This window comes from Burkholderia sp. YIM B11467, assembly GCF_052952715.1.
In genome coordinates this window covers 705070-761199 of sequence record NZ_JBQVSQ010000003.1, presented here as the reverse complement: position 1 = coordinate 761199, position 56130 = coordinate 705070, and the positions used below count along the sequence as shown (strand labels likewise).

Below are 56130 nucleotides of genomic sequence, written 5' to 3'. Positions count from 1 at the left end.
CTTTGGTTCACGAACGGACCGGCCGAGAAGCCCTTGAACTTCGTGTTCGAGTACGTCGCGCCGATCGTCGCTGCGCCGAACGTGTATGCGCCGCCCGCACCGATGACCTGGTACGTGTTCGCGTTGTTCGCGTACGTGCCGTAGACCGGCGACGAGACCGACGAAGACGCGGAACCGTTGTTGAACATGCCGCCGAACTGGTTCGGCGTGCGTGCGTTCAAGTAGCCGACGCCCAAGACCAGCGGGCCGTTGTTGTAGCCTGCGCCGAGCGACCAGACCTGGTTCTTCGAGAACTGGCCGGCTTGACCGCCGAAGCTGTACAGGCCGCCGAACGAGAAGCCGCCGTAGGTCTGGCTCGTGAACTTGACTGCGTTGTTCACGCGGTACGCGTTGTTGAAGTTGTCGAGGTCGCCCGGGTGAGCGGCGATGTAGCCGCCCCACTGGTCGCCTGCCTCGAGCGGGCCGACGAAGTCGACGACGGAGTCGTATTGACGACCCAGCGTGACCGTACCGTACTGGCTCGAAAGGCCGACGTAAGCCTGACGGCCGAACATCAGGCCGCCCTGGCCGAGCTTGCCGCTGTTCACGTCGAAACCGTTTTCGAGGGTGAAGATCGCCTTCAGGCCGCCACCGAGATCTTCGGTGCCGCGCATGCCGAAGCGGCTGCCTTGCATCACGCCGCTGGCCATGCTGTACAGATGCTTGCCGCCCGCGTTGTTGTTGAAGAGCAGGCCTTCATCGATGATGCCGTAAAGCGTCACGCTGCTTTGCGCATGGGCAGCGCCAGCGAACGCGCCCAGCGCGACGAGCGCGAGAAGCGACTTTTTCATTAACGGATCTCCAAGAATCACTGAATTTTTTTGGCGGGGCGGATAGTTATGTTCTGTTGACGGGCCCCATCAACTTCGCAAGAAGTCGCACGTAATGTAGCAAAACCGTTTTTTGCCACAAAGCGAAATGGCGTAGCGCAAGGCCGCCATGTTTCCTTTATGCAACAATGGTTAAAATCACGGGTTAACCGCAATTTCCGCTGAATAATCAAGTCGGTTACGCAGCGGACTCGTGCCCTTGCCGCTCGCGGCAGCACACGCAGCCAGGAGAACAGGATGGTGTTGGATGAACTGATCAGCGAATTCGATCGCGGCCTGCGATCGCTGACCGGCATTAGCCGGATGAGCCGCCCGGTGCCCGTGCCGGCCGAGGCGCCGGCCGCCGAACTGACGCCCGCGGAGCGCTCGCATGCCGCGGGGCTGATGCGCGTGAACCACGTCGGCGAGGTCTGCGCGCAGGCGCTCTACCAGGCGCAGAAGCTCACCGCGCGCACGGCGTCGGCGAAGGCGATGTTCGAGGAGGCCGCGCGCGAGGAGGAGGACCACCTCGCGTGGACCGCGCACCGCCTGAAGGAGCTCGACTCGCGCCCGAGCCTGCTGAACCCGCTGTGGTACGCCGGCGCGCTCGCGATCGGCGTGGCGGCCGGCACGCTCGGCGACAAGGTCAGCCTCGGCTTCATGGCCGAGACGGAGCGGCAGGTCGAGAGTCATCTCGAAGGCCACATGTCCGAGCTTCCGGAGACCGACACCGCGTCGCGTGCGATCGTCGACCAGATGCGCATCGACGAAGTGAAGCACGGCAAGGCCGCGACCGACGCCGGCGGGATCGAGCTGCCGCTGCCCGCGCGGATGCTGATGCGCGCCGCGTCGAAAGTCATGACGAGCACTGCGTACTATCTCTGAGATTCGCACCGGGGCGACGTGCGACGTCGCCCCGGTTCACCGCCCCCGATACCGCCCGCTTACTCCTCGTTTTCCCGCCCCCGAAAGCCCCGTCCTCACGCGTGTCTGGCCCATCTTTCTCACGTATCACCTTCACAAGTTGCACTAGCTCATTCATTTATAACGGTTTTTGGAATGAGGGGTCGCATGAGCATGTGCGCGTAAGTCCTTGTTCTAACTAACAAAATTCGTCAAAAAAGCGGGCCGCTCCCTTGACCGTGCCACACCCTTCCTCTAAAGTGGGAGACAGTGTGAGAAAGTGTATTTTTGTGTGATTTAGCAGGCTGTTCCGGCTAAATTCTCAGCATTGAGCGGGTGCTTCGGTGCCCTGAACGGGAGAGCGGAAAGTGTTCCAAGGGGCGTCGGCGCTGACGCTCGATGCGAAAGGGCGGATGTCGGTGCCGGCTCGCTATCGCGAAGCGCTGCAAGGACAGGCAGAAGGACGGGTGACTGTGACCAAGCACCCGGACGGCTGCCTGTTGCTGTTTCCGCGCCCCGAATGGGAAGTGTTCCGCGCCAAGATCGCCGCGTTGCCGATGGACGCGCACTGGTGGCGGCGGATTTTTCTCGGCAATGCGATGGACGTCGATCTCGACAGCGCGGGCCGGATTCTTGTATCGCCCGAGCTGCGTATGGCGGCCGGACTGGAAAAGGAAGTCATGTTGTTGGGAATGGGTAGTCACTTCGAGCTGTGGGATTCGCAGACCTACAACGCGAAGGAGCAGGCAGCGATGGCGCAGGGCATGCCCGACGCGCTGAAGAATTTCACGTTCTGATTGCGGTGACGGAGACGCCCGCGATGGGAAACGAATTGCAGCATCGGACAGTGCTGTTGGACGAGGCGGTCGAGTCGCTCGTGACGCGCCCGGACGGCATTTATGTCGACGGTACGTTCGGGCGCGGCGGCCATAGCCGTGCGGTGCTCGCGCGGCTGGCGGCGGACGGGCGGCTGATCGCGTTCGACAAGGATCCGAGAGCGATCGAGACGGCGCAGGGCATCGAGGATGCGCGCTTCTCGATCGTGCATGACAGCTTTGCATCGATGCGCGACGCGCTTGCGGCGCGCGGCGTCGAGAAGGTGTCGGGTGTGTTGCTTGACCTGGGCGTGTCCTCGCCGCAGGTGGACGATCCGGCGCGCGGCTTCAGCTTCCGCGCCGATGGTCCGCTGGACATGCGAATGGATCCGACGCGCGGCGAGTCGGCGGCCGAATGGCTCGCGCGGGTTTCGGTGCAGGAATTGACGGAGGTGATACGAGATTATGGGGAAGAACGGTTTGCTTTTCAGATTGCAAAGGCGCTTGTTGCTCGCCGGGCAGAGTCCGACCGTCTTGGGCCTCTCGACACCACGGGCGAGCTTGCCCAAATCGTGGGTCACGTCGTCAAAACCCGTGAGAAGGGCAAGGATCCGGCAACCCGCACCTTTCAGGCTATACGGATTCACGTCAATCAAGAGCTTGCGGACCTGCAAGTCGTACTAGACGCGGCACTGTCGTTGCTGGAGCAAGGGGGGCGGCTGGTGGTCATCAGCTTTCATTCACTCGAGGACCGGATCGTCAAGCGATTCATGCAGGCGCACGCGAGTGCGCCTGCGGTCGATCGTCGCCTGCCGATCCGTGCCGTCGACCTCCCGAGCCCGCCGCTCAAGATCATCAGCCGCCAGTTTCCGAGTGAAGCGGAAGTCGCCGCGAATCCGCGCGCCCGGTCCGCCGTGATGCGCATTGCGGAGCGCGTCACGCCATGAGCCGCTTCAACATCTTCCTGCTGATCATCGTGATGGGTTGCGCGCTGTCGGTCGTCAACTCGACCAACCAGCAGCGCCAGATCTTCATCCAGTTGCAGCGCGCGCAGTCGCAGGAGCATCAGCTCCAGCAGGACTACGCGCAGCTTCAATATCAGCAGAGCGCGCTGTCGAAGACGTCGCGCATCGAGCAGCTCGCGAACGATTCGCTGAAGATGCAGGCGATCACGACCGGTCGCACGCAATACCTGACGCTGGCGCCGGGCGCCGCGAAGGCGATCGACGCGCCGATCCCGGCTTCGGCCGATACGACCGGCAAGGGCAAGGGAGGCGCGCAATGAAGCCGTCCCCGAAGCGCCAGAACGTGAAATTCTCGTCGAGCCCCGTGCTGGGCGTGCATCTGCCGATGTGGCGCTCGAAGTTCGTCGTGTTCATGCTGTTCATGGCGTTCGTCGCGCTGGCCGCGCGGGCGTTCTGGATCCAGGGGCCCGGCAACGCGTTCTACCAGAAGCAGGGCGAGAGCCGCTACCAGCGCACGATCGAACTGCCCGCGACGCGCGGCAAAATCCTCGACCGTAACGGGCTCGTGCTCGCGACGAGCCTGCCCGTGCGCGCGATCTGGGCGATTCCCGACGCCGTGCCGGACGATCTCGACGCCGACAAGGTCAACCAGCTCGGCAAGCTCCTCGGCATGACGCCGAAGGAACTGCGCGTGAAGCTGTCGGAAGACAAGGGTTTCGTCTACGTGAAGCGCCAGGTGCCGATCGACGTCGCGGACAAGGTCGCCGCACTCGACATCCCGGGCGTCTACCAGCGCAACGAATACAAGCGCTTCTATCCGGAAGGCGAGATCACCGCTCACCTGATCGGCTTCACGAACGTCGAGGACGAAGGACAGGAGGGCGTCGAGCTCGGCGACCAGAAGATGCTGTCCGGCACGTCGGGTGTGCGTCGCGTGATCAAGGACCGGATGGGGCACATCGTCGAGGACGTCGCCGAGCAGATCCCGCCGCACAACGGAACCGACGTCGACCTGTCGATCGACAGCAAGATCCAGTACATCGCGTACGCGAACCTGAAGGCCGCCGTCGACAAGTTCAAGGCGAAGGCCGGTGCGGCGATGGTCGTCGACGTGCGTACCGGCGAGGTGCTCGCGCTCGTCAACTACCCGACGTACAACCCGAACGACCGCTCGCGCATGACGGGCGAGCAGTTGCGCAACCGGATCATGACCGACGTGTTCGAACCGGGTTCGATCATGAAGCCGTTCACGGTGTCGCTCGCGCTCGATCTGCATCGCGTGACGCCGAACACGCTCGTCGAGACGGGTAACGGGCATTTCGTGCTCGACGGCGCGCCGATCACCGACGACGCGGGCTTCGGCACGCTGACGGTCGGCGGCGTGATCCAGAAATCGAGCAACATCGGCGCGACGAAGATCGCGATGACGATGCGGCCCGAGGAAATGTGGAATATGTATACGAGCATCGGTCTCGGCCAGGCACCGAAGGTTGGTTTCCCGGGCGCGGTGGCCGGCCGCCTGCGGCCGTGGAAGAGCTGGCGCCGCATCGAGCAGGCGACGATGTCGTATGGCTACGGCCTGTCGGTGTCGCTGTTCCAGCTCGCCCGTGCGTACACGGCGATCGCGCATGACGGCGAGCTGATGCCCGTGACCATTTTCAAGACCGACCCCAATCAGCAGGTGACGGGCACGCAGGTGTTCAACCCGACCACCGCGCGCGAAGTGCGCGCGATGCTCGAGACGGTGGTCTCGCCGGGCGGCACGTCGCCGGATGCGGCCGTGCCGGGCTATCGCGTCGGCGGCAAGAGCGGTACCGCGTACAAGCATGAAGGCCATGGCTACACGCGCAAGTATCGCGCGTCGTTCGTCGGGATGGCGCCGATGCCGAATCCGCGCGTCGTCATCGCCGTATCGGTCGACGAGCCGACCGCCGGCAGCCACTTCGGTGGCGCGGTGTCGGGCCCCGTATTCTCGGCGATCGCCGGCGACACGATGCGCGCGCTGAACGTACCGCCGAACATGCCGATCAAGCAGCTCGTCGTGTCTGACGATTCGCCGGCAGCACCCGCCGCATCGGGGCCGCAAAAGCTGGCCGCAGGTGGCGGTGCGAAGCATATGATCGTGTCCAGCACGACGCGTAATTCACCAGGAGTTGTTCGATGAGCGCCGCCCGCAGTTCCCATCCGGCGCATCAGCAGATCGCAGCCGCGCTTGCGTGGCTGCGTCAGCATGTGACCCCCGCAGCGCAACTGCATGCCGACACGCGCAGCCTCAAGGCCGGCGACGTGTTTCTGGCGTATGCGGTCGACGGGGCGGATAACCGCGCGTTCATCGTCGACGCCGTTGCACGCGGCGCGGTTGCCGTGGTGTATCAACCGGAAGGGCTGGCCGCCGCGCCGGCCGTGCCCGTCGCGCTCGCGGTGCCGGCGCTCGACCAGCTCGCCGGCGAGATCGCCAGCGGCTGGTACGGCGATCCGAGCGACAGCCTGCTCGCGGTGGGCGTAACCGGCACGAACGGCAAGACGTCGTGCACGCACTGGATCGCCACCGCGCTGACGGCGCTGCACCAGCCGTGCGCGGTGATCGGCACGCTCGGCAGCGGGATGCCCGGCCAGCTCGTGCCGACGGGCTTCACGACCCCCGACGCGCCGCAGCTGCAGCGCAGTCTCGCGCAGTTGCGCGACGCGGGCGCGAAGGCCGTGGCGATGGAGGTGTCGTCGCACGCGCTGCACCAGGGGCGCGTGAACGGGACGGCCTTCGACATCGCGGTGTTTACGAACCTCACGCAGGATCACCTCGACTATCACGGCACGTTCGACGCATACGAGGCCGCGAAGGCGAAGCTGTTCGCATGGCGCGGCCTGCGCACCGCGGTCGTCAACCGTGACGACGCGGCTGGCCGGCGCCTGCTCGAGAAGCTGGCCGGTCGCGTGCGCACCATCGCGTACGGGATCGGCGACGCGCAGGCGCCCGACGCCGATCGCGAACTGGTCGCGCTCGACGTGCGCGCCACCGCGACCGGCACGGCATTCCGCCTGCGTTCGTCGTGGGGCGATGCCGACGTCGAAGTCGGCACGCTCGGCACGTTCAACGTCAGCAACCTGCTCGCCGTGCTCGGCTCGCTGCTCGCGGCCGATGTGCCGTTCGACGCGGCGATCGCCGAGATCGCACGGCTCGAGTCGGTCAACGGCCGGATGCAGCGGCTCGGCGGCCGGCTGCAGAACGACGAACCGCTCGTTGTGATCGACTACGCGCACACGCCCGACGCACTCGAAAAGACGCTCGACGCGCTGCGTCCGATCACCGCGGCGCGCGGCGGCCGGCTCGTCTGCATGTTTGGCTGCGGCGGCGATCGCGATGCAACGAAGCGGCCGCTGATGGGCGCGATCGCGGAACGGCTCGCCGACGAAACCGTCGTCACGAGCGACAACCCGCGCAGCGAAGATCCGCAGCGCATCATCGACCAGATCGTCGCCGGCATGACCGCGCCGGATCGCGCACGCCGGATCGAGGATCGCGCGAGCGCGATCCTGCAGGCCGTGCGCGGCGCCGCACGCGAGGATGTCGTCGTGCTGGCCGGCAAGGGCCACGAGGCAACGCAGGAAATCATGGGCAAGAAGCGCACATTCTCCGACCAGGATCACGCACGGCTTGCGCTTGCGGCGCGTGCGACGCACGGCAAGGGAGGCGGCGAATGACGATGCTCAGTCTCGGCGAAGCCGCTCGCCTGATTCCCGGCGCAACCGTCCACGGTGATGCGGGCGTCACGTTCGACCGCGTGTCGACGGACAGCCGCACGGTCGGCCCGGGCGACCTGTTCGTCGCGCTGAAAGGCGAGCGTTTCGATGCGCACGACTTCCTCGGCGACGTCGCCATGCGTGGTGCTGCCGCGGCGCTCGTCGCGCACCTGCCGGCGGGTGTCGCGATGCCGGCGATCGAGGGCGGCGAAACGCGTGCCGCGCTCGGCGCGCTCGCACACGGCTGGCGCAAGCGATTCCCGCTGCCGCTCGTCGCGGTGACGGGCAGCAACGGCAAGACGACCGTCAAGGAAATGATCGCGTCGATCTTCGCGGCGGCGGTCGGCGCCGACGCGCGGCTCGCGACGGCCGGCAACCTGAACAACGATGTCGGCCTGCCGCTGACGCTGCTGCGCCTGTCGGCTGCGCATCGTCTCGCGGTGATCGAACTCGGCATGAATCACCCGGGCGAGACCGAAATCCTCGCGCGTCTCACGGCGCCGACGGTCGCGCTCGTCAACAACGCGCAGCGCGAGCACCAGGAATTCATGGCGACGGTCGAAGCGGTCGCGCTCGAACACGCGGCCGTGATCCACGCGCTGCCGCCGGATGGTGTCGCGGTGTTCCCGGCCGACGATGCGTACGCGGGCATCTGGCGCGTCGCGGCGACCGGCAACCGGATCCTCGATTTCGCATTGCACGATGCCGAACGGCAGAACGACGCGCAGGTTACGGGCCGTCTTCATGGCGGTGAGCTCGCGATCGACACGCCGGCCGGCGCCGTCACGGTGCGGCTGCGGGCGCTCGGCGAGCACAACGCGCGCAACGCGCTGGCCGCGACGGCCGCAGCGCTGGGCGCCGGCGTTGCGCTGTCGGCGATCAGGCAGGGCCTCGAATCGTTCGAGCCGGTCAAGGGCCGGCTGCAGGTGAAGCAGGTGAGCGCCGGCAGTCTCGCGGGCGCGACGGTCGTCGACGATACGTACAACGCGAATCCCGATTCGATGCGGGCCGCGATCGATGTGCTCGCCGCGCAACCGGCGCCGCGCGTGCTGGTGATCGGCGACATGGGCGAGGTCGGCGACGAAGGGCCGGCGTTCCATCGCGAGATCGGCGCGTATGCGCGCGAGCGCGGAATCGACGCGCTGTTCGCGCTCGGCGACGCATCGCGCGATGCGTGCACCGCATACGGCGACGCGGCTCGCCATTTCGGCGACGTCGATTCGCTCGTGGCGGCGCTGCTCGCTGCGGGCTACGGCGCGCAGGCGACGGTGCTCGTGAAGGGCTCGCGGTACATGAAGATGGAGCGCGTGGTCGACGCGCTGACGAACCAACCCGCAGCGGGCACGGCGCCCGCTGCACACTGAGTAGAAGGAAGGAAGCATGCTGCTGGCGCTGGCGCAATGGCTGCAAGGTGACGCAAGCTTTTTGCGCTTGTTCACGTACCTCACGTTCCGGGCGGTGATGGCCACCATCACCGCGCTCGGGATCGGGCTCGTGTGCGGACCGTGGGTGATCCGCAAGCTGACGCAAATGAAGGTCGGGCAGGCCGTTCGCAAGGACGGTCCGCAGACGCACCTCGTCAAGTCGGGCACGCCGACGATGGGCGGCGTGCTGATCCTGATCGGCATCGCGGTCGCAACGCTGCTGTGGGGCGACCTGACGAACCGTTTCATCTGGATCGTGATGCTCGTCACGTTCGGTTTCGGCGTGATCGGCTGGGTCGACGACTACCGCAAGGTCGTCCACAAGGACCCGCGCGGGATGTCGTCGCGCGAGAAGTATTTCTGGCAGTCGGTGATCGGGCTGTTCGCGGCCGTCTACCTCGCCTTCAGCGTGTCCGAGGCGAACAACGTGCGCGTGTTCGACCTGTTCATGGCGTGGGTGCGCAGCGGCCTGTCGATGGGGCTGCCGGCACGTGCCGACCTGATGCTGCCGTTCCTGAAGTCGATCAGCTACCCGCTCGGCGTATGGGGCTTCATCGTGCTGACCTACTTCGTGATCGTCGGCGCGAGCAACGCGGTGAACCTGACCGACGGCCTCGACGGCCTCGTGATCATGCCGGTGGTGCTGGTCGGCGCGTCGCTGGGTGTGTTCGCGTACGTGATGGGCAGTGCGGTGTACTCAAAATACCTGCTGTTCCCGCACATCCCGGGCGCGGGCGAACTGCTGATCTTCTGTTCCGCGATGGGCGGGGCAGGGCTCGCGTTCCTCTGGTACAACACGCACCCCGCGCAGGTGTTCATGGGCGACGTCGGCGCGCTGGCGCTCGGCGGCGCGCTCGGCACGGTCGCGGTGATCGTGCGCCAGGAAATCGTGCTGTTCATCATGGGCGGCATCTTCGTCGCGGAGACGCTGTCGGTGATGCTGCAGGTTTCGTGGTTCAAGTACACGAAAAAGCGCTACGGCGAAGGGCGACGTCTGCTGAAGATGGCGCCGCTGCATCACCATTTCGAATTGTCCGGCTGGAAGGAAACGCAGGTGGTGGTGCGTTTCTGGATCATCACGCTGATGCTGTGCCTGTTCGGTCTGACCACCCTCAAGCTGCGGTAAAGGAAAGGTAACAAGGATGTCTGGCGAGATGTTTGGAGATCGGCAACGGCCGATGGTGCTCGTACTGGGGCTCGGGGAATCGGGTCTCGCGATCGCGCGATGGTGCGCGAGGCACGGGTGCCGGCTGCGCATTGCCGATACCCGCGAGGCGCCGCCCAACCTTGCCGCGCTGCAGGCCGAAGGCATCGATGCGGAATTCGTCGGCGGGGCGTTCGCGCCCGCGCTGCTCGACGGCGGTGTCGAGATCGTCGGGCTGAGCCCCGGGTTGTCGCCGCTCGAACCGGCGCTCGCGGCGCTGGTCGCGGCCGCGAACGAGCGCGTGATCGCGGTGTGGGGCGAACTGGAATTCTTCGCGCAGGCGCTGCGCGCGCTCGGCACGAGCGGCTACCAGCCGAAGGTGCTCGCGATCACGGGCACCAACGGCAAGACCACGACGACGAGCCTCACGGGCCTGCTGTGCCAGCGCGCGGGCAAGAAGGTCGCGGTCGCGGGCAACATCAGCCCCGCGATGCTCGACCGGCTCGCGGGCGCGATCGACGAAACGGCGCTGCCCGACGTGTGGGTGCTCGAACTGTCGAGCTTCCAGCTCGAGACCGCGCGCACGTTCGCGCCCGATGCGGCCGCGATCCTGAACATCACGCAGGACCACCTCGACTGGCACGGCAGCTTCGACGCATACGCGAAGGCAAAGGGCCGGATCTTCGGCGCAACGACGACGCGCGTGCTGAACCGCGACGATGCCGCCGTGATGAAGTTCGCGCCAGCCGCGGGTGCGGCCGACGCACCGCGCACGGTCACGTTCGGCCTGAACGAACCGGCGCAGGACGGCGACTACGGGCTGTCCCGCGACAACGGCATCGCATGGCTGGTGGAAGCCGTCGATCGCGACGCGCCGGATGAAGTGGCGACGACCCGCCGGCGCAAGCGCGACGCCGCGCATACGCCTGACATCGGGCAGAAGCGCCTGATGCCGGCCGACGCGCTGCGGATTCGCGGGCTGCACAACGCGGCGAATGCGCTGGCCGCATTCGCGCTCGCGCGTGCGATCGACCTGCCGGCCGCGCCGCTGCTGCACGCGCTGCGCGAATACCGCGGCGAAGCGCATCGCGTCGAAGTGATCGCGACGATCGACGACGTGGACTACGTCGACGACAGCAAGGGAACGAACGTCGGCGCGACGGTTGCCGCGCTCGACGGGCTCGCGCAGAAGATCGTGCTGATCGCGGGCGGCGACGGCAAGGGGCAGGATTTCGCGCCGCTGGTCGCGCCGGTCGCACGCTGGTGCCGCGCGGTGATGCTGATCGGCCGCGACGCGCCGGCGATCCGCGACACGCTCGCCGAAACGGGCGTGCCGCTCGCCGACCACGCGACGCTCGAAGGCGCGGTGCACGCGGCGGCCGACCTGGCGGAGCCGGGCGACGCGGTGCTGCTGTCGCCCGCATGCGCGAGCCTCGACATGTTCAGGAACTACGCCCATCGCGCGGATGTCTTCCGCGCGGCGGTCGACGAAATCGCCATCGACAAAGGAGCGACGCCATGAGCTGGTCCGATCGCATCGTCTCCCGTTTCAACGACCGGCGCGATGCCGGCGGCAATGCCGCGGGCGGCCGCGTCTCGTCGGCCACGCGCGCCGCGACGGGCGGCCTCGCGAGCGTCGTCAACGGCGTGCGCCCGAGCCGTTCGCGGATGCTCGACTTCGACTATTCGCTGCTGTGGGTGGCGATCGCGCTGCTCGGGCTCGGCGTCGTGATGGTGTATTCGGCGTCGATCGCGATGCCCGATTCGCCGAAATACGCGTCATATCACGATTACGCGTTCCTGATGCGCCACTGCGTGTCGCTCGTCGTCGCGTTCATCGCGGCGGTGGTTGCGTTCCGCGTGCCGGTGTCGACGTGGGACAAGTACGCGCCGCATCTTTTCCTGATCGCGCTCGTCAGCCTCGTGATCGTGCTGATCCCGCACGTCGGCAAGGGTGTGAACGGCGCGCGCCGCTGGATTCCGCTCGGCATCACCAACATGCAGCCGTCGGAAATCATGAAGCTCGCCGTGACGATCTACGCGGCGAACTACACGGTGCGCAAGCAGGAATACATGCAGAGCTTCGCGAAGGGCTTCCTGCCGATGGCGTTCGCGGTCGGCCTGGTCGGCGCGCTGCTGCTACTCGAGCCCGACATGGGCGCGTTCATGGTGGTCGCCGCGATCGCGATGGGCGTGCTGTTCCTGGGCGGCGTGAACGGCAAGCTGTTCGGCGGCCTCGTCGCGACGGCGGTCGGCACGTTCACGATGCTGGTATGGCTGTCGCCGTGGCGTCGCGAGCGGATCTTCGCGTATCTCGATCCGTGGGACGAACGCTACGCGCAGGGCAAGGCCTACCAGCTCACGCACTCGCTGATCGCATTCGGTCGCGGCGAATGGTTCGGCGTCGGCCTCGGCGGCAGCGTCGAGAAGCTGAACTACCTGCCGGAAGCGCACACCGACTTCATCCTCGCCGTGATCGGCGAGGAACTCGGTTTCGTCGGCGTGCTGGTCGTGATCCTGCTGTTCTACTGGATCGTGCGCCGCGCGTTCGAGATCGGCCGCCAGGCGCTCGCGCTCGATCGCACGTTCGCGGGCCTGATGGCGAAGGGCATCGGCATCTGGTTCGGCGCGCAGACGTTCATCAACATGGGCGTGAACCTCGGGCTGCTGCCGACCAAGGGCCTGACGCTGCCGCTCGTGAGCTACGGTGGCTCCGGCATTCTGCTGAACTGTGTCGCTCTTGCGGTGCTGCTGCGGGTGGACTATGAGAACCGGGTGTTGATGCGCGGAGGGAAAGTATGACCGCGTCGCGACGCACGCTGATGGTGATGGCAGGCGGCACCGGGGGCCACGTGTTCCCGGGGCTCGCGGTCGCGCACCGGATGGAAGCGGCGGGCTGGCGCGTCGTGTGGCTCGGCAATCCGGCCGGGATGGAAGCGACGCTCGTGCCGAAGCACGGCATTCCGATGGAGTATGTGCGGTTCGGCGGGCTGCGCGGCAAGGGCCTGAAGACCAAGCTGACGCTGCCGCTCAACCTGCTGCGCGCGTGCTGGCAGAGCCTCGGCGCGTTGCGCCGCGTGCGGCCGGACGTCGTGCTCGGGATGGGCGGCTACATCACGTTCCCGGCGGGCGTGATGACCGCGCTGTCGGGGCGCCCGCTCGTGCTGCATGAACAGAATTCGATTGCGGGCCTGACGAACAAGGTGCTCGCGAAACTCGCGAAACGCGTGCTCGTCGCGTTCCCCGGCGCGCTGCCGCACGCGGAATGGACGGGCAATCCGATTCGTGTGGAACTTGCGCGCACGGAACCGCCCAAAGCACGCTATGCATCGCGCAGCGGCCCGCTGAACGTGCTGGTCGTCGGCGGCAGCCTCGGTGCGGCCGCATTGAACGAAGTCGTGCCGCGCGCGCTGGCGATGCTGGCGCCGGGCGAACGCCCGCGCGTCGTGCACCAGGCCGGCGCGAAGCACATCGACGCACTGAAGGCGAATTATGAAGCGGCCGGTTTCGCGGCCGGCGAAGACGCACGGCTCGTGCCGTTCATCGACGACATGGCGGCCGCGTATGCGGCGGCGGATCTCGTGATCTGCCGGTCGGGTGCGATGACGGTGTCGGAGATCGCGGCGGTGGGCGTGGCGGCGCTGTTCGTGCCGTTCCCGTACGCGGTCGACGATCACCAGACGACCAATGCCGCGTTCCTCGCCGATGCGGGCGCGGCCGTGCTGGTGCAACAACGCGACCTGTCGGCGGAACTGCTTGCCGACTGGCTGCGCGGCCAGTCGCGGGCATCGCTCGCAGAAATGGCGGAACGTTCGCGCGCGTTGGCGAAGCCCGAGGCCACCGAAGAAGTCGCGCGTGTGTGCGCGAAGGCGGCCGGCGCGAACCTGGAAGAACTGCAATGAAACACATCGTCAAACACATTCATTTCGTCGGGATCGGCGGCGCGGGCATGAGCGGCATCGCCGAAGTGCTCGTCAATCTGGGCTACGAGGTCAGCGGCTCGGACCTGTCGCGCAACGCGGTGACCGATCGTCTTCAGGCGCTCGGCGCACGGATCGCGATCGGCCACGACGCGGCGAACATCGAGGGCGCGAACGCGGTCGTCGTGTCGACGGCCGTGCGCTCGGACAACCCGGAAGTGCTGGCCGCGCGCCACAAGCGCGTGCCGATCGTGCAGCGCGCGGTGATGCTCGCGGAACTGATGCGCCTGAAGCAGGGGATCGCGATCGCCGGTACGCACGGCAAGACCACGACGACGAGCCTCGTCGCGAGCGTGCTCGCCGCGGGCGGCCTCGATCCGACCTTCGTGATCGGCGGGCGGCTGATCAGCGCCGGCGCGAATGCGCGGCTCGGCACGGGCGATTTCATCGTCGCCGAGGCCGACGAGTCGGACGCGTCGTTCCTGAACCTGTATCCGGTGATCGAAGTCATCACGAACATCGACGCCGACCACATGGACACCTACGGCCACGATTTCGCGCGGCTCAAGCAGGCGTTCATCGAATTCACGCAGCGCCTGCCGTTCTACGGCAGCGCGGTCGTGTGCGTCGACGATCCAAACGTGCGCCAGATCATCCCGTTCATCTCGAAGACGGTGGTGCGCTATGGCCTGTCGTCCGACGCGCAGGTGCGCGCGGAAGACATCGACGCGCGCGACGGCCGGATGTATTTCACGGTGATCCGCGAAGGGCGCGCCCCGCTCGCGGTCGTGCTGAACATGCCGGGCCTGCACAACGTGCAGAACGCGCTCGCGGCGATCGCGATCGCGACCGACCTAGACGTGGCGGACGAAGCAATCCAGCAGGCGCTGGCGGAATTCAACGGCGTCGGCCGGCGCTTCCAGCGTTACGGCGACGTGCCGACCGCGGACGGCGGCCAGTACACGCTGATCGACGATTACGGGCATCACCCGGTCGAGATGGCCGCGACGATCGCGGCCGCGCGCGGTGCGTTCCCGGGCCGCCGCCTCGTGCTGGCGTTCCAGCCGCACCGCTACACGCGCACGCGCGACTGCTTCGACGATTTCGTCAACGTGCTGTCGACGGTCGATGCGCTGGTGCTGACGGAAGTCTATGCGGCCGGCGAGGCCGCGATCTCGACGGCCAACGGCGACGCGCTGTCGCGCGCGCTGCGCGCGGTGGGGAAGGTTGACCCGGTGTTCGTCGCGACGGTCGACGACGTGCCGGACGCATTGGCGAAGGTCGCGCAGAACGGCGACGTGGTGATCACGATGGGCGCGGGTTCGATCGGCGGCGTGCCGGCGAAGGTCGTCCAAAACACGCAACAGAAGGGATGACATGAGCGGGATCGATCCGAAACGTTTCGGCAAGGTGGCGGTGTTGTTCGGCGGCGAATCCGCCGAGCGCGAGGTGTCGCTCACCTCGGGCCGCCTCGTGCTGCAGGGCCTGCGTGACGCGGGCGTCGATGCGCATCCGTTCGACCCGGCCGAGCGGCCGCTGTCGGCGCTGAAGGACGAGGGTTTCGTGCGCGCATTCAACGCGCTGCACGGCGGCTACGGCGAGAACGGCCAGATCCAGGGCGCACTCGATTTCTACGGGATCCGCTACACGGGCAGCGGCGTGCTCGGGTCGGCGCTCGGTCTCGACAAGTTCCGCACGAAGCTCGTGTGGCAGCAGACGGGCGTGCCGACGCCGCCGTTCGAGACGGTGATGCGCGGCGACGACCTCGCGGCGCGCGCGCCGGAAATCGTCGCGAAGCTCGGCCTGCCGCTGTTCGTGAAGCCGGCGAGCGAAGGCTCGAGCGTCGCGGTGCTGAAGGTGAAGACGGCCGACGCGCTGCCGGCCGCGCTCGAGGAAGCCGCGACGCACGACAAGATCGTGATCGTCGAGAAGAGCATCGAGGGCGGCGGCGAATACACCGCGTGCATCGCCGGCGATCTCGACTTGCCGCTGATCAAGATCGTGCCGGCGGGCGAGTTCTACGACTACCACGCGAAGTACGTCGCCGACGATACGCAGTACCTGATCCCGTGCGGCCTGCCGGCCGAACAGGAAGCGGAATTGAAGCGCATCGCGCGCCGCGCGTTCGACGTGCTCGGCTGCACCGACTGGGGCCGCGCGGATTTCATGCTCGACGCGGCAGGCAATGCGTATTTCCTGGAAGTGAACACGGCCCCCGGGATGACCGACCACTCGCTGCCGCCGAAGGCCGCGCGTGCGGTCGGCATCAGCTATTCGGAGCTGGTCGTGAAGGTGCTGTCGCTCACGCTCAACGACTGACGCAGGAACGGAACGACGTATGTGGAACAACGTTCGCCAACTCAACCTTGCCGCCAGCGCGCTGTACGCGCTGCTGCTGCTCGTGTTGGCGGCGGCCGGCTGCTACTGGCTGATCCAGCGCCCGACGTTTGCGCTGCGCGAAATCCGGATCGACGGCGACACCGAGCACATCAACTCGCCGACGGTGCGCGCGGGCGTGGTCGGCCGGCTGAAGGGCAATTTCTTCACCGTCGATCTCGACACGGCGCGCGCCGCGTTCGAGCAGATGCCCTGGGTGCGCCATGCGAGCGTGCGCCGGGTGTGGCCGAATGCGCTGGCTGTCACGCTCGAGGAGTACAAACCGCTCGGGACCTGGGGCAGCGACCAGCTCGTGAGCGTCGACGGCGAGCTGTTCACCGCGAACCAGGGCGAGCTGGATCAGGAGCTGCCGGCGTTCGACGGCCCGGAGGGCAGTGCGAAGGAAGTCGTCACGCGGTATCGCGACTTCGGGAAATGGTTTGCGCCGCTGAAGGCGGCGCCGGAAGAAGTGACGCTGTCGGCGCGGTACGCGTGGACGGTGAAGCTGTCGAACGGCATGCAGGTGGAGCTGGGCAAGGAACGCAACAGCGACACGCTGCATGACCGGAGCCAGCGCCTTGTCGCCGCATGGCCGGCCGTCACGGAGCGCTGGGGCAACGACATCGAGTACGCGGACCTGCGTTATCCGAACGGATTCGCAATTCGTGCGGCAGGCATGCGGTTCCTGACCGATACCGACAAGCGCAAGAAGTAACGAGAGATCACACGCAAGAGCACTTTATGAGCAAAGACTACAAGGATCTGCTGGTTTCCCTCGACATCGGCACGTCGAAGGTGGTGGCCATCGTCGCCGAGCTGAAGGGCGAAGGCCACTACGAGGTGATCGGTCTCGGCCAGAGCGAGTCGAAGGGTCTGAAGAAAGGCGTGGTGGTCAACATCGAGGCCACCGTGCAGTCGATCCAGCGCGCGCTCGAGGAGGCCGAGCTGATGGCCGACTGCAAGATCACCAACGTGTTCACGGGGATCGCGGGCAGCCACATCCGCAGCTTCAACTCGAGCGGGATGGTCGCGATCAAGGACAAGGAAGTCACGCAGACCGACGTGGCGCGCGTGATCGAGACCGCGAAGGCGATCAACATCCCGACCGACCAGCAGGTGCTGCACATCCTCACGCAGGAATTCATCATCGACGGCCAGGAAGACGTCCGCGAGCCGATCGGGATGAGCGGCATCCGCCTCGAGGTGAAGGTGCACATCGTGACGGGCGCGGTGAGCGCCGCGCAGAACATCGTCAAGTGCGTGCGCCGCTGCGGTCTTGAAGTGAACGACCTGATCCTGCAGCCGCTCGCGTCGTCGCTGGCCGTGCTGACGGAAGACGAGAAGGATCTCGGCGTGGTGCTCGTCGACGTCGGCGGCGGCACGACGGACATCGCGATCTTCGCCGAAGGCGCGATCCGCCACACCGCGGTGATCCCGATCGCCGGCGACCAGATCACGAGCGACATCGCGATGGCGCTGCGTACGCCGACGCCGGATGCGGAAGACATCAAGGTCGGCTACGGGATCGCGAAGCAGGCGCTCGCCGATCCGGACGAGATGGTCGAAGTGCCGGGCCTCGGCGAACGCGGCCCGCGCACGCTGTCGCGCCAGGCGCTCGCGGCCGTGATCGAGCCGCGCGTCGAGGAACTGTTCTCGCTCGTGCAGCAGGTCGTGCGCGAATCGGGTTACGAAGAACTGCTGAGCTCCGGCGTGGTCATTACCGGCGGTGCCGCGATGATGCCGGGCATGGTCGAGCTCGGCGAAGACATTTTCCTGAAACCGGTGCGCATCGGCGCGCCGGAGTATGCAGGCGGCCTCTCCGACGTCGTGCGCAATCCGCGCTACTCGACGGCGATGGGGTTGCTCGTCGAAGGCAGCGCTCAGCGCATGCGCGGCCGCAAGGTCGCCGTGCAGTCCGGCAACGCGGGGCAGGTGTTCTCGCGGANTCCGCGCTACTCGACGGCGATGGGGTTGCTCGTCGAAGGCAGCGCTCAGCGCATGCGCGGCCGCAAGGTCGCCGTGCAGTCCGGCAACGCGGGGCAGGTGTTCTCGCGGATGAAGGAATGGTTCCTGAGCAACTTCTGACGAACCGAATCGAAATTCGCGCCGGTGCCGGCGGCTGGCGCGCGACAGGGGGTTGCCCGATCTCCTGCCGAATAACGGCCGAGTAGCAGTAATTCTCTTGACGGAGGCAACATGGAATTCGAAATGCTGGAAACCGAGACCAACGGCACCATCATCAAGGTGGTGGGCGTTGGCGGCGCTGGCGGCAATGCCGTACAGCACATGATCAACCGCGGCGTGCAGGGCGTCGACTTCATCGTGATGAACACGGACGCGCAGGCGCTGTCGCGTTCGCGCGCATCGTCGGTGATCCAGCTTGGCAATACGGGCCTCGGCGCCGGTGCGAAGCCGGAAATGGGCCGTGCGGCAGCGGAAGAAGCGCGTGAGCGCATCGCCGACGCACTGCGCGGTGCGCACATGGTGTTCATTACGGCCGGCATGGGCGGCGGTACGGGCACGGGCGCGGCACCGGTGGTCGCGCAGATCGCGAAGGAGATGGGCATTCTGACGGTCGGTGTCGTCAGCAAGCCGTTCGAGTTCGAAGGCGGCAAGCGCATGCGCGTCGCTGAAGCAGGTTCGCAGCAACTGGAGGATCACGTCGACTCGCTGATCGTCGTGCTGAACGACAAGCTGTTCGACGTGATGGGCGACGACGCCGAGATGGACAAGTGCTTCCAGTGCGCGGACGACGTGTTGAACAACGCGGTCGCAGGCATCGCTGAAATCATCAACGTCGATGGCCTCGTGAACGTCGACTTCGAAGACGTGAAGACGGTGATGGGCGAGCAGGGCAAGGCGATGATGGGCACGGCGACGGTCGCCGGCGTCGATCGCGCACGCCTCGCGGCGGAACAGGCCGTGGCGAGCCCGCTGCTCGAAGGCGTCGATCTGTCGGGTGCGCGCGGCGTTCTGGTCAACATCACGTCGAGCCGTTCGCTGCGCCTGTCGGAAACGCGCGAAGTGATGAACACGATCAAGAGCTACGCGGCGGAAGATGCCACGGTGATCTTCGGTGCGGTGTACGACGACGCGATGGGCGATGCACTGCGCGTGACGGTCGTGGCGACGGGTCTGGGCCGTGCGGCGAAGAAGCAGCAGTCGGCACCGATGACGCTGCTGCGCACGGGTACGGACAACCAGCCGGTCAGCGCGGTCTCGCACGGTTATGCACCGGCGCATCACGTCAGCACGGCCGACTACGGCGCGCTCGATACGCCGGCGGTGTGGCGCAATTCGCGCGAAACCGCGGCATCGCACGTGCAGGCGCTGCAGGAGAAGGGTGTCGACACCTACGACATTCCGGCTTTCCTGCGCAAGCAGGCTGACTGACGCAAACACAGGCGAAGCCGCGGCGAAATCGCCGCGGTATCGCCGGCGTGACGGATGCTACGGACCACGACAGGCCGCGTCGGATACGACGCCGGGCCGGGAAACGTGCCCTCTTCGCTTCGGCGGGGCGGGATGGGCCGTGCTGTCCGCAACACGCTGAAAAACCGTATCGCTATGAGGGACCAGCCATGATTCAAGTGGGCGACGCGCTGCCCGACGCGCAATTGTTCGAATTCATCGACGACGCGCGCGAAGGGTGCACGCTGGGGCCGAACGCCTACAGCGTGCGCGACCAGGTCGCGGGAAAGCGGGTGGTGATCTTCGGATTGCCGGGCGCTTTCACACCGACCTGCTCGGCGCAGCATGTGCCGGGCTATGTCGAGCACGCCGAGCAACTGCGCTCGGCGGGTATCGACGAGATCTGGTGCGTGTCCGTCAACGACGCATTCGTGATGGGCGCATGGGGACGTGATCTGCACACCGCGGGCAAGGTGCGCATGATGGCGGACGGCAGCGCGGCTTTCACTCATGCGCTGGGGCTGACACAGGATTTGTCCGCGCGTGGCATGGGAATTCGTTCCCTGCGCTACGCGATGGTGATTGACGGCGGTGTGGTCAAGACGCTGGCCGTCGAGGCGCCAGGCAAATTCGAAGTGAGCGATGCGGCGAGTGTTCTCGCGACGTTGACGTCCTGATCGTGTGGTGCGCCGTTGCCTTCCGGCAACGCTGCTCACCGGCCTCAGGGCAGTTGTAACACGGGCTGATGACCGGAAACGCCTCCGTTCCGGGCATCGGCCCGTCCCGTATCGGCGCGGGTAAACTGCCGAAACAGATTGATACGCAGTTTCAAACAGCGTTGAATAGGGAATTACGCTATAATCCCACCTATCGAATATAACTCCTGATTGACATCTTCAATCAAGACGAAGAACACCATGCTGAAGCAGCGCACCATCAAATCCATCGTCAAGACCGTGGGGATTGGTGTCCACTCGGGCCGCAAGATCGAGCTCACGCTCCGTCCCGCCGCGCCCGGCACGGGCATCGTTTTCTCGCGCGTTGACCTGCCCACGCCCGTCGACATTCCCGCCTCGGCGATGTCGATCGGCGACACGCGGCTCGCGTCGGTGCTGCAGAAGGATGGCGTGCGCGTGTCGACGGTCGAGCACCTGATGTCCGCGTGCGCGGGCCTCGGCATCGACAACCTGTATGTCGACGTGACGGCCGAAGAGATCCCGATCATGGACGGCAGCGCGGCGACCTTCGTGTTCCTGATCCAGTCCGCCGGCATCGAGGAGCAGAACGCGCCGAAGCGCTTCATCAAGGTGAAGAAGACGGTCGAAATCCGCGACGGCGACAAGTTTGCGCGTCTCGATCCGTATTTCGGCTTCAAGCTGAAGTTCTCGATCGATTTCCGGCACCCGGCAGTCGACAAGACGGGCCAGGAACTCGAGGTCGATTTCGCGAATACGTCGTACGTGCGCGAGATCGCGCGTGCGCGCACGTTCGGCTTCGCGCACGAGGCAGAGATGCTGCGCGAGATCGGCCTGGCGCGCGGCGGCAGCATGGACAATGCGATCGTGCTCGACGAGTACCGCATCCTGAACAACGACGGGCTGCGCTACGACGACGAGTTCGTGAAGCACAAGATGCTCGACGCGATCGGCGACCTGTACGTGATCGGCCATCCGCTGCTGGCGTCGTACACCGCGTACAAGTCGGGCCACGGGCTGAACAACGCGCTGCTGCGCGAGCTGCTCGCGCATGAAGACGCGTACGAGGTCGTCACGTTCGACGATCCGCAGGCCGCCCCGCGCGGCTTCGCGTTCGACGCGCAGACGGCGTTCGCCTGAGCGGCATTCGGCACCAATAATAAAAAAGCGGCCTGCGGGCCGCTTTTTTATTATTGGTCTACCGCCGGCGGCGGGCTCAACGCGGCGATTTCGCGCCGTGCCGTGCCGCCATTCGTGCGAGCGCGGCCTGCAGCGGTGACGGTTCGAGATGATCGGCGAGGTCGCGCAACGCGGAGGCGCCGACCGAGGTCATCCGCGCCTGCTTCACGTGTGGAGGCTCCGGCGCGTCTTTCGGACGCACGCGCACGCGCAGCGTCGTGACGGGCCAGCCGCGCTTCTGCAGATCGGCGAGCAGCCGCGGCTCGACCTGCCGCAGCCGGGCGGCCAGCGCATTGTGCGCGGCAAAGAGGGTCAGGGTGCCGTCCTTGATGAAACCCGGTTCGACATGATTCGCGAGATAGTCGGGCAGCAGCGCGCACAGATCGCGCTGCAGCGACGCGACCTGTTCGACGCCGACGCGCAACGCCGCAAACGCGTCGGTGCGGTTGAGCACTTCGGACACGGGCTGGGGGCGATATGCGGCGAGCGGGCCGAAACGCTTGGAAAATCGGTTCATCGAGGCATTCTTCGGGCGCGCACGCGCGCGGACGTTGACGCCGATTGTACCCGCGCGGGCCCGTGCACGGGCGGCTTTCGCCCCGTCGGCCCGGCCGTCGGCGCGTTATGCCCGTCCGGCCGAGACACGGGCGCACGCGTCCCCGCGTGCTAAAATTCACCGTTTGAGTCCACTAATTCGCTAAGCCGCCGAGGCTCGGGCGTCGGGGCGCGCAACACGCGCCGGGCGCCGGTGCTGCGACGCAGGATCCGATCCGATGACAACCGGTTTTCTCCAGAAAATTTTTGGCAGCCGCAACCAGCGGCTCGTCAAGCAATACCAAAAGACCGTCACGACGATCAATGCGCTCGAAACGCAGATCGAGAAGCTGACGGACGACCAGTTGCGCGGCAAGACGGATGAATTCCGCCAGCGGGTCGCGGCCGGCGAGTCGCTCGACAAGCTGCTGCCCGAGGCGTTCGCGGTCTGTCGCGAGGCAAGCCGCCGCGTGCTGAAGATGCGGCACTTCGACGTGCAGATGATCGGCGGCATGGTGCTCCACTACGGCAAGATCGCGGAAATGCGCACCGGCGAGGGCAAGACGCTCGTCGCGACGCTGCCCGTGTACCTGAATGCGCTGGCGGGCCGCGGCGTGCACGTCGTGACCGTCAACGATTACCTCGCGCAGCGCGACGCCGAATGGATGGCGCGCCTCTACAACTTCCTCGGTCTGTCGGTCGGCATCAACCTGTCCGGCATGGAGCACGACCAGAAGCAGCAGGCCTACGCGGCGGACATCACGTACGGCACGAACAACGAGTTCGGCTTCGACTACCTGCGCGACAACATGGTCTACGAGACCGACGCGCGCGTGCAGCGGGCACTGAATTTCGCGGTCGTCGACGAAGTGGACTCGATCCTGATCGACGAAGCGCGTACGCCGCTGATCATTTCGGGCCAGGCCGAGGATCACACCGAACTGTACGTGCGGATGAACGCGCTGCCGCCGCTGCTCGAGCGCCAGATCGGCGAGGAGAAGGCCGACGGAACGGGCGTCGAGAAGCCGGGCGACTACACGCTCGACGAGAAGGCGCGCCAGGTGTTCCTGACGGAATCGGGCCATGAGAAGGCCGAGCGGCTGCTCGCCGAATGGGGCCTGATCGGCGAGGGCGAGAGCCTGTACGCGCCGCAGAACATCACGCTGATGCACCACGTGTACGCGGCGCTGCGCGCACACACGCTGTTCCACAAGGATCAGCACTACGTCGTGCAGAACGGTGAAGTGGTCATCGTCGACGAATTCACGGGCCGCCTGATGGCCGGCCGCCGCTGGTCCGACGGCCTGCACCAGGCGGTCGAGGCGAAGGAACACGTGAAGATCCAGAGCGAGAACCAGACGCTCGCATCGATCACGTTCCAGAACTACTTCCGGATGTACGCGAAGCTGTCGGGCATGACGGGTACCGCGGACACCGAAGCGTACGAATTCAACGAGATCTACGGCCTCGAGACGGTCGTGATCCCGACCAATCGTCCTCCGAAGCGGATCGACAAGCAGGACCAGATCTACAAGACGGCCAAGGAGCGCTACGACGCGGTGATCCGCGACATCCGCGACTGCTACGAACGTGGCCAGCCGGTGCTGGTCGGCACGACGTCGATCGAGAACTCCGAGCTGCTGTCGCACCTGCTGAAGCAGGCCGGGCTGCCGCACGAGGTGCTGAACGCGAAGCAGCACGAGCGTGAAGCCGCGATCGTCGCGGAAGCCGGCCGTCCGAAGCGCGTCACGATCGCGACCAACATGGCCGGCCGCGGCACCGACATCGTGCTCGGCGGCAACGCCGAGAAGCAGGCCGCGTTCATCGAGGCCGACGACGCGATTCCCGCCGACGAGAAGGCGCGCCGCATCAAGCAGCTGCACGACGAGTGGGAAACGCTGCACGAGCAGGTGAAGGCCGCGGGCGGCCTGCACATCATCGGCACCGAGCGCCACGAATCGCGCCGGATCGACAACCAGCTGCGTGGCCGTGCGGGCCGCCAGGGCGATCCGGGCTCGTCGCGCTTCTACCTGTCGCTCGACGATCCGCTGCTGCGCATCTTCGCGGGCGACCGCGTGCGCTCGATCATGGATCGCCTGAAGATGCCGGAAGGCGAGGCGATCGAGGCCGGCATCGTCACGCGCTCGATCGAATCCGCGCAGCGCAAGGTCGAAGCGCGCAACTTCGACATCCGCAAGCAGCTGCTCGAATACGACGACGTGTCGAACGACCAGCGCAAGGTCATCTACCAGCAGCGCAACGAACTGCTCGAAGCACACGACATCACCGAGACGATCTCCGCGATGCGTCACGGCGTGATTGCCGAAGTCGTCCGCCAGTTCGTGCCGGAAGGCAGCATCGAGGAGCAGTGGGACGTGCCCGAGCTCGAGGAAGCGCTGCGCAACGACTGGCAGCTCGACCTCGCGATCCAGGAAATGGTGAACGAGTCGACGTCGATCACGGCCGAGGAGATTCTCGACGCCGTGATGACGGCCGCCGACGAGCAGTACGAGGCAAAGGTCGCGATGGTCGGCCGCGAATCGTTCAGCGCGTTCGAGCGCTCGGTGATGCTGCAGACGGTCGACCGCCTGTGGCGCGAGCACCTCGCGGCGCTCGATCACCTGCGCCAGGGCATCCACCTGCGCGGTTATGCGCAGAAGAACCCGAAGCAGGAATACAAGCGCGAAGCGTTCGAGCTGTTCGCCGCGATGCTCGAGGCGATCAAGCAGGAAGTCACGCGGGTCGTGATGAACGTGCAGATCCAGTCGCCGGAGCAGCTCGAGGAAGCGGCCGAGCAGATCGAGGAGCGCGGCGGCCATCTCGAGAACGTCGAGTACCAGCACGCCGAGTTCGCTGAAGCCGCTGCGCCGGTGGCCAGCGGGGCGGCTGTTGCGGCCGCTGCTGCGACGGCCGACATGGTCGGCAGCGCGATGGCCCACAGCGGCCCCGGCGGCGAGATGCCGAAGGTCGGTCGCAACGATCCGTGCCCGTGCGGCAGCGGCAAGAAGTACAAGCACTGTCACGGGAAGCTGTCATGATCGACGGCGGCGCGCGTGACGCGTGCCGCTTCGTTCGCAGCTTCGAATCAGTGATGTGAGTTGCGGCGGCCCGCGCGTGCGGCCGCCGGTTCTTCCAATCGATGCCGGCACGTGCCGGCATTTTCCATCCGGCAGGTGTGCCCCATGGCTGTCAATTTTCCGTCGATCGATCCCGCCCAACTCCATCCTGTCGCCGGCGTCACGCTCGGCTGGGCGGAAGCGAACATCCGCAAGCCGAATCGCAAGGACGTGCTGGTCATCTCCGTCGACGAAGGGGCGACGGTCGCGGGCGTGTTCACCGAGAACCGCTTTTGCGCGGCGCCGGTAACGGTTTGCCGCGAGCACCTGGCGAAGGTGCGCGCGGGCGGCGCGGGGATTCGCGCGCTCGTCGTGAACACGGGCAATGCGAACGCGGGCACCGGCGAACCGGGTCTCGTGAACACCCGCGAGACCTGCACGGAACTCGCGCGCCTCGCGGGCATCGAGCCGGCACAGGTGCTGCCGTTCTCGACCGGCGTGATCCTCGAGCCGCTGCCGATCGACCGCCTGAAGGCCGGGCTGCCGGCGGCGCTCGCGAACCGCAAGGCCGCGAACTGGTTTGACGCCGCGCAGGCGATCATGACGACCGACACGCTGCCGAAGGCCGCGTCGCGCCAGGTCGCGATCGACGGTCACACGGTCACGCTGACGGGCATCAGCAAGGGCGCGGGCATGATCAAGCCGAACATGGCGACGATGCTCGGTTTCCTCGCGTTCGACGCGAACGTCGCGCAGCCGGTGCTCGACACCCTCGTCAAGGAAGTCGCCGACCGCTCGTTCAACTGCATCACGATCGACGGCGATACGTCGACGAACGACTCGTTCATCCTGATCGCGTCGGGCAAGAGCACGCTGCCGGCGATCACGTCGACCGATTCGCCGGCCTATGCGGCGCTGCGCGATGCGGTGACGGAAGTCGCGCAGCTGCTGTCGCAACTGATCGTGCGCGACGGCGAAGGCGCGACGAAATTCATGACGGTGCAGGTCGAAGGCGGCAAGAGCGTCGCCGAATGCCGCCAGATCGCGTACGCGATCGGCCATTCGCCGCTCGTGAAGACGGCCTTCTACGCATCCGACCCCAACCTCGGCCGGATTCTCGCGGCGATCGGTTATGCGGGTGTCGCGGATCTCGACGTCGGCAAGATCGACCTCTATCTCGACGACGTGCTCGTCGCGAAGGCGGGCGGCCGCAACCCGGCGTACCAGGAAGAGGATGGCCAGCGCGTGATGAAGCAGAGCGAAATCACGATCCGCGTGCTGCTCGGCCGCGGCGACGCGCAGGCAACCGTCTGGACGTGCGACCTGTCGCACGATTATGTGAGCATCAACGCGGATTACCGCTCCTGATCGGGAGCGCTCGAACGACATGGACAAGCTTGAACAGTTTCTGACGCGCGCGGAAGCGCTGCTCGGCCGTCTCGAAGGGATGCTGCCGCCCGCGCCGGCCGCCGTCGACTGGAACGCCGCCCACGCGTTTCGCTGGCGCAAGCGCCAGGGGCGCGGCTACCTGCAGCCGGTGCCGGCCGCATCGTCGATCACGCTCGGCGATCTGCACAACATCGATCGCCAGAAAGGGCTGATCGAGCAGAACACGCGGCAGTTCGTGCAGCAGAAGCCGGCCAACAACGTGCTGCTGACCGGCGCGCGCGGTACCGGCAAGTCGTCGCTGATCAAGGCGTGCCTGAACGCGTATGCGAAGGACGGGCTGCGCCTGATCGAAGTCGACAAGGACGACCTGCACGATCTCGGCGATATCGTCGATCTGATCGCGCAGCGCCCCGAGCGGTTCATCGTGTTCTGCGACGACCTGTCGTTCGAGGAGGGCGAATCGGGCTACAAGGCGCTGAAGGTCGCGCTCGACGGCTCGATCGCCGCGCAGTCGGACAACGTGCTGATCTACGCGACGTCGAACCGCCGCCATCTGCTGCCCGAGTACATGAGCGACAACGAGTCGTACAAGCATCTCCCGGACGGCGAGATTCACCCCGGCGAAGTCGTCGAGGAGAAGATCTCGCTGTCGGAGCGCTTCGGCCTGTGGGTCAGCTTCTATCCGTTCAAGCAGGATGACTACCTCGGCATCGTCGCGCACTGGCTGCGTCATTTCGGCTGCGAGGATGCGGAGATCGAGTCCGCACGCGGCGACGCGCTCGTGTGGGCGCTCGAGCGTGGTTCGCGGTCGGGGCGCGTCGCGTGGCAATTCGCACGTGACTGGTCGGGCCGCAAGGAGCAGGTATGAGCGCGGATCTCGCACAGGGCGCCGTGCGTGCGCCGGATGGCCGCAAGGTGACGGAAGTGGCGGTCGGCGTGATGGTGCAGCCGGATGGCAGGTACCTGCTCGCGCAGCGGCTGCAGGGCAAACCGTATGAGGGCTACTGGGAGTTTCCGGGCGGCAAGCTGGAGGCCGGCGAAAGCGTCGAGGACGCGCTGGCACGCGAGCTGCACGAGGAACTCGGCATCGTCGTCACGGCCAGCCATCGCTGGCACACGCTCGAGCACGATTATCCGCACGCGTACGTGCGGCTTTATTTCTGCAAGGTGACGGGCTGGACGGGCGAGCCGCACAGCAAGGAAGGGCAGGCGTTCGTGTGGCAGCAACTGCCGGTCGACGTCGCGCCGCTGCTGCCGGCGGCACTGCCGGTGCTCGAATTGCTCGAGAAGGAAGCGGCGTCGCACTGACGCCGTCGCACCCTGCCGAAAAGGCGGGCCATATCGGCGGCGGGCGGTGCCGCGAGCCGCTCAGCTGTCGCGGCGGCCGTCCTCTCCGTCTTCCTCTGACGAGGGGCCCTCGTCGGAGGTGCCGCCGATCCGGTACTTTTCCGCGGCCCATGCGCCGAGGTCGAGCTGCTTGCAGCGGGCCGAACAGAACGGACGGAACTGATTTTCAGGCGTCCAGCGCACTTCGGCGCTGCACGACGGGCATTTCACAACGGTAGTCATACGAAAGCATTGATCCGGCACGCGGCCGTTACAGATTGCACAGTGTCAGATGGAACGGTACGTCGATGTCCACCGCACGCGGCCGCACATCGCCATCCTGCATGGTGAACCGTACCCACAGCATGTATTTGTTGGCGCTCGCTTCGGGAATGACGCGCAGCTCCGGCGGAACGCGCACCTGCATCAACTGGTAGGTGCGGCCGGACAGCATCTGCTGGTAGCTGCCCTGCATTGCCATGACCTTCGACGCCTGACCCGATTCGCGCGCGAGGCGCAGCACGATTGCCGCGGCGTCGCGCAACGGCAGCATCGGCATGATCCACTTCGCGATGTCCTGGCGCCGCTGCTCGGCGGGCCATTGCTGCCACGCGTAATACGACGGCAGGTCGAACTTGCACGTGCCGCCGGGAATGACTGCGCGGCTGCGGATGCTGGCGAGCCACTCGTTGTCGACGAGGTGCTGGCCGGTCTTGCCCTGCATCTGCGCGAGATTCGCGAGCGTCTGCTCGATTTCGCCGAGCACGGCTTCGAGCGTGTTCTGCTCGATGCCCGGATTGCCGCGAAAGGGGGCGAGCGTCTGGCGTTGACGTTCGAGCTCCTTCATCAGATCCGATTTCAGGTCCGCGCGGCCCGTTACCTCGGCGATTTCGAACAGCGTCGTCAGCGCGACGTGGTGTTCACGCGGGTCCTCCTGAGCCAAAAAGAACGTGAAGCGCTCGAAGAGATCTTCGAGGCGCAGCAGCGTGCGAATTCGCTCGTTGAACGGATACTCGTAAAGAATCAAGCGCGCTCGCCTCTTGGGTAGGGATTGAAACAATGCAGGACATTCTAATGCTCACTCTCTACCCTAGCAACGCGCCAATTTCGTACGCCATCAGGATCGCATGCAATGCTCAGTGCGCGGCGGCCGCGAATCCGAGATAGCGTTGGTGCAGTGCATCGACCTGCACGGCGAGCGCAGCGGGCGTCGTCGCGTCGTTGATGATCACGTCGTCGGCCGCAGCGAGACGGGCTTCGCGCGTTGCCTGCCTCGCGATGATCGCCTCGACCTGCTCGCGCGTGAAGCCGTTGCGCTGCATCACGCGCGCGATTTGCGTTTCTATCGGGCAGTCGACGACGAGTACGCGATTGCTGCGCGCCTTCCAGTTGCCGGACTCGACGAGCAGCGGCACGACGAACATCACGTACGGGCCCTGCGCTTCGCGGGCTTCGCGATCGGTCTCCGCGCGGATCAGCGGATGCGTGATCGCTTCGAGGCGCCGGCGCGCGTCGTCGTCGCTGAAGATCAGGGTGCGCATCTTCGCGCGATCGAGCGAGCCGTCGGTGGCCACGAAGCCGCGGCCGAATGCCTGTTCGATCGCCGGCATCGCGAGGCCGCCCGGTGCAGTGATGCGGTGGGCAATCAGATCGGTGTCGACGAGCGATGCACCTCGCGCGGCGAACAGGTCGGCGACGGTTGTCTTGCCGCTGCCGATGCCGCCGGTGAGTCCTACTGCGAACATGTCAGCCTCCGAGCGCCGCATAGAAAGGGGTACCGAAAAACAGCGTCGCGACGCCGCCTGCCGCGAGGAACGGGCCGAACGGAATCGGCTCTTCGAAGCGCATGCGGCCGCGCCAGGTCGCGACCAGCCCGACGATCGCGCCCGTCACCGCGGCGAACAGCACGACCTGCGGCAGTGCGGCCCAACCCATCCACGCGCCGAGCGCGGCAAGCAGCTTCAGGTCGCCGAAGCCGATGCCCTCGATGCCGCGCAACCATTTGAACAGCCAGTAGATCGACCACAGGAACAGGTAGCCGGCGATCGCGCCGATCACGGCCGAGCGCAGCGACGTGAACGTACCGCCGAGATTCAGCACGAGCCCCGCCCAGAGTAGCGGCAGCGTCATCGAGTCGGGCAGGTAGCCGGTGCTGATATCGATTGCGCTCATCGCAAGCAGCGCGGCGCACAGCGCGAAGGCGGCAAGCGCGGCGACGGTCGGGCCGAACGCCGCGAGCGAGCCGGCGGCGAGCAGCGCGCACGCGAGCTCGACGAGCGGATAACGGATGCCGATCGGGTGGCTGCAGCGCCGGCAGCGCCCGCGCAGCATCAGGTAGCTGACGACCGGGATGTTTTCCCATGCGCGCAGCACGTGACCGCAATGCGGGCATGCGCTGCGCGGGCCCCACAGATCGTAGCGCGGCGGATAACCGTCGTCGGGGGCGGCGCCGGTGTTGCCGGTCGCTTCGGCGATCTCGGCCTGCCACGCGCGCTGCATCATCACCGGCAGCCGGTGCACGACCACGTTCAGGAAGCTGCCGACACAGAGACCGATGACGACCGCGAACGCATACTGCAGCGCGGGCGGCAGCAGCGCCAGCGCGAGCAGCGTACTCTCGGGCGAATCGGGAACGGCGGACAGGGGCGCTGGCGTCATGAGGGTCAAGGTTCGGACTAAAAGGCGACAGAATCGGTTGCGATGCTACACCACGTTGCCGAGCTGAAGGATGGGCAGATACATCGCGATCACGAGGCCGCCGACGAGTGCGCCCAGCACGATCACGATCAGCGGTTCGCCGAGCGCGGCGAGCGTTTCGAGACGCGCATCGAGCTGGCGTTCGCACAGCGCGGCGATGTCGGCGAGCATCGTGTCGAGCGCACCGGTCTCCTCGGCGACGGCGATCGGCTGCACGACGTCGTCGGGAAAGCAGCCGGCCGACTGCATCGCGTCGGCGAGACGCGCGCCGCGCAGCACACGTGCGGCGATGTGCGCGGTGGCATGCTCGAACACCGGATGGCCGGCCGTGCGCTCGAGCGTGGCGAAGGCGTCGGCAAGCGGCACACCGGCGCCGAGCAGCGTGGCAAGCGAGCGGCACCAGCGGGCGACCGCGAACCGCCCGAGCGCGCTGCCAGCGAGCGGCGCGTGCAGCAGGTGCCGTGCGACCGCGTGGCGCAGCGGTGCCGACCGCCGAAGCGCTTGATGTGCGGCAAGCCCTGCTGCCGTAGCACCGGCAACCAGCACGCCACCCCACGCCGACAACGCGGAGGACACCGCGAGCAGCGCGCGGGTCGGCGCGGGCAGTGCGGCGCCGAAACCGTCGAACATCTGCCGGAACGTGGGTACGACCCACACCATCAACGCAGCCGAGATCGCGAGCGCGAACAGGATGACGGCCGCCGGATACGCGAGCGCGGCGCGCAGCTTGCGCCACTGCGCGTCGGCGCGCTCGCGGTGTTCCGCAACCCGTGTCAGCACGATGCCGAGCGAGCCGGATGCTTCGCCGACCTCGATCAGCTGGCGATACAGCGTGCCGAATTGGGAGGGATAGCGTGCGAGCGCGTCGGCGAAGCGGCGCCCGCCGACGATCTCGCGGGCGAGGCCCGCCGCGATGCGCGGCAGCCCGTCGCGTGTGCGCGTACGCGCGAGCATCTCGAGCGACGGCGCGAGCGGCAGCCCGGCTTGCAGCAGGCTCGCGAGCTGGCGCGTGAAGCGTGTGACGTCCCGTGCGCCGGCCGTCGGCGGCCGGGCCGGCCCGCGGACATCGAGCGACAACACCGCGATGCCGCCGCGCGCGAGCGTGGCGCGTGCAGCGGCGGCGTCGAAGGCAATGACACCGCCGCGGCACGGCGTGCCGTCGCGGCGGCGGCCGCGCCACGCGAAGCGGGTTTCGCGCGGTGGCGTGCGCATGCTCATGCCACGGGTGTCGCGGCGACGGCTTCCGCGATGCTCGTCGTGCCGTCCCGGACACGCGCGAAGGCCGCGTCGCGCAGATTGCGCATGCCGGCGGCCGCCGCGCATTGCGCGAGTTCACCGACGCTCGCCCGCGCGACGATGCGCTCCGCCAGCTCGGGAGACACCGGCATCGTCTGATGCAGGCCGATGCGGCCGCGATAGCCGATACCGTGACAGGCGGAACAGCCCCGCGCGACGAACGGCCGCCATCCGCCTGCCAGGGCCGCGGGGTCGCAGCCGGCTTCCCGCAGCACGCGCGCCGGTGCGTCCGAGTGCGCGCGGCAGGCGGTGCAGAGCCGCCGGACGAGACGCTGCGCCGTGATGAGGTGCAGCGCGGCCGCCAGGTTGTACGGTGCGACGCCGATGTCGAGCAGCCGCGCGACGGCTGCCGGCGCGTCGTTCGTGTGCAGCGTCGACAGCACGAGATGGCCGGTTTGCGCAGCCTTGATCGCGACGTCGGCCGTCTCCGCGTCGCGAATCTCGCCGACCATGATGATGTCCGGATCCTGTCGCAACAGCGCGCGCAGCGCGGTCGCGAAGGTGAGCCCCGTCTTTTCGGCGACACCGACCTGGTTGATCCCGTCGAGCTGGATCTCGGCGGGATCCTCGACCGTGCAGACATTGTGCGCATCGCGATCGAGCATCTGCAGCGCGCAGTAGAGCGACAGCGTCTTGCCGCTGCCGGTCGGGCCCGTGACGAGCACGAGGCCATGCGGTGCGCGTATCGCCGCCTCCATCGCGGCTGCCTGCTGCGCGTCGAAGCCGAGGCGGGCGAGCGTGAGATCGGGAGGCAGCGTGTCGAGGCGCCGCAGCACGATCTTTTCGCCGAACAGCGTGGGCAGCGAGCTGACCCGATAGTCGCCGCGCGTGCCGCCGTCGATCGAGATGCGCAGCCTGCCGTCCTGCGGGAGCCGCCGCTCGGCGATGTCCATGCGCGCGAGTACCTTGATCCGCGTGACGAGCGCGTCGCGCAGATGAACGGGGGGCCGCGCATGTTCATGCAGCACGCCATCGATGCGCAGGCGGATGCGCCAGCCGGCTTCGAACGGTTCGACGTGGATGTCGGACGCGTCGCGCACGCGTGCCGCGTGAAGCGTGTCGGTCAATAACCGCACGGCCGGTGCATCGTCGAGCTGGGCCGCGTCGAGCGCGCGTGGCGCGGCGGCGGGCGACGCATCGGCATGGAGGGGCGGCTGCGTGCGCAGTGGCGCCCCGGGAGGAGGGAAGTGCATGTGAGCCGGCGCGTTGGCCGCCTGTTGACCGTGACCTGCAGATGGTCGCGCGTCGCGGGCGGCGCCGGCAGTCGGCCGTTCGGCTAGCGCGTGGCGGCGCGTGCGGTGCGCGCGCTGCTGCGCGGCTTGAAGATCTTGACGGTGCGCACGGCCTGATCGTCGCTGCGCATCACCTCGAGCATCACGTCGCCGATTTTCACGCACACGTCGTCTTCCGGAATTTCCTCGAGGATTTCGAGAATCAGCCCGTTCAGCGTCTTCGGCCCGGTGGTCGGCAGCTTCAGGTGCAGCCAGCGGTTCAGCTCGCGCAGCGGCATGCTGGCCGAGACGATGCATTCGCCGTTCTCGTCCCAGCCGCCGGCACGTTCGCTGCGCGGCATCGACGTCGTGAATTCGCCGATCAGTTCCTCGATGATGTCTTCGGGCGTGACGAGCCCTTCGAGCTCGCCGTACTCGTTGACGACGAGCGCGGTGCGCTGCCGCGATTCCTGGAAATACTGGAGCTGCTGGACCACCGGCGTGCCCGACGGCACGTAGTACGGCTCGGCGAGCAGCGAGCGCAGCGTCTCGCGGTCGAAATCCTGGTTGTGCAGCGCGGTGAGCGTCTTGCGCACGTGCAGCACGCCGAGCACCTTGTCGATGTCGCCTTCGTAGACGATCAGGCGGTTGTGATAGCAGGTTTCGAGCTGATGCAGGACGTCGTCGAGCGGCGCGTAGAAGTTCAGCGACTCGATCTGGCGGCGCGGCACCATCACGTCGTCGACCGTGATGTTCTCGAGATCGAACAGGTTGAGCAGGATGCTGCGGTGCTTGGTCGGCATGAAACTGCTCGACTCGAGCACGATGGCGCGCAGCTCGTCGGCCGACATCCGCTGGTCGCGGCCCTTCTTTGTATTGATGCGCAGCACCCACAGCACGCCGTTCGCGAGCGCGTTGACGAACCAGACGAGCGGCTTGAATACGCGCATCAGCGGCGCGATCACGAGGCTCGCGGGCAGTGCGATGCGTTCGGGGAAGGTCGCGCCGACGATCTTCGGCGCGATTTCCGCGAACACGATGATCAGGAACGCGACGATGCCGGTCGCGATCGACAGCGCGAGATTGTTGCGGCCGAACGTATGGAGCGCGAGCGACGTCGTCAGGACCGGGATGATCGTGTTGAACAGGTTGTTGCCGATCAGGATCACGCTGAGCAGCAGGTCAGTCCGCGTCAGCAGGCCCTGCGTGGTTTTCGCGCCGAGCACGCCCTGGCCGGCGAGATGCTTCAGCCGATGGCGGTTGAGCGCCATCATCGCGGTCTCGGAAATCGAAAAGAAGCTGGAACAGAGAAGAAGCAGGAAGACGGCGCCGATTTGCGCCCATAAGGGAATTTGGTCCACGCGTCGGAAAGGGCAGTGAAGGACAGGGATGGAGGGAATATAGCAGAGGCCGGCGACCGCGATGTGTCGTGCGCGACACGATGGGTCCGCTGCGGCCGGACAAAAAAAAACCGTGCACGCAGTGCACGGTTTTTCACAAATCTGGTCGGGGTGAGAGGATTCGAACCTCCGGCCTCTACGTCCCGAACGTAGCGCTCTACCAGGCTAAGCTACACCCCGATTTGTACTCTTCCGATTTCGCAGTCTTTTTCAAGACCGCTGTGTCGTCGAGCAAGAACGTAACTATAACGACGTTTTTTCGAAAATGGAATACCTTGGCGAAGAAAATTTTCGAGACGGGTGATCGCCCCGTGTCGAACATGCGTCGTCACGGCGGTGGCGACGCATGCGATGCGCTCAAGACTGCCGCGACGTCGAGTACGAGCACAGCTCGAGCAGGCTTTCCTTATAGATCGAATCGGGGAATGCCGCGATCGCTGCCGCTGCCGCCTGCGCTTCCTGGCGCGCGCATTCGAGCGTGTGATCGAGCGCGCCCGAGCGCGTGATCGCTTCGAAAATCGTGTCGAAGCGATCGGTGCCGCCCTGTTCGATCGCCTCGCGAGCCAGCGCCGACTGTTCGGGCGTGCCGCGTTCGATCAGATAGATGAGCGGCAGCGTCGGCTTGCCTTCGCGCAGGTCGTCGCCGGCATTCTTGCCCATTGCCTCGACGGTGCCCGCGTAGTCGAGCCAGTCGTCCATGATCTGGAACGCGGTGCCGATCCGGCGGCCGTATTCGGCGGCGGCAGCCTCGGTCGGCGCATCGGCGCCCGAGAGCACCGCACCCAGGCGCGCCGACGCCTCGAACAGCTTGGCCGTCTTGTAGCGGATCACCTGCATGTAGCGCGTTTCGTCGACGTCCGCGTCGTGCATGTTGAGGAGCTGCAGCACCTCGCCTTCGGAAATGATCGTCGTTGCTTCGGACAGGATCTCCATGACGCGCATCTTGCCGACGCCGACCATCATCTCGAACGAGCGCGAATAGAGGTAATCGCCTACCAGCACGCTCGCCGCGTTGCCGAACAGCGCATTGGCTGTCTGGCGGCCGCGGCGCAGCTCGGATTCGTCGACGACGTCGTCATGCAGCAGCGTGGCCGTGTGGATGAACTCGACGACGGCGGCCAGCACGTGCCGCTGATGCGACGTTTCGCCGAGCGCGCCGGCGACGAGCAGCAGCAACGCCGGACGCAGCCGCTTGCCGCCCGCGCCGATGATGTACTCGGCGATCTGGTTGATCAGCAGCACGTCGGACGCGAGGCTTTGCCGGATAACGCGATTCACCTGCTCCATGTCGCTGGTGATCGGAGCGAGCAGGTGGGCGGCGCTGAGGGTGGGGGAGGCGGTGGACGACGACATGATGATGGAATTGGGTGATGCCGCGGATTATAAGTCGAATCCGCGATATCCCGGTCTGTCGGACGCGCCGCGGCCGTGATTTTGGCCGTCCGGCCGAGGCCCGCGCGCGGTAATCGCCGATCGGTTTTGACTTCGGTGCTAACCCCATGTATAATCACGTGTTTTCCGCGCGTGGTGTGCGGAAAATTTGGATCCAGAGTGAGGTTCTCAATGTACGCGGTCATAAAAACCGGCGGCAAGCAGTACAAAGTTGCCGTTGGCGAAAAACTCAAAGTAGAACAGATACCGGCTGACATTGACGCTGAAATCACGCTCGACCAGGTTCTCGCAGTGGGCGAAGGCGAATCGATTAAGTTCGGTACGCCGCTGGTCAGTGGGGCTTCCGTCAAGGCCACCGTTGTGTCGCACGGTCGTCATGCCAAGGTCACCATCTTCAAGATGCGTCGCCGGAAGCACTACCAAAAGCACGGCGGCCACCGCCAGAACTACACTGAGCTGCGCATCGACGCGATCAACGCGTAAGCGCCTCGGTAAAGGAGCAATCAGATGGCACACAAAAAGGCAGGCGGCTCTTCCCGGAACGGCCGCGACTCCGAGTCGAAACGTCTCGGCGTGAAAGTGTACGGCGGCCAGGCAATCAATGCCGGCGGCATCATCGTGCGTCAGCGCGGTACGCGTATGCACGCAGGCGAGAACGTCGGCATGGGCAAGGATCACACCCTGTTCGCGCTGGTCGACGGTCACGTGAAGTTCGCGACGAAGGGCGCGGACAAGAAGCATCTGGTCATCGTTGTCCCGGCGGCTGCCTAAGTTTATTTAGGCACCAAGGGCTTCGTAGCCGAAAGGCCCCGCAGTCTTCGCGGGGCCTTTTTTTATTGGGTCGCCGGGCGCATTTGCGTGCCGGCGACCGTCGCGTGACCAGCGTACGATCGGCCGAACGGCAGATTGTTCAAGCGCGCCGGCGCGCGGCACAATAGCGGAAATACTGGGCGGAGTGACGAATGAAGTTCATTGACGAAGCACGAATCGAAGTCATCGCCGGCGACGGAGGCGATGGCAGCGCTTCGATGCGCCGCGAGAAATTCGTCCCGTTCGGCGGGCCGGACGGCGGCGACGGCGGCCGGGGCGGTAGCGTCTACGCGATCGCCGACCGCAACATCAACACCCTGATCGACTACCGTTACGCGAAGAAGCACCTGGCGCGCAACGGCGAAAACGGTCGCGGCTCGGATTGCTACGGCAAGGGCGGCGACGACGTCACGCTGCGCATGCCGGTCGGCACGATCATCAGCGACATGGATACCGGCGAGCTGATCGCCGACCTGACCGAGCACGACCAGCAGGTGATGCTCGCGCAGGGCGGCTCCGGCGGGCTCGGCAACCTGCATTTCAAGTCGAGCACGAACCGCGCGCCGCGCCAGAAGACGGACGGCAAGCCGGGCGAACGGCGCATGCTGAAGCTCGAACTGAAGGTGCTCGCCGACGTCGGCCTGCTCGGCATGCCGAACGCGGGCAAGTCGACGTTCATCTCGTCGGTGTCGAACGCACGGCCGAAGATCGCCGACTACCCGTTCACGACGCTCGCGCCGAATCTCGGCGTGGTCCGCGTCGGGCCGAGCAAGAGCTTCGTGATCGCCGACATCCCGGGGCTGATCGAGGGCGCCGCCGAAGGCGCGGGCCTTGGGCATCAGTTCCTGCGCCACCTGCAGCGCACCGGCGTGCTGCTGCATCTGGTCGACCTGGCCCCGTTCGATGAAAGCGTCGATCCGGTCGCGGAAGCGACCGCGATCGTCGGCGAGCTGCGCAAGTACGACGAGGCGCTCTTCGAGAAGACGCGCTGGCTGGTACTCAACAAGCTCGACATGGTGCCGGAAGACGAGCGCAAGGCGCGCGTCGCCGATTTCCTCGATCGCTTCGGCTGGGACGGCCCCGTGTTCGAGATATCGGCGCTGACGGGCCAGGGCTGCGAAGCGCTGTGCTACGCGATCTACGACTACCTGTCCGAACATTCGGACGCGCATCGTGCGGCGGAAGCGGAAGATCTCGCGGCGGACGTGCGTTTCCGCGATGCGCCGCCGCCCGCGGACGGCGGTGCAGCGCCGGGCGACGACGCCTGAGCGGTTCCGGAACACGCCGGGCGTGCCGCCCGGCGTCGGCCAATCGCGCCCGGCCGGGCAGGCATCAGATACAGGAGACAGTGCAGGATGCGTTCGATCATCGCGGATTCGAAGCGATTGGTGGTGAAGGTGGGTTCCAGCCTCGTGACCAACGACGGCAAGGGGCTCGATCATGCTGCAATCGGTCGCTGGGCGGCCCAGATCGCTGCGCTGCGCGCTCAGGGCAAGGAAGTCGTGCTCGTCAGTTCGGGGGCGATTGCCGAAGGGATGCAACGGCTCGGCTGGAGCAAGCGGCCGCGGGAAATCGACGAGTTGCAGGCCGCTGCCGCGGTCGGCCAGATGGGGCTCGCGCAGGTCTATGAGAGCCGCTTCACCGAGCACAACATCCGCACCGCGCAGATCCTGCTCACGCACGCCGACCTGGCGGACCGCGAGCGTTACCTGAATGCGCGTTCGACGCTGCTCACGCTGCTGCGGCTCGGTGTCGTGCCGATCATCAACGAGAACGACACGGTCGTCACCGACGAAATCAAGTTCGGCGACAACGACACGCTCGGCGCGCTCGTTGCGAACCTGATCGAAGGCGATGCGCTGATCATCCTGACCGACCAGACGGGGCTGTTCACGGCCGATCCGCGCAAGGATCCGAACGCGACGCTCGTCGCCGAGGCCAATGCGGGCGCGCCGGAACTCGAGGCGATGGCGGGCGGTGCGGGTTCGAGCCTCGGCCGCGGCGGGATGCTGACGAAGATCCTCGCGGCGAAGCGTGCGGCGCATAGCGGCGCGAACACGGTGATCGCGAGCGGCCGGGAGTCCGACGTGCTCGTGCGTCTGGCGGCCGGCGAGGCGATCGGCACGCAATTGATCGCACGTACCGCGCGGATGGCGGCGCGCAAGCAGTGGATGGCAGACCATCTGCAGGTGCGCGGCCATGTCGTGATCGATGCCGGCGCGGTCGAGAAGCTGACGGCCGGCGGCAAGAGCCTGCTGCCGATCGGCGTGATCGACGTTCAGGGCGCGTTCGCGCGCGGCGAGGTGATCGCGTGCGTCGGCCCCGACGGGCGCGAAGTGGCGCGCGGGCTTACCAACTACAGCAGCGCGGAGACGAAACTGATCCATCGCAAGCCGAGCGGCGAGATCGAGGCCGTGCTCGGCTACATGCTGGAGCCCGAACTGATCCATCGCGACAACCTCGTGCTGGTGTGACCGCCGGCTGCGGTTTCGGCAGTCAAATAAAAAAGCCCGCGTCACGCGGGCTTTTTTCATGGGGCGGGACGGGCGTATGGCCCGCACCGCGCGCCGTCAGCGCAACTGCGTCATCGCGGTGCGGTGAAACCGGATGTTCTCCAGGATTTGCTGGGTCGAGCCCTGCGGCATCTTGTTCGAGCAGAAGTAGTCCTGGTAGAGCGACGAGTGATAGGCGTTCAGTTCGCCGTTCTCGATGCGCTGCCAGTCGTTTTCGACCGTGCGGTCCCAGCCGTCGTGATCCGAATTCAGGCCGGCGTACTGTCGCCATTCATAGGTGTCGCAGCGGATGCCTTCATAGTTCACGTTGCGCGCGCCGGCCGGGCTCGTGATGACGACCGCGTAGCGCACGACGCCGTCGGTGCCGACCGCGAGCGACTTCGCATCGACGAAGAACTTGAGCGGCGTGTTCTGCGATACGCTGAACGGCAGCAGGTCTGCCGCTTGCGGCAGCGGCGGCAGCGTGTCGACCGCGTTTTCCTTCCAGTTGCCCTGACGGTCCAGCAGATACACGAACTCGCTGTCATCCTTGTTGGTCGGCGTCTTCGAATTCGCGCAACCGGCCAGGGTGGCCGCCGCGGCAATCGATGCGAGCGCGAGAGCAATCGCTTTCAAAATGCATTCCTCGTAAAAAAAGGGCGCGACACCAAGGTCGCGCCCGGTCATGCAGTCCGACTCGTTATTTGCCGACGATCACGCGGGGCGGCATCTCGTCCAGCGTGCCCGCTTCCACTTCGATCTCCGAACAGACTACCGATGTGTCGACAATCGTCAACGTCTGCTGGGCCTGTACGCCGATGACGCGCGGATAGCGCGACAGGCGCGGGCCACGCGGCTTCTCGGCTCGCTGCGCCGGGCGGCGCAGGAAGCGCGACAGTTCCGTCAGCGCCAACTGATAGACATCCCGCTTGAACTCGATTACCGCATCGAGCGGCACCCAGTACTCGTTCCAGCGCCACGCATCGAACTCCGGGTGATCGGTCGCGCGCAAGCAAATGTCGCAATCGCGTCCGACCATCCGCAGCAGGAACCAGATCTGCTTCTGGCCGCGGTAATGACCGCGTACTTCGCGTTTGATGAACTTGTCAGGCACCTCGTAACGCAACCAGTCGCGCGTGCGACCGATTATCTTGACGTGTTCCGGATGCAGGCCCGTTTCCTCGTGCAATTCCCGGTACATCGCCTGCATGGGGGTCTCGCCGTACTTGATCCCACCTTGAGGAAACTGCCAGGAATGCTCGCGGAGCCGCTTGCCCCAAAACACCTCGTTGCGCGCGTTCAAGAGGATGATGCCGACGTTCGGGCGAAAGCCTTCACGATCCAGCATACAACCACCTTCGAATCCTTTAAAATTGCTTTGATTATAAACAGATAACGGGCGCTGCGCACCGTGACGGAGCGAATCCGCGCGGGGTGTGCCGGTTGAATTGTCCCTGATTGGTCTGCTAAGTCATCTGCGCCATCGTCGTTCGTCGCGCGCAGCTTTTTCACCTTGAAACTTTTTCGGGCGCCCCGCCTGGGGGCGCCGTTTTTGGAACCGTCCGCATGAAAGCTTCCCGTTTCTTTATCGGCACCCTGAAAGAAGCACCCGCCGACGCAGAGATCGTCAGCCACAAGCTGATGGTACGCGCCGGCATGATCCGTCGCGTCGCCGGCGGCATCTATAACTACCTGCCGGTCGGCCTGCGCTCGATTCGCAAGGTCGAGGCGATCGTGCGCGAGGAAATGAACCGGGCGGGCGCGATCGAGCTGCTGATGCCGGCGGTGCAGCCGGCCGAACTGTGGCAGGAATCGGGCCGCTGGGAGCAGTACGGCCCCGAGCTGCTGCGCTTCAAGGACCGCAAGGACAACGATTTCGTGATCGGGCCGACGCACGAGGAAGTCATCACCGACATCGCGCGCAACCAGATCAAGAGCTACCGGCAGATGCCGGTGAACTTCTACCAGATCCAGACGAAGTTCCGCGACGAGATCCGTCCGCGCTTCGGCGTGATGCGCGGCCGCGAATTCATCATGAAGGACGCGTACTCGTTCGACAAGGACGCGGCGGGCCTGAACGAGTCGTATCGCAAGATGTACGACGCGTACGTGCGCATCTTCACGCGCCTCGGCCTCGAATTCCGCGCGGTCGCGGCCGACAGCGGCTCGATCGGCGGCAACTTCTCGCACGAGTTCCACGTGATCGCCGATACCGGCGAGGACGCGATCGCCTACTGCCCGACGTCCGAGTTCGCGGCGAACATCGAGGCAGCCGAAGCGCTGCCGCTGATTGCCGAGCGCGCGGCGCCGGCCGAAGCGATGGAGAAGGTCGCGACGCCCGGCAAGGCGAAGTGCGAAGCCGTCGCCGAACTGCTGGCCATCCCGCTCGAGCGCACGATCAAGTCGATCGTGCTCGCGACCGACAACGAAGGCGCCGAGCCGACCATCTGGCTCGTGATGCTGCGCGGCGATCACGACCTGAACGAGATCAAGGTGTCGAAGCTGCCGGGCCTGAAGAACCACCGCTTCGCGACCGAGCAGGAAATCGTCGAGTGGTTCGGCACGCCGCCGGGTTATCTCGGCCCGGTCGGCACGAAGAAGCCCGTGAAGGTGATCGCGGACCGCACGGTCGCGAACATGAGCGACTTCGTCGTCGGCGCGAACGAGGTCGACTATCACATCGCGGGCGTGAACTGGGGCCGCGACCTGCCCGAGCCGGACGTCGCCGACGTGCGCAACGTGAAGAAGGGCGATCAGTCGCCGGACGGCAAGGGCGTGATCGACATCTGCCGCGGTATCGAAGTCGGCCACGTGTTCCAGCTCGGCACCAAGTATTCGGAAGCGATGGGCGCGACGTTCCTCGACGAGTCGGGCAAGCCGCAGCCGATGCTGATGGGCTGCTACGGCGTCGGCGTTACGCGCATTCTCGGTGCGGCGATCGAACAGAACTTCGATGACAAGGGCATCATCTGGCCCGAGTCGATCGCGCCGTTCGAGGTCGTGCTGTGCCCGATGGGCTATGACCGCAGCGACATGGTGCGCGAGTCCGCCGACAAGCTGTACGCGGAACTCTCCGCGGCCGGCATCGACGTGATCCTCGACGACCGCGGCGAGCGCCCGGGCGTGATGTTCGCCGACTGGGAGCTGATCGGCGTGCCGCATCGCCTCGTGATCGGCGAGCGCGGCCTGAAGGAAGGCAAGATCGAGTACCAGGGCCGCCGCGACGCCGAAGCGACGCTGCTGCCGGCCGATGATGCCGCGGCGACGGTCGCGGAGAAGATCCGCGCCGCGCTCGCACGCTAAGCACGGCGACCGGGGGACACGATGGAATACACGTTCCTGTCGGCCACCGTGCTCCTGGTGCTGATCACCGATCCGCTCGGCAACATCCCGCTGTTCATTTCGGCGATGCGGGATGTGCCGCGCGAGCGGCGCGTGAAGCTGATCCTGCGTGAAGTGGGGATCGCGTTCGTGATCCTGCTGTTCTTCATGGTGGTCGGCGACCGCTTCCTGCGGATGATGAGCCTCACCGACCTGTCGTTGCGGCTCGGCGGCGGGATCGTGCTGTTCCTGATCGCGCTGCGGATGATCTTCCCGCATCCGGACGGCGCGCTCGGCAGCGATCCGCGCGCGGGCGGCGAACCGTTCATCGTGCCGCTCGCGATTCCGGCGCTGGCCGGGCCGTCCGCGCTGGCGACGGTGATGCTGCTGACGTCGCAGGCGCCGGGCAAGATGTTCGAGTGGGTCGGCGCGCTGACGGTCACGATGATCGTCTGCGCGATCACGCTGGTCCTGGCCGAACGGATCCAGCAGTGGCTCGGCGAGCGAACGGTCGCGGCGTTCGAGCGGCTGATGGGCCTCGTGCTCGTCGCGATTTCGGTCGAGATGCTGCTAGCCGGCATCCGCGCGTTCGTGCACCAGTTGTAGGGTGGACGGCAGACGCACGAAAAAAAGCGGCGCTCCGGGAAACCGGAGCGCCGCTTTTTATTTATAGGACGGGCAGGGCGATCAGACGTTGGTGGTCAGCGCGCGGATCGTCGGCAGGTTGCGCCAGTATCCCTTCGCGTCCATCCCGCAGCCGAACACATAGCGGTCCGGCACCGGGAAGCCGCAGAAGTCGGGATGCAGCGGCTTCGCCTTCGCGAGCGTCTTCTCGCACAGCACGGCCGACATGAAACGCTGCGCGCCCATGTCGAGGATACGGTCGCGGATCGCGGCCATCGTCTCGCCTTCGTCGAGGATGTCGTCGAGCACGAGCACGATCCGGTCCTTCACCGATTCGCGCGGCGCGACACGCCAGTGCATCTCCGGGCTGCCCTGCGTCGTGTTGCGGTAGCGGGTCAGGTGGATGTAGTCGAATTCCAGCGGGAAATCGAGATGCGGCAGCAGCATCCCGGTAAACACCGCGGCGCCGCCCATCACCGAGAGAACGAGCGGGAACGCATCGCCGATCTCGGCGCGGATCGCGTCGGCCATCCTGGAGATCGACGCGTTGACGGCGTCGGCCGAGACGATCTCTTCGGAGTGGTTGAAAATGTGGAGGGCTTCTTCGCGGTTCATGTGTTCTGGCGGGCAGTCGGTATACAAATAAGAATGAAGCAGAACGGACGGCGCGCGCTACAGCAAAAACCCGCGCGCCGGCCGACGGGCGGAATCAGCGCATGCCGGGCATCATGCCCTTCAGGCCGCGCATCATCTTCTGCATGTTGCCGCCCTTCAGCTTCTTCATCATCGTACGCATCTGGTCGTACTGGTTCAGCATCCGGTTGACTTCCTGCACCGGCACACCCGCGCCGGCCGCAATGCGGCGCTTGCGCGTCGCCTTGATGATCTCGGGTTTCGCGCGCTCGGCGGGCGTCATCGAGCTGATGATGCCTTCCATCCGGCGGATCTGCTTTTCGGCCTGGCCCATGTCGGCGCCGGCCGCCGCCTGCTGGAATTGTGCGGGCAGCTTGTCCATCAGCGACGACAGGCCGCCCATGTTCTTCATCTGCGAGATCTGCGCGCGGAAATCGTTCAGGTCGAAGTCGCCGCCTTTCTTGACCTTGTCGGCGAGCTTTTGCGCGGCCTGCACGTCGACGCCGCGCTGCGCCTCCTCGACGAGCGCGAGGATGTCGCCCATGCCGAGGATCCGGTTCGCCATCCGGTCGGGGTGGAACACCTCGAGGCCGTCGAGCTTCTCGGCGACGCCGACGAACTTGATCGGCTTGCCCGTGATGTGACGCACCGACAGCGCGGCACCGCCGCGCGAATCGCCGTCGAGCTTGGTCAGCACGACGCCCGTGAGCGGCAGCGTGTCGTTGAACGCCTTCGCGGTGTTGACCGCATCCTGGCCGAGCATCGCGTCGACGACGAACAGCGTTTCGGCCGGCTTCAGCGTGTCGTGCAGCGCGGCGATTTCCTGCATCATCGCTTCGTCGATGCCGAGGCGGCCGGCCGTATCGACGATCAGCACGTCATGGTAGTGGCGCTTGGCCCAGTCGACGGCCGCGATTGCGATGTCGACGGGCTTCTGGTCCGGCGTGGACGGGAAGAAATCGGCGCCGACCTGTTCGCTCACCGTTTTCAGCTGCATGATCGCGGCCGGGCGATACACGTCGCACGACACGGTCAGCACCTTCTTCTTGTACTTCTCGCGCAGCAGCTTCGCGAGCTTGCCGGCGGTCGTGGTCTTGCCCGCGCCCTGCAGGCCGGCCATCAGGATCACGGCGGGCGGCGTGACCGCGAGGTTCAGCTCGGCGGCCTTGCCTTCGTAGTCGCCGCCGATCACGGCGGTCAGTTCCTTCTGGACCACGCCGACGAGCGCCTGACCCGGCGACAGGCTGCTGATCACCTCTTCGCCGAGCGCCTTTTCCTTGACCTTGGCGATGAATTCGCGGACGACCGGCAGCGAGACGTCGGCCTCCAGCAGCGCGAGACGCACCTCGCGGAGCATCTCCTGGGTGTTCGCCTCGGTAAGCCGGGCCTCGCCGCGCAGCGTCTTGACGACGCGCGCCATCCGTTGAGTGAGATTGTCGAGCATGGGGAGCGATGGACAGTGGGGCCCGAAGGCGCGGCGGAACCGAACAAAGGGAGCCGTCGCGGGAAGGGGGCCTAGTGTAAACTTCGAACATGGATATTGTACTGTATGCCCTCACCGCATTCCTGTACGGCGGCCTCGCCGTCGCAGGCTGGCGCACGCACCGCCAGGGCGCGACGCCGCTCGTCGCGAGCGTGCCGGCCGTGCCGGTTCCCGCGTCCGCCGCGTCCGGGATGAGCGGGGCCGGCCGCGGGCTGCTGTTCGCCGCGCTCGTCGCGCACGGCGTGCTGCTCCATACGACGATCTTTCCGCACGACGCGATGGTGTTCGGTTTCGCGTTCGCGCTGTCCGCGATGTTCTGGCTCGGCGCCGGCATCTACTGGATCGAGAGCTTCTTCTTCCCGCTCGACAGCCTGCGCCTGCTGGTGCTGCCGCTCGCGTGCGGCGCGTCGCTGCTGCCGCTGATGTTCGGCGGCGTGCGGGTGCTTCCTTATGCCGCAGCGCCGCTGTTCAAGCTGCACTTCCTGATCGCGAACATCGCGTACGGCCTGTTCGCGATCGCGGCGCTGCACGCGATCCTGATGCTGATGGTCGAGCGGCGCCTGCAGTCGCTGCGCAGCGGCGGGCGCGACGGCTCGACGGGCTGGATCGCGAGCTGGCTCGAAACGCTGCCGCCGCTGCTCACGCTCGAGAAGCTGCTGTTCCGCCTGATCGGCGCCGGCTTCGTGCTGCTCACGCTGACGCTCGCGTCGGGCATCCTGTTCAGCGAGCAGGTCGATGCGCGCGCACTGCGGCTCGACCACAAGACCGTGTTCGCGATCCTGTCGTGGCTGATGTTCGGCGGCCTGCTGGTCGCCCGCAAGACGTCGGGCTGGCGCGGGCGCGGCGCCGCGCGCTGGGTGCTCGTGTCGTTCGCCGCGCTGCTGCTCGCGTATGTCGGCAGCCGGTTCGTTTTCGAGGTGCTGCTGCACCGTTCCGTGGTTTGACCGCAGGTTTCCGATGCGACAGATTCTTCTCCTGATTCTTCTCTTCTTCGCGGGTTCGTGGATCGCGCGCAAGCTGCGCCAGGCCCAGGAACACGCACAGGCGCGTACCGGCCGCGGCGCGGGTCACGACGGCACGCCCGGCTCCGGCGCGGCGCGCCCGAACGGCGACGCGCGTTCGCTGCCCGAGCCGATGGTGCGCTGCGCCGAATGCGGCGTGCATGCGCCGAAGGGCGATGCCGTCGCCGCGGGCGGCGAATACTTCTGTAGCGCCGAGCATGCGCAGCGCCACGCGGCGCGCGCGAGCGGTCACGACGCACGATGAACGACGCGCCGCTGCTGTCGGTCGACGCGAACGGCTGGGTGCGCGAAGCGCGCCATGCGCCGTCGCCGAACTTCGAGGCGCGGCCCGCCGGTGCGGTGCCGACGCTCGTGGTCGTCCACAACATCAGCCTGCCGCCCGGCGAATTCGGCGGCGACGCGATCGAGGCGCTGTTCCTGAATCGCCTCGACTGCGACGCGCACCCCTATTACCAGAGCCACTTGCGCGGCGTGCGCGTGTCCGCGCACTTCCTGATCCGCCGCGGCGGCGAGCTCGTGCAGTTCGTGTCGTGCGACGAGCGCGCGTGGCACGCGGGTTCGTCCGAGTTCTTCGGCCGGCCGCGCTGCAACGACTTCTCGATCGGCATCGAGCTCGAAGGCGCGGACGACGTGCCGTTCGACGACGCGCAGTACGCGACGCTCGCCGCGCTTTCCCGCGCACTCGCCGCACGCTATCCGGTCGACGCATTCGCCGGGCACTCGGACGTTGCGCCGGGCCGCAAGACCGACCCGGGCCCGCACTTCGATTGGCAACGCTTCGCGAGCGATGCCGGCTTTTCCGCCGAATACTTTCCTTTCCGTCAGCACTGAGCGCGGGGTTTTTTGACCGGAGAAAGTTTTTTCTCCGACCAATGCCTTGTCGTGTCGGCGCGTGAGCGATGTCAAGACCTTCATCGCAAATTATCCGTTTGGACGTCGTCCGAATGTCCACTATACTTGGTGCCAGTTGAGCAGTTCTGCACTAGATATAGTGTGTGTCGCAGGGGAAACCCGAGCGGCACCGGCCGGCGGGCAACGCCGGCGGACAGGGTTCTCAGGGCGGCGCGTCAGGCCGGCGGTCCAGGCGTCGCGATCAGCGCAGCGAACTTCGACGGGGCAGGGGATACATGACGAAGCACACGACCGGATCGGTTGTCGCGCATCGACCGAACCGGCTTCCCCGGCGCATCGCTCGCCTCTTACCGCTCGCGCACCGCGTTGCGCAGCGTTCGTTTTAATCCGCGGTTCTCTCCGCACCATCCAACACCAGGAGCTTTGCACATGCAAACCACCGACAACGCGACGTCCCAGTACGAGAGCGCCTCGAGCCGTCCGCTCGGCGGGACCGAACAGGGCGCAAAGGCGCTCGCGCCGCAGGCCACGTTCGCCGACTACAAGGTGATCCGCCGCAACGGCAGCGTGGTGTCGTTCGAGCCTTCGAAGATCGCGATCGCGGTGACCAAGGCTTTCCTGGCCGTCAACGGCGGACAGGGCGCGGCATCGGCTCGCGTGCGCGAGCAGGTCGAACAGCTGACGCACAGCGTCGTGCGCGCGCTCGTGCGCAGCCGCCCGAACGGCGGTACGTTCCATATCGAAGACATCCAGGACCAGGTCGAACTCGCGCTGATGCGCGGCGGCGAGCACAACGTCGCGCGTGCCTACGTGCTGTATCGCGAGAAGCGCCACCTCGAGCGCCAGCATTCGGGCGAGGAAGCGGCGGTGGGCGGCGAGTCGAACACCGGCATCAACGTCGTCGACAACGGCGTCACGCGTCCGCTCGACCTGAACGCGCTGCGCGCGCTGATCGCGTCGTCGTGCGACGGCCTCGGCGCTGCGGTTAACCCTGAGCCGATCGTCGCGGAGACGGTGAAGAACCTGTACGACGGCGTGCCGATGAGCCAGGTCTACGACTCGGCGATCCTCGCTGCGCGCACGATGATCGAGAAGGATCCGGCATACAGCCAGGTCACCGCCCGCATCCTGCTGCACACGATCCGTCGCGAGATCCTCGGCGAGGAAGTGGTACAGGCCGAGATGTCGGCGCGTTACTCGGAATACTTCCCGCAGTTCCTGAAGCGCGGTGTCGACGCCGGCCTGCTCGACGACAAGCTGCTGCAGTTCGACCTGAAGCGCCTCGGCGACGCGCTCGACGCGAGCCGCGACATGCAGTTCGGCTACCTCGGCCTGCAGACGCTGTACGACCGCTACTTCCTGCACGTCGAAGGCACCCGCATCGAAATGCCGCAGGCATTCTTCATGCGCGTCGCGATGGGCCTGTCGCTGAACGAGATCGACCGCGAAACGCGCGCGATCGAGTTCTACAACGTGCTGTCGAGCTTCGACTTCATGAGCTCGACGCCGACGCTGTTCAACTCGGGCACCCACCGCTCGCAGCTGTCGTCGTGCTACCTGACGACGGTCGCGGACGATCTCGACGGCATCTATGAAGCGCTGAAGGAAAACGCGCTGCTGTCGAAGTTCGCCGGCGGTCTCGGCAACGACTGGACGCGCGTGCGCGCACTCGGCTCGCATATCAAGGGCACGAACGGCAAGTCGCAAGGCGTGGTCCCGTTCCTGAAGGTCGTCAACGACACGGCCGTCGCGGTCAACCAGGGCGGCAAGCGCAAGGGCGCGGTCTGCGCGTACCTCGAATCGTGGCACCTCGACATCGAGGAGTTCCTCGAGCTGCGCAAGAACACGGGTGACGATCGCCGCCGTACGCACGACATGAACACGGCGAACTGGATTCCCGACCTGTTCATGAAGCGCGTGATGGAAGGCGCCGACTGGACGCTGTTCTCGCCGTCGACCTGCCCGGACCTGCACGACAAGTTCGGCGCGGCGTTCGAGGCGGCTTACACGGCTTACGAAGACAAGGTCGCGCGCGGCGAGATCAAGCTGTTCAAGAAGATCCCGGCGGCGCAGCTCTGGCGCAAGATGCTCGGCATGCTGTTCGAGACGGGCCACCCGTGGATCACGTTCAAGGATCCGTGCAACATCCGCTCGCCGCAGCAGCACGTCGGCGTCGTCCACTCGTCGAACCTGTGCACGGAAATCACGCTGAACACGAGCGACACCGAAATCGCGGTGTGCAACCTCGGCTCGGTGAACCTCGTCGCCCACCTGGTGAAGCAGGCCGACGGCAGCTACGCGCTCGACCACGACAAGCTGAAGCGCACGATCAGCGTCGCGATGCGCATGCTCGACAACGTGATCGACATCAACTACTACGCGGTGCCGAAGGCGCGTAACTCGAACCTGAAGCACCGTCCGGTCGGCATGGGCATCATGGGCTTCCAGGACTGCCTGCACCTGCTGCGCACGCCGTACGCGTCGGAAGCGGCGGTCGAGTTCGCCGACCGTTCGATGGAAGCGGTCTGCTACTACGCGTACTACGCGTCGACCGAGCTGGCCGAAGAGCGCGGCCGCTACTCGAGCTACCGCGGCTCGCTGTGGGATCGCGGCATCCTCCCGCAGGACACGCTGAAGCTGCTGGCCGAAGCGCGCGGCGGTTACGTCGAGGTCGACACGTCCGAGTCGCTCGACTGGACGACGCTGCGTTCGCGGATCGCCTCGCACGGCATGCGCAACTCGAACTGCGTCGCGATCGCGCCGACGGCGACGATCTCGAACATCATCGGCGTGTCGGCGTGCATCGAGCCGACCTTCCAGAACCTGTACGTGAAGTCGAACCTGTCGGGCGAATTCACGGTGGTGAACGAGTTCCTGGTTCGCGACCTGAAGGAACGCGGCCTGTGGGACGAGGTGATGGTCTCCGACCTGAAGTACTTCGACGGCATGCTGTCGCGCATCGACCGCATCCCGGCCGACCTGCGCGCGATCTACGCGACCGCATTCGAAGTCGACCCGACGTGGCTGGTCGAGGCGGCATCGCGTCGCCAGAAGTGGATCGACCAGGCGCAGTCGCTGAACATCTACATGGGCGGCGCGTCGGGCAAGAAGCTCGACGAGGTCTACAAGCTCGCATGGCTGCGTGGTCTGAAGACGACCTACTACCTCCGCACGATGGCGGCGACGCACGTCGAGAAGTCGACGGTCGCACACGGCGCGCTGAACGCAGTGCCGACGGGCGGTTCGAGCAGCGGCGGCGCGCAAGGCGCAGCCGGCGGTTTCGGTGCGGCAGGCGGCGATGCGTCGTCGGGCGAGATCAACGCGGCGGCACTCGCACCGGTCGAGGCCGACGGTCCGGTGTGCACGATGCGTCCGGGCGATCCGGGCTTCGACGAGTGCGAAGCGTGCCAGTAACGCAGTGCGTATGACCTGAAGATGTGCCGGGCGGCGTGCACGACAACCGATCGAGGTTGAAGTGTGCGCCGCTCTCTACTAAAAAAATGATAAGGAATCTGTAACGCGGCACCTGCGTTGCAGGCAGTGACAAGCGATCGAAACATCCCCGACGACGTCGCGTTTCGATCAGCGTTCGATGCGTTGAATGCACCTCGCGATACACGCGCGACACACGTCGCGCTCTGCATGAACGACGATGCGTTGCTCAAAGTGTTGTATCGAGGTCGCAACGCGAATCGAAAAAAGGATTTTTCGTGAGCGAACCCTTTTATCGCTCAGGAAAAGATGGTACAAACCGTTCTAAATTGATGGTGAGAATTTATGCTCAACTGGGATGAAGAGAAGACTGCCGTAACTCCCGCGAGCGGAGCGCAGCAAAACGCGATGCGCACCTCCGCCGGGATGGCTGTCGGAATGCAGGCTGCAACGCCTGCCGCCCATCAGGTCCGCGACATTTTCGAAGGCGATCTTGCGGTGCCGCCGCAAGCATCGGCTGTTCCCGCCGGCGGTTCGGAAGCGCGGGTCAATGTCGCCGACAAGCGCATCATCAACGGCCAGACTGACGTCAATCAGCTGGTGCCGTTCAAGTACAAGTGGGCGTGGGAAAAGTATCTGGCCGGTTGCGCGAACCACTGGATGCCGCAGGAAATCAACATGTCCCGCGACATCGCACTGTGGAAGGACCCGAACGGTCTGACCGAGGACGAGCGCCGCATCGTGAAGCGCAACCTCGGTTTCTTCGTGACGGCCGACTCGCTCGCGGCGAACAACATCGTGCTCGGCACGTACCGCCACATCACGGCGCCCGAGTGCCGGCAGTTCCTGCTGCGCCAGGCGTTCGAAGAGGCGATCCACACGCACGCGTACCAATACATTGTCGAATCGCTCGGTCTCGACGAAGGCGAGATCTTCAACGCGTACCACGAGGTCTCGTCGATCCGCGCGAAGGACGAATTCCTGATTCCGTTCATCCACACGCTGACGGATCCGGCCTTCAAGACCGGCACGCTCGAAGCGGATCAGAAGCTGCTGAAGTCGCTGATCGTGTTCGCCTGCATCATGGAAGGCCTGTTCTTCTATGTCGGGTTCACGCAGATCCTCGCCCTCGGCCGCCAGAACAAGATGACGGGTGCTGCAGAGCAATATCAGTACATCCTGCGCGACGAGTCGATGCACTGCAACTTCGGCATCGACCTGATCAACCAGATCAAGCTCGAGAATCCGCATCTCTGGACCGCGGAGTTCCGCGCCGAGATCCGCGAGCTGTTCAAGCAGGCTGTCGAACTCGAATACCGCTACGCCGAGGACACGATGCCGCGCGGCGTGCTGGGTTTGAACGCGTCGATGTTCAAGAGCTATCTGCGCTTCATCAGCAACCGTCGTTGCCAGCAGATCGGCCTCGATCCGCTTTACCCGAACGAGGAAAACCCGTTCCCGTGGATGAGCGAGATGATCGACCTGAAGAAGGAACGCAACTTCTTCGAGACGCGTGTGATCGAGTATCAGACGGGGGGCGCGCTGTCCTGGGAATAACCCGCAGCAGCGAACCCGTTACATGATGGAGCAGCCGGCGGCCTCTCGGCCCCGGCCCAAGGTTTAGGAGCAAGAACGCCTGATGCAAAGCATGCCCGGTGCCTTAACGGCCCAACGATACGACAGGCACTTTGCGAACCCTTCAGTGGGATGGGCAAACTTCCCTCCGGATAAAGCGGACGGCCGTGTGGCGGTCCGCTTGATCAAGCGATTAGGGGTAGCGGCGCGAGGTGCGCCGGCTACCGACTTGATTTGGCGCGCGAGGCCGGGTGGTCACGCGCGCCATACCGTATTCATTAGCGTAAGCGCGTGGTATCCGCGTACGCCGATGAATAGCCCGCTTCGAAGCGCACGTCCTGAACAGCGTCCGCGGGAAGCGGGTTTTGACGAAGGGTGTAGTTTGAACTGACTCTCATCTGAACCTGAAGGAGAACAACATGGCTACTGCCAAGAAGAAACCGGCTGCTAAGAAAGTTGCTGCCAAGAAGACCGTTGCGAAGAAGGCTGCAGCTCCGGCGAAGAAGGCCGCTGCTGTGAAGAAGGTTGCTGCGAAGAAGGTCGCGGTGAAGAAGGTTGCCGCGAAGAAGGCAGCACCGGCGAAGAAGGCCGCTGCGAAGAAGGTCGCAACGAAGAAGGTTGCAGCGAAGAAAGTCGCAGTGAAGAAGGTTGCTGCGAAGAAGGCAGCACCGGCGAAGAAGGCCGCTGCGAAGAAGGTTGCAGCGAAGAAAGTCGCAGTGAAGAAGGTTGCTGCGAAGAAGGCAGCGCCGGCCAAGAAGGCTGCTGCGAAGAAGGCCGCGCCGGCGAAGAAGGCTGCTGCGAAGAAGGCAGCGCCGGCCAAGAAGGCTGCTGCGAAGAAGGCCGCGCCCGCCAAGAAGGCTGCCCCTGCGAAGAAGGCTGCCGCTCCGGCGAAGAAGGCCGCTGCTCCGGCGAAGAAGGCTGCTGCTCCGAAGAAGGCCGTCGTGAAGAAGGCTGCACCGGCAACCACCGCGTCGACCGCATCGGTTGCGCCGGCATCGGGCGTGAAGACCGCGCTCAACCCGGCAGCGGCATGGCCGTTCCCGACCGGCAGCCGTCCGTAATCGCGGCTGACCAGCACCACCCGGGCACTCATGTGGTGTCCGTGGGTTGAGTAGCGCTACTCAATCAGTCCCGCCATCTGGCTCAGGTGGCGGGCTTTTTTTTTGCCCGCGTTCTGTTCGTTCATGCGCCGGCCGCGGCGAGTACGGACGAAAAAAAACGCATGTGCAGCTTCGCACATGCGTTCGACCGCGGCTTGCGCCGCGTGCTGAGGTACCTGGTTAGTGCGTGACGCGCGTGACGCCGCCGCTCGACAGCAGTCGCACACGCTCGCCGGCGCGGAATGCTTCGCCGCTTGCTGCCTGCGTGATCGAGCGCAGATCGCCGTTGTCGAGGCGCACGGTGATTTCGACACCGTTCGCCGTGCTGAGGTTTTCGCCGACTGCGTTGCCCGCGACCGCGCCGACGAGACCGCCGGCGATCGCCGTCAGGATCGATCCCTTGCCGCCGCCGATCGCGCTGCCCGCAACCGCGCCGAGTGCGCCGCCGCCGAGCGTGCCGATCGCGCTGCCGCCGCCGTCGGACTGGATGCGTACCGCACGGACGCTTTCGACCACGCCCATGCGGACCGTCTGCTCGCGCTGCGCCTGGCCGACGCTATAGACATCGGCCGAACCCGGTGCCGTGAAGCAGCCGGCGAGGGTCAGCGTGGCCGTCAGCATGGCCGCGAGCGTGAGGGTTTTTTTCGTCAACATCTTTGCTCTCCCACAAAATTCATTTGAGACTGTAACCGAAGGCAGCCTCGAAGCGCGCGTCGATCTCGGCGCGCGTCAGTACGTAAGTCTGGGGCCCCTGGTGGGCGATCTTGAGCGAGCCCATGAGGCTCGCGAGGCGGCCGGTGGTTGCCCAGTCGAGGCCGTTCTCGATGCCGTACAGCAGGCCGCCCCGGAAGGCATCGCCGCAGCCGGTCGGATCGACGACGCGCTCGGCACCCACGACTGGAATCTGTTCTTCGCCGTTTTTGTGAAGAATGGTGGAGCCGTGCTCGCCGCGCGTGATGATCAACGCCTGAACCCGGCTGGCGATTTCCTGTTCGGACCAGCCCGTCTTGTCGCTGACGAGCTTGCCTTCGTAGTCGTTGACCGCGACGAACGTCGCGAGTTCAATGATGCGGCGCAGCGTCGCACCGTCGAACAGCGGCAGGCCCTGGCCCGGATCGAAGATGAACGGGATGCCGGCCTTCGCGAATTGTTCGGCGTGCTGGACCATCCCGTCGAAGCCGTCCGGCGCGACGATGCCGAGCTTCACGCCCGGCACTTCGTCCGCGCGGTTCAGATGCGACTGCATCATCGCGCCCGGGTGGAATGCGGTGATCTGGTTGTTGTCGAGATCGGTGGTGATCATCGCCTGCGCGGTGTGCGAATCGGGCACCACGCGCACGCTTGCCTTCGACAGGCCGAGGCTGTCGAGGCGCTCGAGATAGCGGTCCGCGTCGTTCGCGCCGACCGTCGCCATGATGCGCGCGTCACCGCCGAGCATGTGCAGTGCGTAAGCGATGTTCCCCGCGCAGCCGCCGAATTCGCGACGCATCGTCGGCACGAGGAAGCTCACGTTGAGAAGGTGAACCTGGTCGGGCAGGATGTGCTCGCGGAACCGACCTTCGAAGGTCATGATGTTGTCGTAGGCGAGCGAGCCGCAAATCAGCGTAGTCAAGGCGTGCGTTCCTGTAGAGAGCAAAGGGAGGCGCCGCCCGGCCGGCGCGCGGAGGGCCCGTCGGGCCTCGCGCGGCAGGGCCGGGCGGCAGCGGATTACTTCAGTGCGGCGAGCGCGGCGTCGTAGTTCGGCTCGTCCTTGATCTCGCCGACGAGTTCGGCGTGGATCACCTTGTCCTGCGCGTCGAGCACGACGACCGCACGTGCGGTCAGGCCGTTCAGGGGGCCGCTCGTCACGTCGACGCCGTACGCGTTCGCGAACGCGCGGCCGCTGCGGAACGTCGAAGCCGTCACGACGTTTTCGAGGCCTTCGGTCGTGCAGAAGCGCGTGGCGGCGAACGGCAGGTCGGCGGACACGACGACCACGACCGTGTTGTCGAGCGACGATGCGGCTTCGTTGAACTTGCGGGTCGACGTCGCGCAGGTCGGCGTGTCGAGGCTCGGCACGATGTTCAGCACCTTGCGCTTGCCGGCGAAGCTGGCGAGCGACAGGTCGGCGAGGTCCTTGCCGACCAGCTTGAAATCGGCGGCTTGCGCACCGACGGCCGGGAACGTGCCGGCGAGATCGATCGGGTTGCCACCCAGCGTAACTTTGCTCATGTTCGTGCTCCGAAATAGCGCGCCGCTCGGGCGCGCGGGTTGAGACGGGCGCGCCTGCGCGCGCCGCGGCGCGTCACGGATAGAAGATCTGGACGCGGAAATTCGAGGCGGGCGTGCCGTTCGTTTCGAGGCGGACGACCATCGTCTGCGTCGTACCGGGCGGCAGCCCGGCGTCGATCGGCGTGCCCGGGCGCACGTAGTCGCGCGGCGCGAGCACGCGGCGCACGGTTACGTGATTGGTGTCGTCGAGCAGCGTCAGCTCGAGCGACGGATACGCCAGCGCGACGCGATAGCGGTTCGTCAGCGGTACCTTCAGTTCGAGCTCGCGCGGGCCGTCGAGCTGGCGCAGGTCGGTCGCGTCGAGCCGCAGGCCGTCGATCGCGCGCGGCGGCGCGACCGTGCAGCCGAGCGGCGCGCAGGCCTGCCGGAACCAGCCCTGCGTGACGGGCCAGTAGATCATCAGCGTTTCGCGTTGCCACCACGCGAGTTGCGCGACGAGCAGCACGGCCAGCACGGCGGCGACCAGGCCGCCGAGAAAGCCGCCGAGCATCCCGCGCCGCTGCGGCGCGCGCGTCTCGCGCGTGACGGCGAAGTGCGGGCGATCGTCGTCGGTCAGCGCGGCCGGGAACGGGGCGACCGGCTCGTCGGCGGCCGTGGTCGGTGTCTTGTCGTGCCGCGCGATGCCGGCGTCGGGCTCGGGTTCGGCTTCGGTTACAGCCGGTGCCGGAGCAAACGCGAAACGCGGTTCGCGCGGCGCGCGTTCGTCTTCCGGCACGGCGAAGTGCGTGTTGCCGACGGGTTCGGCGTCATCGGCAGCGGTATCCGCGTCCGATGGAACGTGCGCGACGAAGCGGGG

At 66.0% G+C, this 56130-nt stretch carries 53 protein-coding genes and 1 tRNA gene (2 of these 54 cut by a window edge); 35 read left to right on the top strand and 19 right to left on the bottom strand.

Annotated elements, in window-relative coordinates; genetic code table 11:
• On the bottom strand, positions 1–830 hold the 5' portion of the coding sequence (locus ACTRWB_RS15470) for a porin (RefSeq protein WP_412022534.1). 322 nt of this gene lie to the left of the window's left edge; only the first 830 of its 1152 coding nucleotides appear in the window; it begins with the start codon at positions 828–830; its stop codon lies off the left edge, out of view.
• 276 nt (positions 831–1106) lie between these two features.
• On the opposite strand from ACTRWB_RS15470, the gene coq7 reads away from it, so the two are divergent.
• The 18 genes from coq7 to lpxC all read left to right on the top strand — a co-directional run bounded on the left by coq7 (position 1107) and on the right by lpxC (position 21379).
• On the top strand, positions 1107–1733 hold the full coding sequence (coq7, locus tag ACTRWB_RS15465; protein WP_446902370.1) for a 2-polyprenyl-3-methyl-6-methoxy-1,4-benzoquinone monooxygenase: 627 nt from the start codon (positions 1107–1109) through the stop codon (positions 1731–1733).
• Between the two features lie 386 nt (positions 1734–2119).
• Entirely contained in the window at positions 2120–2548 is a 429-nt protein-coding gene (gene mraZ / locus ACTRWB_RS15460) for a division/cell wall cluster transcriptional repressor MraZ (protein WP_006487094.1), read from the top strand.
• Positions 2549–2571: 23 nt separating this feature from the next.
• Positions 2572–3513, top strand: a complete 942-nt coding sequence (gene rsmH / locus ACTRWB_RS15455) for a 16S rRNA (cytosine(1402)-N(4))-methyltransferase RsmH (RefSeq protein WP_048251117.1) — start codon at positions 2572–2574, stop codon at positions 3511–3513.
• Complete coding sequence (gene ftsL / locus ACTRWB_RS15450) at positions 3510–3851, top strand: cell division protein FtsL (RefSeq protein WP_048251118.1); 342 nt, start codon at positions 3510–3512, stop codon at positions 3849–3851. Before rsmH ends, ftsL begins: the two co-directional genes overlap by 4 nt.
• Positions 3848–5695, top strand: coding sequence for a peptidoglycan D,D-transpeptidase FtsI family protein (locus tag ACTRWB_RS15445; protein ID WP_129513633.1), 1848 nt, complete (start codon positions 3848–3850; stop codon positions 5693–5695). The genes ftsL and ACTRWB_RS15445 overlap by 4 nt, the downstream gene beginning before the upstream one ends.
• Positions 5692–7230 carry a UDP-N-acetylmuramoyl-L-alanyl-D-glutamate--2,6-diaminopimelate ligase gene (locus tag ACTRWB_RS15440; RefSeq protein WP_446902369.1) on the top strand — a complete coding sequence of 513 codons (1539 nt, stop codon included), beginning with the start codon at positions 5692–5694 and terminating at the stop codon, positions 7228–7230. The genes ACTRWB_RS15445 and ACTRWB_RS15440 overlap by 4 nt, the downstream gene beginning before the upstream one ends.
• Complete coding sequence (locus ACTRWB_RS15435) at positions 7227–8633, top strand: UDP-N-acetylmuramoyl-tripeptide--D-alanyl-D-alanine ligase (RefSeq protein ID WP_446902368.1); 1407 nt, start codon at positions 7227–7229, stop codon at positions 8631–8633. Before ACTRWB_RS15440 ends, ACTRWB_RS15435 begins: the two co-directional genes overlap by 4 nt.
• 16 nt (positions 8634–8649) lie before the next feature.
• A complete protein-coding gene (gene mraY, locus ACTRWB_RS15430) occupies positions 8650–9819 on the top strand; it encodes a phospho-N-acetylmuramoyl-pentapeptide-transferase (RefSeq protein ID WP_006477019.1) in 1170 nt (389 codons plus the stop codon).
• 28 nt (positions 9820–9847) lie between these two features.
• A complete protein-coding gene (gene murD, locus ACTRWB_RS15425; RefSeq protein WP_446902367.1) occupies positions 9848–11359 on the top strand; it encodes a UDP-N-acetylmuramoyl-L-alanine--D-glutamate ligase in 1512 nt (503 codons plus the stop codon).
• Positions 11356–12639, top strand: a complete 1284-nt coding sequence (gene ftsW / locus ACTRWB_RS15420; protein ID WP_048251123.1) for a putative lipid II flippase FtsW — start codon at positions 11356–11358, stop codon at positions 12637–12639. Before murD ends, ftsW begins: the two co-directional genes overlap by 4 nt.
• Positions 12636–13739: an undecaprenyldiphospho-muramoylpentapeptide beta-N-acetylglucosaminyltransferase gene (murG, locus tag ACTRWB_RS15415; RefSeq protein ID WP_129513637.1), complete on the top strand. Its 1104-nt coding sequence runs from the start codon at positions 12636–12638 to the stop codon at positions 13737–13739. The genes ftsW and murG overlap by 4 nt, the downstream gene beginning before the upstream one ends.
• Entirely contained in the window at positions 13736–15133 is a 1398-nt protein-coding gene (gene murC, locus ACTRWB_RS15410; RefSeq protein ID WP_446902366.1) for a UDP-N-acetylmuramate--L-alanine ligase, read from the top strand. The genes murG and murC overlap by 4 nt, the downstream gene beginning before the upstream one ends.
• A 1-nt stretch (position 15134) precedes the next feature.
• Complete coding sequence (locus tag ACTRWB_RS15405; protein ID WP_048251126.1) at positions 15135–16076, top strand: D-alanine--D-alanine ligase; 942 nt, start codon at positions 15135–15137, stop codon at positions 16074–16076.
• 19 nt (positions 16077–16095) lie between these two features.
• On the top strand, positions 16096–16848 hold the full coding sequence (locus ACTRWB_RS15400; protein WP_129513639.1) for a cell division protein FtsQ/DivIB: 753 nt from the start codon (positions 16096–16098) through the stop codon (positions 16846–16848).
• 26 nt (positions 16849–16874) lie between these two features.
• Positions 16875–18218 (top strand): cell division protein FtsA, encoded by a 1344-nt coding sequence (gene ftsA / locus ACTRWB_RS15395; protein WP_446902365.1) that lies wholly within the window; start codon positions 16875–16877, stop codon positions 18216–18218.
• A gap of 111 nt (positions 18219–18329) precedes the next feature.
• Positions 18330–19526 carry a cell division protein FtsZ gene (gene ftsZ, locus ACTRWB_RS15390; protein WP_021159911.1) on the top strand — a complete coding sequence of 399 codons (1197 nt, stop codon included), beginning with the start codon at positions 18330–18332 and terminating at the stop codon, positions 19524–19526.
• A gap of 188 nt (positions 19527–19714) precedes the next feature.
• The gene (locus ACTRWB_RS15385) at positions 19715–20221 is read left to right on the top strand and encodes a peroxiredoxin (RefSeq protein ID WP_048251128.1); all 507 of its coding nucleotides are present in this window, start codon (positions 19715–19717) and stop codon (positions 20219–20221) included.
• 240 nt (positions 20222–20461) lie between these two features.
• On the top strand, positions 20462–21379 hold the full coding sequence (gene lpxC, locus ACTRWB_RS15380) for a UDP-3-O-acyl-N-acetylglucosamine deacetylase (RefSeq protein ID WP_048251129.1): 918 nt from the start codon (positions 20462–20464) through the stop codon (positions 21377–21379).
• A 76-nt stretch (positions 21380–21455) separates the two neighbouring features.
• Here the strand turns inward: lpxC and ACTRWB_RS15375 are convergent, their stop codons facing one another.
• Positions 21456–21935 carry a DciA family protein gene (locus ACTRWB_RS15375; RefSeq protein ID WP_446902364.1) on the bottom strand — a complete coding sequence of 160 codons (480 nt, stop codon included), beginning with the start codon at positions 21933–21935 and terminating at the stop codon, positions 21456–21458.
• 256 nt (positions 21936–22191) lie between these two features.
• On the opposite strand from ACTRWB_RS15375, the gene secA reads away from it, so the two are divergent.
• The 4 genes from secA to ACTRWB_RS15355 all read left to right on the top strand — a co-directional run bounded on the left by secA (position 22192) and on the right by ACTRWB_RS15355 (position 27705).
• Positions 22192–24990 carry a preprotein translocase subunit SecA gene (gene secA / locus ACTRWB_RS15370; RefSeq protein ID WP_446902363.1) on the top strand — a complete coding sequence of 933 codons (2799 nt, stop codon included), beginning with the start codon at positions 22192–22194 and terminating at the stop codon, positions 24988–24990.
• Between the two features lie 144 nt (positions 24991–25134).
• Positions 25135–26376, top strand: coding sequence for a bifunctional glutamate N-acetyltransferase/amino-acid acetyltransferase ArgJ (argJ, locus tag ACTRWB_RS15365; RefSeq protein ID WP_446902362.1), 1242 nt, complete (start codon positions 25135–25137; stop codon positions 26374–26376).
• 19 nt (positions 26377–26395) lie between these two features.
• Positions 26396–27265 carry an ATP-binding protein gene (locus ACTRWB_RS15360; protein ID WP_446902361.1) on the top strand — a complete coding sequence of 290 codons (870 nt, stop codon included), beginning with the start codon at positions 26396–26398 and terminating at the stop codon, positions 27263–27265.
• Complete coding sequence (locus tag ACTRWB_RS15355; protein WP_048251134.1) at positions 27262–27705, top strand: NUDIX domain-containing protein; 444 nt, start codon at positions 27262–27264, stop codon at positions 27703–27705. The genes ACTRWB_RS15360 and ACTRWB_RS15355 overlap by 4 nt, the downstream gene beginning before the upstream one ends.
• 60 nt (positions 27706–27765) lie before the next feature.
• Here the strand turns inward: ACTRWB_RS15355 and ACTRWB_RS15350 are convergent, their stop codons facing one another.
• The 9 genes from ACTRWB_RS15350 to ACTRWB_RS15310 all read right to left on the bottom strand — a co-directional run bounded on the left by ACTRWB_RS15350 (position 27766) and on the right by ACTRWB_RS15310 (position 35680).
• On the bottom strand, positions 27766–27966 hold the full coding sequence (locus ACTRWB_RS15350; protein WP_193097580.1) for a DNA gyrase inhibitor YacG: 201 nt from the start codon (positions 27964–27966) through the stop codon (positions 27766–27768).
• A 28-nt stretch (positions 27967–27994) separates the two neighbouring features.
• Positions 27995–28750: a cell division protein ZapD gene (gene zapD, locus ACTRWB_RS15345; RefSeq protein ID WP_446902360.1), complete on the bottom strand. Its 756-nt coding sequence runs from the start codon at positions 28748–28750 to the stop codon at positions 27995–27997.
• 109 nt (positions 28751–28859) lie between these two features.
• Positions 28860–29468 carry a dephospho-CoA kinase gene (gene coaE / locus ACTRWB_RS15340; RefSeq protein WP_446902359.1) on the bottom strand — a complete coding sequence of 203 codons (609 nt, stop codon included), beginning with the start codon at positions 29466–29468 and terminating at the stop codon, positions 28860–28862.
• A gap of 1 nt (position 29469) precedes the next feature.
• Entirely contained in the window at positions 29470–30381 is a 912-nt protein-coding gene (locus tag ACTRWB_RS15335; RefSeq protein ID WP_446902358.1) for a prepilin peptidase, read from the bottom strand.
• 45 nt (positions 30382–30426) lie between these two features.
• Entirely contained in the window at positions 30427–31638 is a 1212-nt protein-coding gene (locus tag ACTRWB_RS15330) for a type II secretion system F family protein (RefSeq protein ID WP_446902357.1), read from the bottom strand.
• Positions 31635–32909: a GspE/PulE family protein gene (locus ACTRWB_RS15325; protein WP_446902356.1), complete on the bottom strand. Its 1275-nt coding sequence runs from the start codon at positions 32907–32909 to the stop codon at positions 31635–31637. Before ACTRWB_RS15325 ends, ACTRWB_RS15330 begins: the two co-directional genes overlap by 4 nt.
• An 83-nt stretch (positions 32910–32992) precedes the next feature.
• A complete protein-coding gene (locus tag ACTRWB_RS15320; RefSeq protein ID WP_446902355.1) occupies positions 32993–34288 on the bottom strand; it encodes an HlyC/CorC family transporter in 1296 nt (431 codons plus the stop codon).
• A 142-nt stretch (positions 34289–34430) separates the two neighbouring features.
• Positions 34431–34507, bottom strand: a tRNA-Pro gene (locus ACTRWB_RS15315).
• A gap of 177 nt (positions 34508–34684) precedes the next feature.
• Positions 34685–35680, bottom strand: a complete 996-nt coding sequence (locus ACTRWB_RS15310; protein WP_129513649.1) for a polyprenyl synthetase family protein — start codon at positions 35678–35680, stop codon at positions 34685–34687.
• 210 nt (positions 35681–35890) lie between these two features.
• Between ACTRWB_RS15310 and rplU the strand changes: the two genes are divergently transcribed.
• From rplU to proB, 4 genes are all read left to right on the top strand, one after another.
• Positions 35891–36202 carry a 50S ribosomal protein L21 gene (rplU, locus tag ACTRWB_RS15305; protein ID WP_006025184.1) on the top strand — a complete coding sequence of 104 codons (312 nt, stop codon included), beginning with the start codon at positions 35891–35893 and terminating at the stop codon, positions 36200–36202.
• Between the two features lie 24 nt (positions 36203–36226).
• Positions 36227–36490, top strand: coding sequence for a 50S ribosomal protein L27 (rpmA, locus tag ACTRWB_RS15300; RefSeq protein WP_006476999.1), 264 nt, complete (start codon positions 36227–36229; stop codon positions 36488–36490).
• A gap of 191 nt (positions 36491–36681) precedes the next feature.
• Complete coding sequence (gene obgE, locus ACTRWB_RS15295) at positions 36682–37797, top strand: GTPase ObgE (protein WP_193097586.1); 1116 nt, start codon at positions 36682–36684, stop codon at positions 37795–37797.
• 87 nt (positions 37798–37884) lie between these two features.
• Positions 37885–39003 carry a glutamate 5-kinase gene (gene proB, locus ACTRWB_RS15290; protein ID WP_048251144.1) on the top strand — a complete coding sequence of 373 codons (1119 nt, stop codon included), beginning with the start codon at positions 37885–37887 and terminating at the stop codon, positions 39001–39003.
• 96 nt (positions 39004–39099) lie between these two features.
• On the opposite strand, the gene ACTRWB_RS15285 is transcribed toward proB, so the two are convergent.
• Both ACTRWB_RS15285 and ACTRWB_RS15280 read right to left on the bottom strand, forming a co-directional pair.
• Positions 39100–39708 (bottom strand): CNP1-like family protein, encoded by a 609-nt coding sequence (locus ACTRWB_RS15285; RefSeq protein ID WP_412022520.1) that lies wholly within the window; start codon positions 39706–39708, stop codon positions 39100–39102.
• Positions 39709–39721: 13 nt separating this feature from the next.
• Positions 39722–40369, bottom strand: a complete 648-nt coding sequence (locus ACTRWB_RS15280) for an RNA pyrophosphohydrolase (protein ID WP_129513651.1) — start codon at positions 40367–40369, stop codon at positions 39722–39724.
• Between the two features lie 218 nt (positions 40370–40587).
• On the opposite strand from ACTRWB_RS15280, the gene ACTRWB_RS15275 reads away from it, so the two are divergent.
• Positions 40588–42324 carry a proline--tRNA ligase gene (locus tag ACTRWB_RS15275; protein ID WP_446902354.1) on the top strand — a complete coding sequence of 579 codons (1737 nt, stop codon included), beginning with the start codon at positions 40588–40590 and terminating at the stop codon, positions 42322–42324.
• 21 nt (positions 42325–42345) lie between these two features.
• Positions 42346–42948 (top strand): MarC family protein, encoded by a 603-nt coding sequence (locus tag ACTRWB_RS15270; RefSeq protein ID WP_129513653.1) that lies wholly within the window; start codon positions 42346–42348, stop codon positions 42946–42948.
• 81 nt (positions 42949–43029) lie between these two features.
• Here ACTRWB_RS15270 and ACTRWB_RS15265 read toward each other — a convergent pair whose 3' ends face one another.
• Positions 43030–43581, bottom strand: coding sequence for a hypoxanthine-guanine phosphoribosyltransferase (locus ACTRWB_RS15265; RefSeq protein ID WP_048251149.1), 552 nt, complete (start codon positions 43579–43581; stop codon positions 43030–43032).
• 94 nt (positions 43582–43675) lie between these two features.
• Positions 43676–45043, bottom strand: coding sequence for a signal recognition particle protein (gene ffh / locus ACTRWB_RS15260; RefSeq protein ID WP_262540818.1), 1368 nt, complete (start codon positions 45041–45043; stop codon positions 43676–43678).
• A gap of 89 nt (positions 45044–45132) precedes the next feature.
• On the opposite strand from ffh, the gene ACTRWB_RS15255 reads away from it, so the two are divergent.
• From ACTRWB_RS15255 to ACTRWB_RS15225, 7 genes are all read left to right on the top strand, one after another.
• Positions 45133–46026: a cytochrome C assembly family protein gene (locus ACTRWB_RS15255; protein ID WP_343492902.1), complete on the top strand. Its 894-nt coding sequence runs from the start codon at positions 45133–45135 to the stop codon at positions 46024–46026.
• A gap of 13 nt (positions 46027–46039) precedes the next feature.
• Complete coding sequence (locus tag ACTRWB_RS15250) at positions 46040–46348, top strand: PP0621 family protein (protein ID WP_446902353.1); 309 nt, start codon at positions 46040–46042, stop codon at positions 46346–46348.
• A complete protein-coding gene (gene ampD / locus ACTRWB_RS15245; protein WP_193097589.1) occupies positions 46345–46935 on the top strand; it encodes a 1,6-anhydro-N-acetylmuramyl-L-alanine amidase AmpD in 591 nt (196 codons plus the stop codon). The genes ACTRWB_RS15250 and ampD overlap by 4 nt, the downstream gene beginning before the upstream one ends.
• Positions 46936–47385: 450 nt before the next feature.
• A complete protein-coding gene (locus ACTRWB_RS15240; RefSeq protein ID WP_446902352.1) occupies positions 47386–50370 on the top strand; it encodes a ribonucleoside-diphosphate reductase subunit alpha in 2985 nt (994 codons plus the stop codon).
• Positions 50371–50733: 363 nt separating this feature from the next.
• Positions 50734–51945, top strand: a complete 1212-nt coding sequence (locus ACTRWB_RS15235) for a ribonucleotide-diphosphate reductase subunit beta (protein ID WP_048251156.1) — start codon at positions 50734–50736, stop codon at positions 51943–51945.
• A gap of 82 nt (positions 51946–52027) precedes the next feature.
• Entirely contained in the window at positions 52028–52354 is a 327-nt protein-coding gene (locus ACTRWB_RS15230) for a hypothetical protein (protein ID WP_080971037.1), read from the top strand.
• 28 nt (positions 52355–52382) lie between these two features.
• A complete protein-coding gene (locus tag ACTRWB_RS15225; RefSeq protein WP_446902351.1) occupies positions 52383–53024 on the top strand; it encodes a histone H1-like DNA-binding protein in 642 nt (213 codons plus the stop codon).
• Positions 53025–53243: 219 nt separating this feature from the next.
• Here ACTRWB_RS15225 and ACTRWB_RS15220 read toward each other — a convergent pair whose 3' ends face one another.
• From ACTRWB_RS15220 to ACTRWB_RS15205, 4 genes are all read right to left on the bottom strand, one after another.
• Entirely contained in the window at positions 53244–53717 is a 474-nt protein-coding gene (locus ACTRWB_RS15220; RefSeq protein ID WP_047899750.1) for an outer membrane lipoprotein, read from the bottom strand.
• 19 nt (positions 53718–53736) lie between these two features.
• Positions 53737–54675, bottom strand: a complete 939-nt coding sequence (locus ACTRWB_RS15215; protein WP_446902350.1) for a carbohydrate kinase family protein — start codon at positions 54673–54675, stop codon at positions 53737–53739.
• A gap of 95 nt (positions 54676–54770) precedes the next feature.
• Positions 54771–55274, bottom strand: a complete 504-nt coding sequence (gene tpx / locus ACTRWB_RS15210) for a thiol peroxidase (RefSeq protein ID WP_048251159.1) — start codon at positions 55272–55274, stop codon at positions 54771–54773.
• Between the two features lie 73 nt (positions 55275–55347).
• A protein-coding gene (locus ACTRWB_RS15205; RefSeq protein ID WP_446902349.1) for a DUF3426 domain-containing protein crosses the window boundary here: on the bottom strand, positions 55348–56130 show its 3' portion. 570 nt of this gene lie beyond the right edge of the window; 783 of the gene's 1353 nt are visible here — the last part of the coding sequence; its start codon lies beyond the right edge, outside the window — the gene reads right to left on this strand; it ends in the stop codon at positions 55348–55350.

Excerpts from the sequence above, each read along its gene's own strand:
- coq7 (WP_446902370.1), top strand. The coding sequence starts at position 1,107 with ATGGTGTTGGATGAACTGATCAGCGAATTCGATCGCGGCCTGCGATCG.
- rsmH (WP_048251117.1), top strand. The coding sequence starts at position 2,572 with ATGGGAAACGAATTGCAGCATCGGACAGTGCTGTTGGACGAGGCGGTC.
- ftsL (WP_048251118.1), top strand. The coding sequence starts at position 3,510 with ATGAGCCGCTTCAACATCTTCCTGCTGATCATCGTGATGGGTTGCGCG.
- ACTRWB_RS15445 (WP_129513633.1), top strand. The coding sequence starts at position 3,848 with ATGAAGCCGTCCCCGAAGCGCCAGAACGTGAAATTCTCGTCGAGCCCC.
- ACTRWB_RS15440 (WP_446902369.1), top strand. The coding sequence starts at position 5,692 with ATGAGCGCCGCCCGCAGTTCCCATCCGGCGCATCAGCAGATCGCAGCC.
- ACTRWB_RS15435 (WP_446902368.1), top strand. The coding sequence starts at position 7,227 with ATGACGATGCTCAGTCTCGGCGAAGCCGCTCGCCTGATTCCCGGCGCA.
- mraY (WP_006477019.1), top strand. The coding sequence starts at position 8,650 with ATGCTGCTGGCGCTGGCGCAATGGCTGCAAGGTGACGCAAGCTTTTTG.
- murD (WP_446902367.1), top strand. The coding sequence starts at position 9,848 with ATGTTTGGAGATCGGCAACGGCCGATGGTGCTCGTACTGGGGCTCGGG.
- ftsW (WP_048251123.1), top strand. The coding sequence starts at position 11,356 with ATGAGCTGGTCCGATCGCATCGTCTCCCGTTTCAACGACCGGCGCGAT.
- murG (WP_129513637.1), top strand. The coding sequence starts at position 12,636 with ATGACCGCGTCGCGACGCACGCTGATGGTGATGGCAGGCGGCACCGGG.
- murC (WP_446902366.1), top strand. The coding sequence starts at position 13,736 with ATGAAACACATCGTCAAACACATTCATTTCGTCGGGATCGGCGGCGCG.
- ACTRWB_RS15405 (WP_048251126.1), top strand. The coding sequence starts at position 15,135 with ATGAGCGGGATCGATCCGAAACGTTTCGGCAAGGTGGCGGTGTTGTTC.
- ACTRWB_RS15400 (WP_129513639.1), top strand. The coding sequence starts at position 16,096 with ATGTGGAACAACGTTCGCCAACTCAACCTTGCCGCCAGCGCGCTGTAC.
- ftsZ (WP_021159911.1), top strand. The coding sequence starts at position 18,330 with ATGGAATTCGAAATGCTGGAAACCGAGACCAACGGCACCATCATCAAG.
- ACTRWB_RS15385 (WP_048251128.1), top strand. The coding sequence starts at position 19,715 with ATGATTCAAGTGGGCGACGCGCTGCCCGACGCGCAATTGTTCGAATTC.
- lpxC (WP_048251129.1), top strand. The coding sequence starts at position 20,462 with ATGCTGAAGCAGCGCACCATCAAATCCATCGTCAAGACCGTGGGGATT.
- ACTRWB_RS15375 (WP_446902364.1), bottom strand. The coding sequence starts at position 21,935 with ATGAACCGATTTTCCAAGCGTTTCGGCCCGCTCGCCGCATATCGCCCC.
- secA (WP_446902363.1), top strand. The coding sequence starts at position 22,192 with ATGACAACCGGTTTTCTCCAGAAAATTTTTGGCAGCCGCAACCAGCGG.
- argJ (WP_446902362.1), top strand. The coding sequence starts at position 25,135 with ATGGCTGTCAATTTTCCGTCGATCGATCCCGCCCAACTCCATCCTGTC.
- ACTRWB_RS15360 (WP_446902361.1), top strand. The coding sequence starts at position 26,396 with ATGGACAAGCTTGAACAGTTTCTGACGCGCGCGGAAGCGCTGCTCGGC.
- ACTRWB_RS15355 (WP_048251134.1), top strand. The coding sequence starts at position 27,262 with ATGAGCGCGGATCTCGCACAGGGCGCCGTGCGTGCGCCGGATGGCCGC.
- ACTRWB_RS15350 (WP_193097580.1), bottom strand. The coding sequence starts at position 27,966 with ATGACTACCGTTGTGAAATGCCCGTCGTGCAGCGCCGAAGTGCGCTGG.
- coaE (WP_446902359.1), bottom strand. The coding sequence starts at position 29,468 with ATGTTCGCAGTAGGACTCACCGGCGGCATCGGCAGCGGCAAGACAACC.
- ACTRWB_RS15335 (WP_446902358.1), bottom strand. The coding sequence starts at position 30,381 with ATGACGCCAGCGCCCCTGTCCGCCGTTCCCGATTCGCCCGAGAGTACG.
- ACTRWB_RS15330 (WP_446902357.1), bottom strand. The coding sequence starts at position 31,638 with ATGAGCATGCGCACGCCACCGCGCGAAACCCGCTTCGCGTGGCGCGGC.
- ACTRWB_RS15325 (WP_446902356.1), bottom strand. The coding sequence starts at position 32,909 with ATGCACTTCCCTCCTCCCGGGGCGCCACTGCGCACGCAGCCGCCCCTC.
- ACTRWB_RS15310 (WP_129513649.1), bottom strand. The coding sequence starts at position 35,680 with ATGTCGTCGTCCACCGCCTCCCCCACCCTCAGCGCCGCCCACCTGCTC.
- rplU (WP_006025184.1), top strand. The coding sequence starts at position 35,891 with ATGTACGCGGTCATAAAAACCGGCGGCAAGCAGTACAAAGTTGCCGTT.
- rpmA (WP_006476999.1), top strand. The coding sequence starts at position 36,227 with ATGGCACACAAAAAGGCAGGCGGCTCTTCCCGGAACGGCCGCGACTCC.
- obgE (WP_193097586.1), top strand. The coding sequence starts at position 36,682 with ATGAAGTTCATTGACGAAGCACGAATCGAAGTCATCGCCGGCGACGGA.
- proB (WP_048251144.1), top strand. The coding sequence starts at position 37,885 with ATGCGTTCGATCATCGCGGATTCGAAGCGATTGGTGGTGAAGGTGGGT.
- ACTRWB_RS15285 (WP_412022520.1), bottom strand. The coding sequence starts at position 39,708 with ATGACCGGGCGCGACCTTGGTGTCGCGCCCTTTTTTTACGAGGAATGC.
- ACTRWB_RS15280 (WP_129513651.1), bottom strand. The coding sequence starts at position 40,369 with ATGCTGGATCGTGAAGGCTTTCGCCCGAACGTCGGCATCATCCTCTTG.
- ACTRWB_RS15275 (WP_446902354.1), top strand. The coding sequence starts at position 40,588 with ATGAAAGCTTCCCGTTTCTTTATCGGCACCCTGAAAGAAGCACCCGCC.
- ACTRWB_RS15270 (WP_129513653.1), top strand. The coding sequence starts at position 42,346 with ATGGAATACACGTTCCTGTCGGCCACCGTGCTCCTGGTGCTGATCACC.
- ACTRWB_RS15265 (WP_048251149.1), bottom strand. The coding sequence starts at position 43,581 with ATGAACCGCGAAGAAGCCCTCCACATTTTCAACCACTCCGAAGAGATC.
- ffh (WP_262540818.1), bottom strand. The coding sequence starts at position 45,043 with ATGCTCGACAATCTCACTCAACGGATGGCGCGCGTCGTCAAGACGCTG.
- ACTRWB_RS15255 (WP_343492902.1), top strand. The coding sequence starts at position 45,133 with ATGGATATTGTACTGTATGCCCTCACCGCATTCCTGTACGGCGGCCTC.
- ACTRWB_RS15250 (WP_446902353.1), top strand. The coding sequence starts at position 46,040 with ATGCGACAGATTCTTCTCCTGATTCTTCTCTTCTTCGCGGGTTCGTGG.
- ampD (WP_193097589.1), top strand. The coding sequence starts at position 46,345 with ATGAACGACGCGCCGCTGCTGTCGGTCGACGCGAACGGCTGGGTGCGC.
- ACTRWB_RS15240 (WP_446902352.1), top strand. The coding sequence starts at position 47,386 with ATGCAAACCACCGACAACGCGACGTCCCAGTACGAGAGCGCCTCGAGC.
- ACTRWB_RS15235 (WP_048251156.1), top strand. The coding sequence starts at position 50,734 with ATGCTCAACTGGGATGAAGAGAAGACTGCCGTAACTCCCGCGAGCGGA.
- ACTRWB_RS15230 (WP_080971037.1), top strand. The coding sequence starts at position 52,028 with ATGCAAAGCATGCCCGGTGCCTTAACGGCCCAACGATACGACAGGCAC.
- ACTRWB_RS15225 (WP_446902351.1), top strand. The coding sequence starts at position 52,383 with ATGGCTACTGCCAAGAAGAAACCGGCTGCTAAGAAAGTTGCTGCCAAG.
- ACTRWB_RS15220 (WP_047899750.1), bottom strand. The coding sequence starts at position 53,717 with ATGTTGACGAAAAAAACCCTCACGCTCGCGGCCATGCTGACGGCCACG.
- tpx (WP_048251159.1), bottom strand. The coding sequence starts at position 55,274 with ATGAGCAAAGTTACGCTGGGTGGCAACCCGATCGATCTCGCCGGCACG.